General features: G+C 73.6%; 55 protein-coding genes and 1 tRNA gene (1 of these 56 only partly in view). 23 read left to right on the forward strand and 33 right to left on the reverse strand.

Translation table 11 applies throughout. The annotated features are described in order from the left end of the window. Positions 1–406: hypothetical protein (locus BN344_RS20200; RefSeq protein WP_231486582.1), on the reverse strand; the 406-nt coding region annotated here is incomplete at its 3' end. Between the two features lie 79 nt (positions 407–485). Next, the gene (locus tag BN344_RS07860; RefSeq protein WP_040338140.1) at positions 486–980 is read right to left on the reverse strand and encodes an NUDIX domain-containing protein; all 495 of its coding nucleotides are present in this window, start codon (positions 978–980) and stop codon (positions 486–488) included. Positions 981–1,112: 132 nt separating this feature from the next. On the opposite strand from BN344_RS07860, the gene BN344_RS07865 reads away from it, so the two are divergent. The 4 genes from BN344_RS07865 (at position 1,113) to BN344_RS20205 (ending at position 4,844) form a co-directional block, all read left to right on the forward strand. Next, positions 1,113–1,571, forward strand: coding sequence for a MaoC family dehydratase (locus tag BN344_RS07865; protein ID WP_040337606.1), 459 nt, complete (start codon positions 1,113–1,115; stop codon positions 1,569–1,571). Between the two features lie 126 nt (positions 1,572–1,697). Beyond that, positions 1,698–2,636: an alpha/beta fold hydrolase gene (locus tag BN344_RS07870; RefSeq protein ID WP_051515634.1), complete on the forward strand. Its 939-nt coding sequence runs from the start codon at positions 1,698–1,700 to the stop codon at positions 2,634–2,636. 38 nt (positions 2,637–2,674) lie between these two features. Then, entirely contained in the window at positions 2,675–3,790 is a 1,116-nt protein-coding gene (locus BN344_RS07875; RefSeq protein WP_040337607.1) for an NAD(P)/FAD-dependent oxidoreductase, read from the forward strand. A gap of 154 nt (positions 3,791–3,944) precedes the next feature. Further along, positions 3,945–4,844, forward strand: a complete 900-nt coding sequence (locus tag BN344_RS20205; RefSeq protein WP_051515635.1) for a DUF2510 domain-containing protein — start codon at positions 3,945–3,947, stop codon at positions 4,842–4,844. A gap of 14 nt (positions 4,845–4,858) precedes the next feature. Here the strand turns inward: BN344_RS20205 and BN344_RS07885 are convergent, their stop codons facing one another. The 3 genes from BN344_RS07885 to BN344_RS07895 all read right to left on the reverse strand — a co-directional run bounded on the left by BN344_RS07885 (position 4,859) and on the right by BN344_RS07895 (position 7,690). Then, positions 4,859–5,530: a GerMN domain-containing protein gene (locus BN344_RS07885; protein ID WP_040337608.1), complete on the reverse strand. Its 672-nt coding sequence runs from the start codon at positions 5,528–5,530 to the stop codon at positions 4,859–4,861. Next, the gene (locus BN344_RS07890; protein ID WP_040337609.1) at positions 5,527–6,900 is read right to left on the reverse strand and encodes a HAMP domain-containing sensor histidine kinase; all 1,374 of its coding nucleotides are present in this window, start codon (positions 6,898–6,900) and stop codon (positions 5,527–5,529) included. The genes BN344_RS07885 and BN344_RS07890 overlap by 4 nt, the downstream gene beginning before the upstream one ends. Positions 6,901–6,976: 76 nt before the next feature. Then, on the reverse strand, positions 6,977–7,690 hold the full coding sequence (locus BN344_RS07895; RefSeq protein ID WP_040337610.1) for a response regulator transcription factor: 714 nt from the start codon (positions 7,688–7,690) through the stop codon (positions 6,977–6,979). A gap of 133 nt (positions 7,691–7,823) precedes the next feature. Here BN344_RS07895 and BN344_RS07900 point away from each other — a divergent pair, with 133 nt between their 5' ends. Both BN344_RS07900 and BN344_RS07905 read left to right on the forward strand, forming a co-directional pair. Beyond that, positions 7,824–8,177: an STAS domain-containing protein gene (locus tag BN344_RS07900; RefSeq protein ID WP_040337611.1), complete on the forward strand. Its 354-nt coding sequence runs from the start codon at positions 7,824–7,826 to the stop codon at positions 8,175–8,177. Next, entirely contained in the window at positions 8,177–8,437 is a 261-nt protein-coding gene (locus BN344_RS07905) for an STAS domain-containing protein (RefSeq protein WP_231486635.1), read from the forward strand. Before BN344_RS07900 ends, BN344_RS07905 begins: the two co-directional genes overlap by 1 nt. Before the next feature lie 25 nt (positions 8,438–8,462). On the opposite strand, the gene BN344_RS07910 is transcribed toward BN344_RS07905, so the two are convergent. From BN344_RS07910 to BN344_RS20210, 3 genes are all read right to left on the reverse strand, one after another. Next, a complete protein-coding gene (locus BN344_RS07910; protein WP_040338143.1) occupies positions 8,463–9,290 on the reverse strand; it encodes a hypothetical protein in 828 nt (275 codons plus the stop codon). Positions 9,291–9,558: 268 nt separating this feature from the next. Next, positions 9,559–9,816 (reverse strand): hypothetical protein, encoded by a 258-nt coding sequence (locus tag BN344_RS07915; protein WP_040337613.1) that lies wholly within the window; start codon positions 9,814–9,816, stop codon positions 9,559–9,561. Positions 9,817–9,863: 47 nt separating this feature from the next. Continuing rightward, positions 9,864–10,031, reverse strand: a complete 168-nt coding sequence (locus tag BN344_RS20210) for a hypothetical protein (RefSeq protein ID WP_166518203.1) — start codon at positions 10,029–10,031, stop codon at positions 9,864–9,866. Positions 10,032–10,157: 126 nt separating this feature from the next. Between BN344_RS20210 and BN344_RS07920 the strand changes: the two genes are divergently transcribed. Together BN344_RS07920 and BN344_RS07925 are read left to right on the forward strand one after the other, a co-directional pair. After that, on the forward strand, positions 10,158–10,637 hold the full coding sequence (locus BN344_RS07920) for a DUF2975 domain-containing protein (RefSeq protein ID WP_040337614.1): 480 nt from the start codon (positions 10,158–10,160) through the stop codon (positions 10,635–10,637). Next, the gene (locus BN344_RS07925; RefSeq protein WP_040337615.1) at positions 10,637–10,897 is read left to right on the forward strand and encodes a helix-turn-helix domain-containing protein; all 261 of its coding nucleotides are present in this window, start codon (positions 10,637–10,639) and stop codon (positions 10,895–10,897) included. Before BN344_RS07920 ends, BN344_RS07925 begins: the two co-directional genes overlap by 1 nt. 1 nt (position 10,898) lies before the next feature. Here BN344_RS07925 and BN344_RS07930 read toward each other — a convergent pair. Next, a tRNA-Ser gene (locus BN344_RS07930) sits at positions 10,899–10,985 on the reverse strand. Between the two features lie 59 nt (positions 10,986–11,044). Then, positions 11,045–13,648, reverse strand: coding sequence for a putative bifunctional diguanylate cyclase/phosphodiesterase (locus tag BN344_RS18985; RefSeq protein ID WP_051515636.1), 2,604 nt, complete (start codon positions 13,646–13,648; stop codon positions 11,045–11,047). Between the two features lie 244 nt (positions 13,649–13,892). Here BN344_RS18985 and BN344_RS07940 point away from each other — a divergent pair, with 244 nt between their 5' ends. Continuing rightward, positions 13,893–15,119, forward strand: a complete 1,227-nt coding sequence (locus BN344_RS07940) for an MFS transporter (RefSeq protein ID WP_051515732.1) — start codon at positions 13,893–13,895, stop codon at positions 15,117–15,119. Between the two features lie 15 nt (positions 15,120–15,134). Here BN344_RS07940 and BN344_RS07945 read toward each other — a convergent pair whose 3' ends face one another. The 12 genes from BN344_RS07945 to BN344_RS07995 all read right to left on the reverse strand — a co-directional run bounded on the left by BN344_RS07945 (position 15,135) and on the right by BN344_RS07995 (position 28,212). Then, complete coding sequence (locus BN344_RS07945) at positions 15,135–16,166, reverse strand: ABC transporter ATP-binding protein (RefSeq protein ID WP_040337616.1); 1,032 nt, start codon at positions 16,164–16,166, stop codon at positions 15,135–15,137. Beyond that, on the reverse strand, positions 16,163–17,227 hold the full coding sequence (locus BN344_RS07950; protein WP_040337617.1) for an ABC transporter ATP-binding protein: 1,065 nt from the start codon (positions 17,225–17,227) through the stop codon (positions 16,163–16,165). The genes BN344_RS07945 and BN344_RS07950 overlap by 4 nt, the downstream gene beginning before the upstream one ends. Continuing rightward, complete coding sequence (locus BN344_RS07955) at positions 17,224–18,180, reverse strand: ABC transporter permease (protein ID WP_040337618.1); 957 nt, start codon at positions 18,178–18,180, stop codon at positions 17,224–17,226. Before BN344_RS07955 ends, BN344_RS07950 begins: the two co-directional genes overlap by 4 nt. A 19-nt stretch (positions 18,181–18,199) precedes the next feature. Next, positions 18,200–19,141: an ABC transporter permease gene (locus BN344_RS07960; RefSeq protein ID WP_040337619.1), complete on the reverse strand. Its 942-nt coding sequence runs from the start codon at positions 19,139–19,141 to the stop codon at positions 18,200–18,202. After that, a complete protein-coding gene (locus BN344_RS07965) occupies positions 19,138–20,658 on the reverse strand; it encodes an ABC transporter substrate-binding protein (RefSeq protein WP_040337620.1) in 1,521 nt (506 codons plus the stop codon). The genes BN344_RS07960 and BN344_RS07965 overlap by 4 nt, the downstream gene beginning before the upstream one ends. A 130-nt stretch (positions 20,659–20,788) precedes the next feature. Continuing rightward, positions 20,789–20,944, reverse strand: a complete 156-nt coding sequence (locus BN344_RS20215; protein WP_166518204.1) for a hypothetical protein — start codon at positions 20,942–20,944, stop codon at positions 20,789–20,791. A gap of 12 nt (positions 20,945–20,956) precedes the next feature. Next, complete coding sequence (locus tag BN344_RS07970; RefSeq protein ID WP_081788432.1) at positions 20,957–21,748, reverse strand: class E sortase; 792 nt, start codon at positions 21,746–21,748, stop codon at positions 20,957–20,959. 94 nt (positions 21,749–21,842) lie between these two features. Further along, the gene (locus tag BN344_RS07975) at positions 21,843–22,991 is read right to left on the reverse strand and encodes a hypothetical protein (protein WP_040337621.1); all 1,149 of its coding nucleotides are present in this window, start codon (positions 22,989–22,991) and stop codon (positions 21,843–21,845) included. A gap of 299 nt (positions 22,992–23,290) precedes the next feature. Further along, positions 23,291–24,505: an acyl-CoA dehydrogenase family protein gene (locus BN344_RS07980; protein ID WP_040337622.1), complete on the reverse strand. Its 1,215-nt coding sequence runs from the start codon at positions 24,503–24,505 to the stop codon at positions 23,291–23,293. A 94-nt stretch (positions 24,506–24,599) separates the two neighbouring features. Then, entirely contained in the window at positions 24,600–25,469 is an 870-nt protein-coding gene (locus tag BN344_RS07985) for a MaoC family dehydratase (RefSeq protein WP_040337623.1), read from the reverse strand. After that, a complete protein-coding gene (locus tag BN344_RS07990) occupies positions 25,469–26,821 on the reverse strand; it encodes a 3-oxoacyl-ACP reductase (RefSeq protein ID WP_040337624.1) in 1,353 nt (450 codons plus the stop codon). The genes BN344_RS07985 and BN344_RS07990 overlap by 1 nt, the downstream gene beginning before the upstream one ends. Positions 26,822–26,913: 92 nt before the next feature. Beyond that, positions 26,914–28,212, reverse strand: a complete 1,299-nt coding sequence (locus tag BN344_RS07995) for an acetyl-CoA C-acetyltransferase (RefSeq protein ID WP_040337625.1) — start codon at positions 28,210–28,212, stop codon at positions 26,914–26,916. A 61-nt stretch (positions 28,213–28,273) separates the two neighbouring features. Here BN344_RS07995 and BN344_RS08000 point away from each other — a divergent pair, with 61 nt between their 5' ends. Both BN344_RS08000 and BN344_RS08005 read left to right on the forward strand, forming a co-directional pair. Beyond that, the gene (locus tag BN344_RS08000; protein ID WP_081788433.1) at positions 28,274–29,101 is read left to right on the forward strand and encodes a TetR family transcriptional regulator; all 828 of its coding nucleotides are present in this window, start codon (positions 28,274–28,276) and stop codon (positions 29,099–29,101) included. Beyond that, the gene (locus BN344_RS08005) at positions 29,098–31,161 is read left to right on the forward strand and encodes an acyl-CoA dehydrogenase family protein (protein WP_051515637.1); all 2,064 of its coding nucleotides are present in this window, start codon (positions 29,098–29,100) and stop codon (positions 31,159–31,161) included. Before BN344_RS08000 ends, BN344_RS08005 begins: the two co-directional genes overlap by 4 nt. Positions 31,162–31,227: 66 nt before the next feature. Here BN344_RS08005 and BN344_RS08010 read toward each other — a convergent pair whose 3' ends face one another. After that, positions 31,228–33,960 (reverse strand): SpoIIE family protein phosphatase, encoded by a 2,733-nt coding sequence (locus BN344_RS08010; RefSeq protein ID WP_040338149.1) that lies wholly within the window; start codon positions 33,958–33,960, stop codon positions 31,228–31,230. Between the two features lie 180 nt (positions 33,961–34,140). Here BN344_RS08010 and BN344_RS08015 point away from each other — a divergent pair, with 180 nt between their 5' ends. Continuing rightward, positions 34,141–35,238 carry an EAL domain-containing protein gene (locus tag BN344_RS08015; RefSeq protein WP_040337626.1) on the forward strand — a complete coding sequence of 366 codons (1,098 nt, stop codon included), beginning with the start codon at positions 34,141–34,143 and terminating at the stop codon, positions 35,236–35,238. 61 nt (positions 35,239–35,299) lie between these two features. After that, positions 35,300–35,473: a DUF1059 domain-containing protein gene (locus BN344_RS19510; protein ID WP_081788434.1), complete on the forward strand. Its 174-nt coding sequence runs from the start codon at positions 35,300–35,302 to the stop codon at positions 35,471–35,473. A gap of 66 nt (positions 35,474–35,539) precedes the next feature. Here BN344_RS19510 and BN344_RS08020 read toward each other — a convergent pair whose 3' ends face one another. Then, a complete protein-coding gene (locus tag BN344_RS08020) occupies positions 35,540–36,463 on the reverse strand; it encodes an aldo/keto reductase (protein WP_040337627.1) in 924 nt (307 codons plus the stop codon). 221 nt (positions 36,464–36,684) lie between these two features. Here BN344_RS08020 and BN344_RS08025 point away from each other — a divergent pair, with 221 nt between their 5' ends. Both BN344_RS08025 and BN344_RS08030 read left to right on the forward strand, forming a co-directional pair. Continuing rightward, the gene (locus BN344_RS08025; RefSeq protein WP_040337628.1) at positions 36,685–36,972 is read left to right on the forward strand and encodes an HU family DNA-binding protein; all 288 of its coding nucleotides are present in this window, start codon (positions 36,685–36,687) and stop codon (positions 36,970–36,972) included. 131 nt (positions 36,973–37,103) lie between these two features. After that, positions 37,104–38,360 carry a serine hydrolase domain-containing protein gene (locus BN344_RS08030; RefSeq protein ID WP_040337629.1) on the forward strand — a complete coding sequence of 419 codons (1,257 nt, stop codon included), beginning with the start codon at positions 37,104–37,106 and terminating at the stop codon, positions 38,358–38,360. 46 nt (positions 38,361–38,406) lie between these two features. Here BN344_RS08030 and BN344_RS08035 read toward each other — a convergent pair whose 3' ends face one another. Continuing rightward, positions 38,407–38,868, reverse strand: coding sequence for a MaoC family dehydratase (locus tag BN344_RS08035; RefSeq protein WP_040337630.1), 462 nt, complete (start codon positions 38,866–38,868; stop codon positions 38,407–38,409). A 191-nt stretch (positions 38,869–39,059) separates the two neighbouring features. On the opposite strand from BN344_RS08035, the gene folP reads away from it, so the two are divergent. Continuing rightward, positions 39,060–39,872: a dihydropteroate synthase gene (gene folP, locus BN344_RS08040; protein ID WP_051515734.1), complete on the forward strand. Its 813-nt coding sequence runs from the start codon at positions 39,060–39,062 to the stop codon at positions 39,870–39,872. Between the two features lie 93 nt (positions 39,873–39,965). Here the strand turns inward: folP and BN344_RS08045 are convergent, their stop codons facing one another. Both BN344_RS08045 and BN344_RS08050 read right to left on the reverse strand, forming a co-directional pair. Continuing rightward, complete coding sequence (locus tag BN344_RS08045; RefSeq protein WP_040337632.1) at positions 39,966–41,063, reverse strand: DUF1648 domain-containing protein; 1,098 nt, start codon at positions 41,061–41,063, stop codon at positions 39,966–39,968. Continuing rightward, positions 41,060–41,494, reverse strand: coding sequence for a GntR family transcriptional regulator (locus tag BN344_RS08050; protein WP_197022254.1), 435 nt, complete (start codon positions 41,492–41,494; stop codon positions 41,060–41,062). The genes BN344_RS08045 and BN344_RS08050 overlap by 4 nt, the downstream gene beginning before the upstream one ends. A 179-nt stretch (positions 41,495–41,673) precedes the next feature. On the opposite strand from BN344_RS08050, the gene BN344_RS08055 reads away from it, so the two are divergent. After that, complete coding sequence (locus BN344_RS08055) at positions 41,674–42,099, forward strand: PaaI family thioesterase (RefSeq protein ID WP_040337633.1); 426 nt, start codon at positions 41,674–41,676, stop codon at positions 42,097–42,099. Between the two features lie 169 nt (positions 42,100–42,268). After that, on the forward strand, positions 42,269–43,864 hold the full coding sequence (locus tag BN344_RS08060; RefSeq protein ID WP_040337634.1) for a 4-coumarate--CoA ligase family protein: 1,596 nt from the start codon (positions 42,269–42,271) through the stop codon (positions 43,862–43,864). Between the two features lie 52 nt (positions 43,865–43,916). Here the strand turns inward: BN344_RS08060 and BN344_RS08065 are convergent, their stop codons facing one another. After that, the gene (locus BN344_RS08065) at positions 43,917–44,924 is read right to left on the reverse strand and encodes an AraC family transcriptional regulator (RefSeq protein WP_081788437.1); all 1,008 of its coding nucleotides are present in this window, start codon (positions 44,922–44,924) and stop codon (positions 43,917–43,919) included. A gap of 95 nt (positions 44,925–45,019) precedes the next feature. Here BN344_RS08065 and BN344_RS08070 point away from each other — a divergent pair, with 95 nt between their 5' ends. Together BN344_RS08070 and BN344_RS08075 are read left to right on the forward strand one after the other, a co-directional pair. Next, the gene (locus BN344_RS08070) at positions 45,020–45,691 is read left to right on the forward strand and encodes an NAD(P)-dependent oxidoreductase (RefSeq protein ID WP_040337635.1); all 672 of its coding nucleotides are present in this window, start codon (positions 45,020–45,022) and stop codon (positions 45,689–45,691) included. Positions 45,692–45,719: 28 nt separating this feature from the next. Then, positions 45,720–46,712 (forward strand): NAD(P)H-quinone oxidoreductase, encoded by a 993-nt coding sequence (locus BN344_RS08075; RefSeq protein ID WP_040337636.1) that lies wholly within the window; start codon positions 45,720–45,722, stop codon positions 46,710–46,712. On the opposite strand, the gene BN344_RS08080 is transcribed toward BN344_RS08075, so the two are convergent. Then, complete coding sequence (locus tag BN344_RS08080) at positions 46,709–47,941, reverse strand: cysteine desulfurase-like protein (RefSeq protein WP_040337637.1); 1,233 nt, start codon at positions 47,939–47,941, stop codon at positions 46,709–46,711. The two genes, BN344_RS08075 and BN344_RS08080, sit on opposite strands and share 4 nt — an antisense overlap. A 99-nt stretch (positions 47,942–48,040) precedes the next feature. Here BN344_RS08080 and BN344_RS08085 point away from each other — a divergent pair, with 99 nt between their 5' ends. After that, complete coding sequence (locus tag BN344_RS08085; protein ID WP_040337638.1) at positions 48,041–48,595, forward strand: bacterial proteasome activator family protein; 555 nt, start codon at positions 48,041–48,043, stop codon at positions 48,593–48,595. Positions 48,596–48,769: 174 nt separating this feature from the next. Further along, on the forward strand, positions 48,770–49,774 hold the full coding sequence (locus BN344_RS08090) for a type IV toxin-antitoxin system AbiEi family antitoxin domain-containing protein (protein ID WP_081788438.1): 1,005 nt from the start codon (positions 48,770–48,772) through the stop codon (positions 49,772–49,774). 333 nt (positions 49,775–50,107) lie between these two features. Here BN344_RS08090 and BN344_RS08095 read toward each other — a convergent pair whose 3' ends face one another. The 4 genes from BN344_RS08095 to serS form a co-directional block, all read right to left on the reverse strand. Next, complete coding sequence (locus BN344_RS08095; protein ID WP_051515639.1) at positions 50,108–51,769, reverse strand: methyl-accepting chemotaxis protein; 1,662 nt, start codon at positions 51,767–51,769, stop codon at positions 50,108–50,110. Between the two features lie 103 nt (positions 51,770–51,872). After that, entirely contained in the window at positions 51,873–52,676 is an 804-nt protein-coding gene (locus BN344_RS08100; protein ID WP_040337639.1) for a Cof-type HAD-IIB family hydrolase, read from the reverse strand. Between the two features lie 11 nt (positions 52,677–52,687). Further along, complete coding sequence (locus tag BN344_RS08105) at positions 52,688–53,593, reverse strand: HAD family hydrolase (protein ID WP_051515640.1); 906 nt, start codon at positions 53,591–53,593, stop codon at positions 52,688–52,690. Next, entirely contained in the window at positions 53,590–54,888 is a 1,299-nt protein-coding gene (serS, locus tag BN344_RS08110; protein ID WP_040337640.1) for a serine--tRNA ligase, read from the reverse strand. Before serS ends, BN344_RS08105 begins: the two co-directional genes overlap by 4 nt. A 150-nt stretch (positions 54,889–55,038) precedes the next feature. On the opposite strand from serS, the gene BN344_RS08115 reads away from it, so the two are divergent. Next, a protein-coding gene (locus tag BN344_RS08115; protein ID WP_040338155.1) for a GuaB1 family IMP dehydrogenase-related protein crosses the window boundary here: on the forward strand, positions 55,039–55,842 show its 5' portion. It continues 624 nt past the right edge of the window; the window shows 804 of its 1,428 coding nt (coding positions 1–804); it begins with the start codon at positions 55,039–55,041; its stop codon lies off the right edge, out of view.

The raw sequence follows: 55,842 nt of genomic DNA on the forward strand, positions 1-55,842 counted from the left end.
CAGCGCCGGAACCGGCCGATCCACCGGCCCCGCCTGAGCCGCCGGGCGCCACCGACCCCACCTCGACCGGACCGGGGGCACCGGGGTCCGGCGCGGGCGGGGGCGGAGCGGGTGAGCGCGAGGCCTCGCTGCTCACTCCCGCCTCGCCACCCTCGGCGCCGCCCGTGCCGTCGTCCCCCTCCCTGTCCGGAGTGGGGGTGAAGACGTCGTCGGCCTCCCGGCTGGTCTCCTCGGACCCCCCGGAGAAGAAGACCGCCGCGGGCGCTGCGACGAGCAGCGCCGCGCAGAGGAGGGCGATCGGCAGCAGCAGCCGCCGGCCCAGGTCCGAGTCGCGCAGCTTCAGACGCGCGAGAACCGCCCGTTGCGGGGACGGCTCGGATGCGCGATGGCGCGGAGAGCGGGACAACACTGCTCCTCGGGAGAACGGGGCGGGAGTCGTTCCGCGCCCAGTGCCCACCCCGGAAAGGGATTACGCGTGCCGGCACTCACTCCCGCGTGTCGGCCGCCTCCTTCGGCGCGGCGATCAGCGGGCGCAGCCGGTCCAGCGAAGCGGCCAGCCCCGGGTGCAGCGGAACCGCGTGCAGCTCGGCCAGGGGCAGCCACGCCGCGCCGTCGCTCTCGCCGTCCAGCCGCAGGTCCCGGACCTCGATCGGGCGGGCCGGGCGCGCCAGCACCGTGGTGTAGGCCCAGCCGCCGTGGTCGTCGACCGACCGCGGCCCCAGGACGACGTCGTCCGCGGTGAGCCCCAGCTCCTCCCGCACCTCGCGCAGCGCGCCGACGTGCGGCAGCTCCCGCGCGTGCAGCGCACCGCCCGGCGTGCCCCAGGTGCCGCCGTGGTGCGACCACAGGGCGCGGTGCTGCAGCAGCACCTCGGGACCGCCGGCGCCGTCGCGGTGCAGGAACAGGCCCGCCGCCCCCGCCCGGCCCCAGTGCTTGTGCCCCAGGGCGCACGTGGCCCAGCCGTCGGTCGAGAACACCACCCGCCCAGTGAACCGGGAAACGCCGCAGCGCGCCCGGATCGCGGCGCTGCGACCCACCTGGGCGAACCGCGCCGGGACGAGGACGTAGGTTCCAGGGAACGCACCCACCGCTGTTCCTGACGGAGGACCTCGATGAGCACCACCACGACCATGGCCGAGCTGAACGGGCTCGTCGGCAGCGAGCTGGGCACCAGCGAGTGGTACGAGGTGACCCAGGAGCACGTGAACCTCTTCGCCGACGCGACCGGCGACCACCAGTGGATCCACGTCGACCCGGAGCGCGCGACCAAGGAGAGCCCCTTCGGCGGCCCGATCGCCCACGGCTACCTGACGCTCTCGCTGCTGGTGCCGCTCTTCGGCGGCGTCCTCCGGGTCACCGACACCGCGATGGGCGTGAACTACGGCCTGAACAAGGTCCGCTTCCCCTCCCCGGTGCCGGTGGGCTCGAAGGTGCGCCTCACCGCCACGCTCACGAACGTCGAGGAGATCGCCGGCGGCAAGCAGCTGACCTTCTCCTGCGTCATCGAGCGCGAGGGCGGCGACAAGCCGGTCTGCATCGCCGAGCCGGTCTACCGCTACTACGGCGGCTGACCGACCGGACTTTCGGCCCCGGAAGTCCGGGACTTCCGGCGCCGAAAGTCCCAGTGCGACCCGGGGGTCCGACAGGTCCCCGGCGGAGGTAACCGCGCGGCAACACGAGGGTGGTGCACTGGTCCGATGCCCCTGACGCCACTGCCGCGCGAGACCCGGGTCGTGCACGGCCACCGGCGGGCGTTCGTCCGCGCCGGCGAGGGTCCGCCGCTGCTGCTCCTGCACGGCATCGGCAACAGCGCCCAGACCTGGGCCGCCGTCGTCGACCGGCTGGCCGCCACGCACACGGTGATCGCCCCCGACCTGCTCGGCCACGGCTCCTCGGACAAGCCCCGCGGCGACTACTCGATCGCGGGCTACGCGAACGGGATGCGGGACCTGCTCTCGGTGCTCGACATCGAGCAGGCCACCGTGGTCGGCCACTCCCTCGGTGGCGGGATCGCCCTGCAGTTCGCCTACCAGTTCCCGGAGCGCTGCGAGCGACTGGTGCTCGTGAGCAGCGGTGGCCTGGGCCCCGAGCTCTCCCTCGGCCTCCGGGCGGCGACCGTCCCCGGCAGCGAGGCGGTGCTCACCGCGCTCACCCACCTGCCCCTACCGCTGCGCTCCGGGCTGCGGGCACTGGACGCGCTGGGCAAGGCCGTGGGCTGGCACCGCGCCCAGGACCTCGCCGAGGCGGGCGAGGCGATGCTCGCGCTGTCCGACATCGAGGCCCGCCGGGCGTTCCTGCGGACGCTGCGCAGCGTCGTCGACGCCAGCGGGCAGTGCGTCACCGCCGTCGACCGGCTGTACCTGGCCGAGGCGGTGCCGATGCTGGTCATCTGGGGCAAGCGCGACCCGATCGTGCCCGTCGCCCATGCCGAGACGGTGCGCCGGCTGGTGCCGTCGGCGCGGGTCGAGGTGTTCCCCGACGCCGGGCACTGGCCGCACCTGGCTCAGCCCGACCGCTTCGCCGAGGTGCTGCTCGACTTCATCGCCGCGACCCAGCCGGTCGAGCACGACCGCGACGGCTGGCGGGCCCTGCTGGCCGAGCAGCGGGCCGAGCGGCAGGCCATGGCCAGGCGCTAGCAGGACCCCGGCCGGGAACAGCCCGTAGCGTCGGTGCCGTGGAGCACTGGGACGTCGTCGTCGTGGGTGCCGGCCCGGCCGGGTCCGCCGCCGCGCTGGCCGCCCGGCGGGCCGCCCCGGGCACGCGGGTCCTCCTGCTCGACCGCGCCGACTTCCCCCGCGACAAGGTCTGCGGCGACGGCATCGCCCCCGAGGCGCTCGACGTCCTGGGCCGACTGGGGCTCGACCAGGCCACGCTCACCGAAGGCTTCGCGCCCGCGCCGCGGCTGCGGCTGCGCTCGCCCGGCGGCGCGGCGGTGGAACGGGCGATGCGCCGTCCCGCGCACGTCGTGCCGCGGCAGGTGCTCGACGCCCGCATCCTCGCCGCGGCGCTGGCCGCAGGCGCCCAGCTGCGGCGGCACCAGGTCCGCACGCTGACCGTCCACCCCGAGCTGGTCGAGATCGACGGGACGCTCACCGCAGGCGTCGTCGTCGGCGCCGACGGGGCGGAGTCCGTCGTCCGCCGGAGGCTCGGCGTGGCGCCCAACCGGCCCGACCGGATGGCGGTGGCGCTGCGCGGCTACGCCCCCGAGCTGCCCGGCCAGGAGGGCGTGCAGGTCATCGCCACGACCGAGCAGCGCTGGCCGGCCTACGCCTGGTCGTTCCCGCTGGGCGACGGCCGGGCGAACGTCGGTTACGGCGAGCTCGTCTCCGGCGGCGCCAGCCGGGCCGCGCTGACCGAGGGCCTGCACCGGCTGCTGCCGGGGGCCGCCCCCGAGGGGCTGCGCGCGCACCGCCTCCCGCTGTCCACCCAGCGGCCGCGGCAGCCCGACGGCCGGGTGCTCCTGGCCGGCGACGCCGCCTCGCTCATCAACCCGCTCACCGGGGAGGGCATCTTCTACGCGGTGCTCTCCGGGGCGCTCGCCGGCGCGGCGGGGGTGCACGGCGCGGCAGCCGGCCGGGCCTACCGGACCGCGCTGCGCCGACGGCTCGGCCGGCACCTGCGGCACTCGTCGGCGGCCTCGGCGCTGAGCCGGTGGCCACGGGTCATGGACGCCGCCTTCCGCGCCGCCGCGGCCGAGCAGCAGGTGTTCGACGACGTCGTCGACCTGGGGCTGGCCGACGGGAAGCTCACCCTGCCGACCCTCGCCGCGGCCGCCCGCCGGCTCCGCTGACCCGGCGAGAGCTGACCCGGCGAGATCTGCACACTCGCCCCCATCAGGACGCCGAACCGGGCGAGTGTGCAGATCTCGCGCCGGGAAGTGGTCCGCAGACGCCGCCGCGCTGCCATCCTGTCGCCGCGACCGAGGCGACGAACAGGAGACGACCATGTCCGAGGCTTCCTGGCTGCCCGACCCTGCCGGGACCCACGAGCTGCGCTACTGGAACGGCTCGAGCTGGACCGAGCACGTGTCGGACCAGGGCACGCCCGGTCAGGACCCAGTGACGTCCGAGCTGCCGCCCCCGGCCGCCGCCGTCCCCCCGCCGCCGATGCCCGGCGCGTCGGCCGCGGCACCCGGCGGGAAGCTGGGGTGGAAGGACCGCCTGAAGCAGGTCGCCGACCAGGGCAAGGCCATGGCCGAGCAGGGCAAGCAGAAGCTCGCCGAGCAGAACGCCAAGCGCACCGAGCAGTGGGCCAACGACCCGAGCACGCTGTGGTTCGGGGAGAGCAAGAACGCCGCGACCAGCGCCGCCGGCGTCTCCAAGGCGCGCTACCGGATCACCAAGGACCGGGTGTGGATCGAGAGCGGGCTGCTCGGCACCCGCACGGAGAGCGTCCCGCTGTGGTCGATCAAGGACATGGACGTGCGGATCGCGGTCTGGCAGCAGGGCAAGGACGTCGGCGACGTCGTCCTCAACCTCGAGGACCCGACGCTCGGCGCCGGCCAGGACATGTTCAGCATGAGCGGGAACATCGAGGGGACGACGTCGGGCCAGGTCGTGCTCGACAACATCGAGGGCCCCTACGCCGTGCTCGACCTCCTGTCGCCGCTGATCAGCGAGGCCCGGCAGAAGAAGACCATGGAGCGGCAGTCGACCTACGTGCACAACATGACGCCGGGGATGCCGTACGGGGCGCCGCCCCCGCAGGCGGCGCCGGCGCCCGCGCCGGCCGCGCCGCAGAACGACATGGTCGAGCAGTTGAAGAAGCTGGGCGAGCTGCGCGACGCCGGGATCCTCACCGAGGAGGAGTTCGCCGCGCAGAAGGCGAAGATCCTCGGCGGCTGACCGGGGCCCGGGGGTCAGGACGGCGGGGCGGCCGGTTCCCCGGCCGTCTCCCCGGCGGTGTCCTCGGCGGGCGCCGGGGCGGCCGGCGTCGGCGAGGGCGTGCGGAATCCGGCGTAGTCCTCGGCGGCGAGCGGATCGTCGGTCAGCTCGCCGCCGGGCAGCGGGGCCTCGATCGGCTCGCCGGCCAGCTCCAGCAGCACCGCGCTGACGCCGGGGACGCTGGTCGCGGTGAGGACGATCTGCGCCACCGCCCGGCGGCCGGCGAGCGCCGAGGCCGCGAAGGCGCTCACGTCGATGGTGGCCGTCCCGTTCTGCAGCGAGGTCACCGTCAGCTCCACCTCCGGCGGCAGGGCCGTCGAGAGCTGCTCGTCGCGTTCCGCGGCGGTCGGTGCCTCCGCCAGCGCCTCCAGGAGCTCGGCGAGCCGCTCCCGCCGGGTGCTGCCGTTGAGCTCGCGCCCGCGCGGGACGAGCGCGTCACCGGGCCCGATCAGGTAGACGCGCGAGGTGTCCGGGAGCACCTCCGGAGGGGCGCTCGTGGCGGACGGCGCGCTGGGCTCGGTGAGTCCGTACGGCACGTCGGACTCCGGGATCGCGGCCGGCTGCCCGCCCGTCGGCACCCCGCACCCGGCGAGCACCAGCAGGAGCGCGAGCGCGGCGGCCAGTGCGGCGGCGGCCGGGCGGTTCACGCGTCCACCACCGGGAGTGACAAGGAGAAGCGGGCGCCCCCGCCGGGAGCGTCGGCGACCCATGCCGCTCCGCCGTGGCGCGCAGCGGTCTCGGCGACGATCGCCAGGCCCAGCCCGGCACCGGGGAGCGACCCACGGGCGGCCCGGGCGCCGCGGGCGAAGCGCTCGAAGATCCGTTCCCGGTCCTCGAGGGCGACCCCGGGACCGGCGTCGTCCACGGTGACGACGACGGCGCCGTCGCGCCGGTGCACCCCCACGCCGACCGTTCCGCCGCCGTGCCGGTCGGCGTTGTCGAGCAGGTTGCGCACGGCCCGTTCCATGCTGGTCTTCTCCACGCGCACCGTCGTCCGCTCGTCGGGGTCGGCAGCCAGCAGCTCCGGGTCGCGGCCGGTGACGGACAGCAGCTCGCGGACCAGCGCCGTCATGGGCAGCGGGGCGGCCGCCGCGAGGGCCTGGGCGTCGTCCAGGCGGGCCAGCTGCAGCAGGTCGTCGAGCGTGCGGCGGAAGCGGCCCAGCTCGCCCTCCACCAGGCTCAGCGCCTGCTGCGCCCGCGGGCTGAGCTCCTCGCGTCGGGCACCGAGCACCTCGACGCTGGTCACCAGGGTGGTCAGGGGGCTGCGCAGCTCGTGGCTCACGTCCCCCACGAAGCGGGCGTCCCGATCGATGCGCGCGGCCAGGGCGTCGACCATGCTGTTGAAGCCGCCGACGATGGCGACCAGGTCGGGGTCGTCGGTCGGGGGCAGACGGGTGGTGAGCTCGCCCCCGGCGATGCGGGTCGCCGCCCCCGCCACCTGCTCCAGCGGCTGCACTGCCCGCCGCCCGGCCCAGACGCCGAACCCGGCGCCGGCGGCTGTCGCGGCGATCGCGGCCGCGCCCAGCACCACCGACAACGTGGTGAGCACCTGCCGCAGCTCGAGCAGCGGGGCGACCTCGTAGTACTCGACGCCGGCCGCGCGCAACGGCACGCCGACGACGAGGGCGGGGCCGTCGGCGGTGTCGATCCACGCCCGGCCCGCCGATCCGTCGGTGACGATCCCGCGCAGCTCGTCGGGCACGTCCCGCGCCCCGAGGTCCAGGCTGGAGGAGTACCAGTTCTCGCCGCTGCGGAGCACCACGTCCGCGCCGCCGGAGGGCACCAGTTCGGTCACCAGCTCGCCGACGTCGGCCCCCGCGGTGGCCAGCCGGCTGTTGAACACGTTGGCGTCGGCGAAGGCCTGCCGGGTGAGCGAGGACTCGCGCTGGTCGAGCAGGTAGCTGCGGGCGGCGAAGAACGTCGTCCCGACCAGCACGACCGACACCAGCAGGGTCACCGCGGCGAACCCGAGGACGATCCGCGCCCGGAGCCCCCGCGGCCCGAGCGCGAGCCTCACTGTGTCGTCTCGTTCGCTCCGGCGGGCCGCTCGGCTCCTCGCTCGTTCCTCGCCGCGATGCTCACGCCCCTGTCGCTCACTGGGGGTCCAGCCGGTAGCCCAGACCCCGCACGGTGACGACGAGCCGCGGGGCGCTCGGATCGTTCTCCACCTTGGTGCGCAGCCGCCGCACGTGGACGTCGACGATCCGCTCGTCCCCGAAGAAGCCGTGCTCCCACACGCGCTCGAGCAGCGCCTGCCGGCTGAACACCCGCCCCGGCGAGGCGGCGAGCTCGCACAGCAGCCGGAACTCGGTGAGGGTCAGCGGCAGCTGCTCGTCGCCGCGGTGCACCGTGCCGCGGCCCTCGTTGAGCACCAGCGGACCGGCCGGGTCGGAGTCCAGCACGACCTCGCCCGGGGACCGGTCGGGGGTGCCTCCACCGGCACGCCGGCGCAGGGCGCGCAGCCGGGCGGTGATCTCCTTGACCTCGAACGGTTTCGTCACGTAGTCATCGGCGCCGGCCTCCAGCGCCGCGACGATGTCATGGGTGTCGGCCCGGGCGCTCACGACGATGATCGGCAGGTCGTGGTCGCGCCGGACCTCGCGGATGACGGCGTAGCCGTCCATCGAGCCGAGCATCAGGTCCACGACCATGAGGTCGGGTGCGGCCATCGCGACCGCCCGCACCGCGTCCTCGCCCGACGCCGCCTCGGCGACGTCGTACCCCTCGTCCTCGAGCGCCCAGCGCAGGGCGGTGCGGATCGAGTCGTCGTCCTCGACGACCAGCAGACGCAGCGCCACGGCCGACATGCTGCCACCGCGCCCCGACCGGCCGCCGACCGCGTCGGGCCCGTCATGCAATCGCAAAGCGCTGCCCCAGGGGATTGCAACGTGCCGGAGGGAGGCTGGGCGCCAGTTCCCGCAGTCGTCGAAGGAGTTCGCCATGACCGCCGCAGCCGTCCGCGCCGCCGCCCACAGCCGGCTCGACAGCTCCGGCGACGAGGTCACCGTCGAACTCAGCGACGACCTCCTCGCCGACGGGCTCGCCGATGTCCGGTGGCTGCTGCACGACGCGCTGCTGGCCGGCGCCCGGCGGCTCGTGGTGGATCTGACCCGCGTGCAACTGCTGTCGAGCACGGCCGTGGCGAGCTTCCTGTGGGCGCACCGCATCTGCCGGGCCCGGGGCGGCACCGTCGTCCTGCGCGGAGCGAACCGACGCACGCTCGACCTGCTCCATCGCACCGGCCTGTGGCTGGTGCTGGAACTGGAGACCCCCCGCGGAAGGAACGTCGCGTGATGCTGTCGGAGACGATCGACCTCCGGATCGGGCTCATCCGCGCCAGCGGTCACCTCACCGCACAGGGCGCCGACCTCCTGCGCGGCACCGCCGACTCGTTGCGCGAGGGCGGCCACCGCCGCGTCGTCCTGGATCTCGCGGGCGTCCAGGCGGCCGACGACGACGGCCTGGCCGTGCTGCGCAACCTGCGCACCTCCTTCGCCGAGGACGGCGGCGAGCTCGTCCTGCGGCACGCCTCCCAGCTGGCCCTCTCGGCCTGACCGGCCGGGACCGTTCCCCCTCGGTTCACCGCAGGGCCGTCACCAGGGCGCACCGCGTGTCGCCCACCGGCTGGACGACGAACCCGAGCTGCTCCAGGACGTCGGTGATGGCGGCGTTCATGAGCTGCTGCACGGCGTCGTCGGCGGTCGCTCCGCGCACCTGCTGCAGGCTCATCCGGTCGTGCGGGCGCCAGCTGACCAGCAGCCCGGTCGCGTCCTGGTCGGGCACCAGGCAGACGCCGCCCCCGGACTGCGCCGCACCGGCGTCGTGCAGCGGCAGGCCGGCCTCCACGAGCGCCGCCGCGACCTCCACGACCAGCGTGGTGAGCGGGTCGGTGTCGGTCAGCAGCACGTCCCACTCGGCGGGGAGCCGGTCGAGGTGCCGGCCCAGCTCGCCCAGCCACGCGCGCTCCTCCGGCGAGGGCTTGGGGCGCACCCGGCCGTCGGTGCGGCGGGTGCCGTAGACCGCGACGGCGGACAGGTCGTCGGCGAGGGCAGCCCAGTCGGCGTCGACCCGGTCGGCGTACGGACCGGCCAGCACCTGCGCGGACTCGCCGACCAGCCACCAGGCCGGGCCCTCGTCGGTCACCGGGGCGGGGCCGGGTCGCTCAGCCAGCCCGACCGCCTGGCCGGTGCGGGCGGGAGCCGTGGCCGTCTCGGCCGAACGCTCGGTCGTGCGCCGTCCGGCAGGGTGGTTGCCGGAGCGCTGGGCGGCCGCCCGCTCGGGCTGGCGCGCCCCGTTGCGCTCGAACTCGTAGCGGGCGGTCGAACTGGCTCCCAGCGCCACCACCAGTCCGGTGAAGAGCAGGAAACCGAGAACTACCACTGCCGGCCACACCAGCGTCGCGCCCATGGTCACGCGGGAACTCCTCAGCGCCTCTGCCGCGGAGGGAAGTACCGCGGACCAGGCAGACGCTAGGGGGCTCCGGGGTCGTCATCGGCAGTCTGCGACCGGCCCGGAACCGCCCCGTCACCGGATCGTTGTGGTGACCCCACCGAGGGCCGGGTGACCCGCCTCCCGGTGCACCCACATGTCGACAAGCGGCGCTCCCACCAGCGCGGATGCGGTCACCGAGCGCTCGGTCACCCCGTCGGCGGACGGCGGGATGGCGTGTCGGGCCTCAGATGAGGTCGAGGCGGGCCATGTGCCGCCACAGCTCCCGGTCGTCGCCGGACAGGCCGTCCCAGTCGTCGAAGCTGCTGGCCGCCTGGAGCTCGCGCGCCCGGCGCTCGACCCGGGAGTCGTCGATCATCCGGGCTCGTGTCTTGTACACCGCGAGGTGGTGGACGACCGGGTTGCCACCCACCTGCTCCTCCTCGGAGATGTGGGCGAAGCCGCCCGGAACATGTTGCACGTCGTCTCGCTCTGGCTGGGTCACGTCGCCTCCTCTCGATACGGAATCGGCAGAAATGCCCGCGCACTTGACTACGGCGCGCCGATCCGGCGCCGCCGGGCGGTGCGGACGACCAGGACGACGGCGCCGATGACGAGCAGGACACCGATGCCCTGCAGGCCCGGCGAGTCGTCGTAGCCGCCGGCGACGACGGCCGCGGCACCGAGCGCCACGAGCAGGACGGCAGCGAGGTAGGTCATGGGTGCTCCTCAGGACATCGGACGGCCGACAGGTTGCGGACGTCGGGCGGCCGGCGGGTCCGGCCGTCGAGCGACACACTGACACACTCTATTGACTTTCGATAGGCAGTTGCTGATAGTCGATGCATGCTCGAAGTCCGACGGGCCGTGGCCCCACTCCGCGTCTTCCTGGTCCTGCTGTTCGCCCTCCTCGTGATGCTGCAGGCCTTCTCGCTGCCGGGACAGTTCGCGCACATGGCCGAGGAATCCCCCGACCAGGCCCACCTCCGCTGGCCGCTCACCGCCGTCGCGGTGTTCTGGGTGCTGTGCGTGCAGGTCGTCGTCGTCTGCACCTGGCGGCTGCTCGCGCTGGTCCAGCGCGACGAGATCTTCAGCGCCGGGGCCCTGCGCTGGGTGGACGGGATCGTGGGTGCCATCGGTGCCGCCTGGGTCGTGCTGCTCGGCGTCTTCCTGCTCGTGGGCTTCACCGCCGACGACCCCGGGCTGCCGCTGCTGCTCTTCGTCGTGCTGCTGGCCGGCGCCGCCCTCGGCCTGCTCATGGTGGTGATGCGGGCGCTGCTGCGCCAGGCCACGACGCTGCGCACCGACATGGAAGCGGTCATCTGATGCCGATCGTCGTGCGCATCGACGTCGAGCTCGCGCGGCGCAAGATGAGCGTCGGCGAGTTCGCCGAGCGGATCGGCCTGACGCCCGCGAACGTCGCCGTCCTCAAGAACGGCCGCGCCAAGGCGGTGCGGTTCAGCACCCTGGAGGCCATGTGCCGGGTGCTCGACTGCCAGCCCGGGGACCTGCTCGAGTGGGTCGACGACGAGGAGGCCGGCGCCGGCGCGGTCCGGCCGGCTGCCGTGGGGCACCCCGACGGCTGAGCGGAGGGCGTGGGATTCGAACCCACGATGGGTGTTACCCCATAGCGGTTTTCAAGACCGCCGCCATCGGCCACTAGGCGAGCCCTCCTGGCGGGACCGAGGCTAGTGCCTCCCGTCGGGGTCCCTCAGGACGGCGGGTACCGGGCCTCAGGACGGCGGTGCGGGAGTCCCGCGCCGCGCGGCCAGCGCGGCCTCGGCGGACAGCGGCCGGGAGAGCAGGTAGCCCTGGGCGGAGTCGCACTGCTGGTTCCGCAGCCACTCCAGCTGCGCGGACTCCTCCACGCCCTCGGCGACCACGGTCAGGCCGAAGGTGTGCGCGGCGCGGATCATCAGCGCGACGAGCTCGGCGTGACCGGAGTCGGCCGAGGAGATAAAGCTGCGATCGATCTTCAGCGTGTCCACCGGCATGCTCGCCAGCTGCCCGATCGAGGTGTAGCCGGTGCCGAAGTCGTCGATGGCGACCGTGACGCCCAGCTCCCGCAGCGCCGCGAGGTGACCGAACGCGGCCGGCTCGTTGACCAGCACCGTCTCGGTGACCTCGAGCACGAGCAGCCGGGCGGGCAGCCGGGAGGCCGCCAGCGCGTCGGTGACGTCCTGCACGACCCGCGGATCGGCCAGGTGCCGCCCGGAGACGTTGACGGCGACGGTGAGGTCGGCCTCGTCCGGCGCGGCGGAGCGCCACTCGGCGACCTGGCGGGTCGCCTCGTGCAGCACCCAGCGGTCCAGGTCGCAGATCAGCCGGCTGCTCTCGGCCACCGGGATGAAGTCGTTGGGCGGCACCATCCCGACACCGGGCCGCTCCCAGCGCACCAGCGCCTCGTAGCCCTCGAGCCGGCCGGACGCCAGGTGGACGACCGGCTGGTAGTGGACCTGCAACTCCCCGGCGGCCAGGCCGGCGGAGAGCGCGGTCTCGATCTCCGAGTGGGCGCACTGCTGGGCCCGCAGCGTCTCGTCGAAGAGCTCTGCCCGGCCACGCCCGCCGGCCTTCGCCCGGTAGGCGGCGGTGTCGGCCTCGGCGAACAGGGCGTCGGCATCCACGGCGCCGTCCTGGCTGACCGCGATGCCCACGCTGGCGCCCACGCGCAGCTCGAGCCCGGCCACCGCGATCGGTTCGCTGACGACGTCGATGAGGCGCCGGGCCAGGTCGACCAGTTCGCGCTCGTCCGACACCCGCTCGACGAGGACGACGAACTCGTCCCCGCCCAGCCGGCACACGACGTCCCCGGGGCGCAGCGCGGCGCGCAGGCGGTCCGCCACCTCGCGCAGCACCGTGTCGCCGGTGGCGTGACCGTGCCGGTCGTTGACCGCCTTGAAGCCGTCGAGGTCGACGAACAGCAGGCCGGTCATCTCGCCGGAGCGCCGGCCGCGGTGCAGGGCGGCGGTGACGAGGGTGCGCGCCTGGGTCCGGTTGGGCAGGTCGGTCAGCGGGTCGTGCGCCGCCTGGTGCGCGAGGGCGGTCTGCAGCTCCTCGCGCTCGCGGACGGAGTCGACGAGCTGCTCCACCGAGGCGTGCAGCAGCTGCCCCAGCGGGCCGGGCAGCGGCTCCGCGAGAACGGGGGCGGACAGGTCACCGCGGGTCACGGCGCCGGCCTGGTCCTGGATGCGGCGCAGTCCGGCCACCGTCGTGGCCAGCGCCGCGGACACCGTCCGCGCCTCGCGGGGGCCGGCTCCGGTGATGTCGACCAGCTGGCCGTGGCTGATCCGCTCGGCCTGGTCGGCCAGCAGTCCCAGGGCGCGCGAGACGCTGCGCCCGACGAGAACGGCACCGGCCAGCGAGGCGAGCACCAGCCCGATCGCGAGAGCCAGGAGGCGGTCCCGCCGGCTGTTCGCGGCCTCGCGGTCGGCGGCGGAGAGCTGCTGCGCCTCGGCGACGGCCTCGTCGAGGAACTCGGTGAAGGCGGCGTCCCGCGTCATCGCCTGCCCCACGAGCGTGATCAGCTCCTGGACGGACAGCCGTCCGGTGGCGGTGCCGTCGGCGTGCGCCCCGAGGACCTTGTCGATCCCCCTCATCTCCGGCGTCGCCCTGAGCTGCCACCACCGTGCGCGCAGTGCCGGCTGGGACAGCTCGCCGACGTCCCGCCGGGCGTGCTCGTAGTCCTCCCAGCGGATGCGCCATGCCTGCTCGTCGACCCTCTCCGCACCCATCAGCTGCGTGCCGATGAACTCCGGCATCAGGCGGCCGGCCACCGTGGCGGCGTCGGCGATGAGCCGCACGTCCTCGGTGGCGGCGCTGGTCGCGACCGGCGCCTCCTCGGCCGCGGCTGCCTGGGCGACGCGGCGCTGCGCGGCCGCCAGGTCGTCGGCCAGGGCGAGGAAGCCGCGGTAGAGCTGGTCGATGTCCGTGTTCCCGCCGTCGACGGCGGCACGCAGCGCGGTCGCCCGTCGCACGGCGGAGTTCGCCGTCGCGTCACTGCTCGAGCCCGCGGCCAGCCGCTCGAGCGCCTCGTCGGTCGCGGCGCGGCTGTCCTGCATGGCGCCCTCGGCGAGGTCCCGCTGGTCGAGCAGCGCGGCCGTGTCCGGTGAGACCGCGGTCGCGGCGGCCGAGTCGTCGATGATGGCGAGGGAGAGGCTGGGCACGATCTCGCGCACGACGGCGCTGCGGGCGGAGTGCAGCCGGGCCAGGTCGCCGACGGCGGCTTCCGACCGCGCGGCACCGGCGGCCTCCGCCACGGCCATGCGGACGATCGTGGTGGTCAGCGCGACCACGCCGACCAGCGGCACGAGCACCAGGGCCGTGAGGTACAGCCACAACGGGGTGCCGCGCCGGGGTCGTGCCGTGTGTGCACGGCTGCTCCGCATACCGCCCCGTCGGCGCACGTACCACCGGACTTGAGGGAGACCTCCCTCGGAGGAGGGAACCCCGCCCGGAACCCGGGCCCGGTGCCCCGGCTGGGATCAGGGAACCTGATCCCAGCGCTTCCTACCTGGCGGTGGGCGGTGAGGGAGGACGCTTCGCGGTGGGGGAGGACGCTTCGCGGTGAGGGAGGACGTGCACGTGCCGCACGCAGCGCGACCGGCGGCGGGGCCCGCCTCGACCGCCTCCCGCCGGTGGTGGCGGGTCGTCGCACCCGCCGCGGTGCTCGTGCTCGTCGCCCTGTGCCTGCGCGCGCCGTTCGCCGCCGTCGGTCCGGTGCTCGGCGAGCTGCGCGACGAGCTCGGGCTGTCCACCGGCGCGCTCGCCGTCGTCACCGCGCTGCCGCTGGTGTGCTTCGGCCTGGTCTCCCCGTTCGCACCGGCCCTCGCCGCCCGCTTCGGCATCCACCGCGCCGTCCTGCTGGGAGTGCTGCTGATCGCGGTGGGTGTGCTGCTGCGACTGGGCGGGGCGCCGGGCCTGTTCGCGGGCACGGTGCTGCTCAGCGGCGGGATCGCGGTCGGCAACGTGCTGCTGCCCGCGCTGGCGCGGGCGGAGTACGGCGTCCGGGCGGCCGCCGTACTCGGCGTGATCACCGCGGCGATGTCGGGCTCGGCCAGCATCGGCGCGGGCCTGGCCCAGCCGCTGTCCACCGCCGCGGGCAGCGCGGTCGCCGGGCTGGCGCTGTGGGGCGTGCTCGTGCTGGCCGCGCTGGTGCCCATGGTGGCGCTGGCCCGCGCCCGGCGGGGGGTCGCGCGCCCCGCCGCGGCGCCGTCCGGTGCCCGGTCGGCCATCCTGCGCGACCGGGTGGCCCTGGCGGTGACGCTGTTCTTCGGGTTCCAGTCGCTGTCGTTCTACGCGATGCTCACCTGGCTGGCCGACATCCTGGAGGCGGAGGCCGGGGTCTCCCCCGTGGCCGCCGGCGGGCTGCTGGCCGTCGCGACGGCGCTGGCGGTGCCGCTCGCGCTCGTCGTCCCCCCGCTGGCCGCGCGCCGACCCGGGCAGCACGGCTGGGTGCTCCTCGGCACCGTGCCGGTGGTCGTCGCGATCGGCGGGCTGCTGCTGGCGCCGGGCTCGGCTCCGCTGCTGTGGGCGTTCCTCTACGGGCTGGGGAGCGGCGTCGCGTTCCCGCTGTCGATGATGCTGATCGTCGCGCGCAGCCGGGACGTCGCCCAGACCGGCCGGCTGTCGGCGAGCGCGCAGAGCATCGGCTACCTGCTCGCGGCGACCGGCCCGCTGGGCGTGGGGCTGCTGCGCGACGCGACCGGCGGGTGGGAGGCAGGACTGGCGCTCATGCTCGGCGCCGTCGTCCTGCAACTGGTCGTGGGCCTGGCCGCCGCCCGCCCCCGCCTGCTGGCCCCCACCGTCTGACGCCGCGCCCCCGGGTCAGGGCGTGGCGGTGATGCCCTCCGGTGCGGTCGCCGGCGTGCCGACGACGCCGTGCAGGTGGCACGCGGCCTGCTGGCCGGGCGCCCCCACCGGCTGCAACGCGGGGTCGACGTCGTCGCACGGCTCGAACACGTACGGGCAGCGGGTGCGGAACCGGCAGCCGCTGGGGACGGCGGCCGGCGAGGGGACGTCGCCGGTGAGGACGATCCGCTTCCGCTCGCGCTCGAGCGCCGGGTGCGGCACGGGCACCGCCGACAGCAGCGCCTGCGTGTACGGCATCTGCGGATCGCTGCCCACCGCCGCGGCCGGCCCGATCTCCACGATGCGGCCCAAGTACATGACGGCGATCCGGTCGGCGATGTAGCGCACCGCCGACAGGTCGTGCGAGACGAACAGCAGGGTGAGCCCGAGCTGCCGCTGGAGTCGGCGCAGCAGGTTGAGGACCTGCGCCTGCACGCTGATGTCGAGGGAGGCGATCGCCTCGTCGCAGACCAGGAAGTCCGGCTCGCCGGCCAGCGCGCGGGCGATGCCGACGCGCTGCCGCTGACCGCCGGAGAACTCGTGCGGATAGCGGCCGGCGACCGCCGGGTCCAGGCCCACCAGCTCCAGCAGCTCGCCGACGCGCGCGGCCTTGTCGCGGCCCTTGCGCAGCCCGTGCACCTCCAGCGGCTCGCTGACCGTCTGGGCGACCGTGCGGCGGGGGTCCAGCGACGCGAACGGGTCCTGGAACACCATCCCGGCGCGGCGGCGCAGCTCCTTGAGCTTCCGGCCGTCCAGCCCCGTGATGTCGGTGCCCCCGAAGGTGATCGAGCCGCCGGTCGAGGGCACCAGCCGCAGCAGCGCATTGCCCAGCGTCGACTTCCCGCAGCCCGACTCCCCCACCAGGCCCAGCGTCTCGCCTCGGTAGATGTCCAGATCGACGCCGTCGACGGCACGCAGCACGCCGGCCGGCTGCTTCCGGAATCCCCGGCCGCCGACGGGGAAGTGCACCTCCAGCCCGCGGGCGGAGACGAGGACGTCGTCGCTCACCGGCCCCCCTCCCCGGGACTTCCGGCGCCGGAAGTCCCCTCCGTGCACCAGGTCGCCGCCCGGTGCGGCAGCCCCGGGGGGCCAGAACGGCCATGTCGGCCCTGGGAGATCTGGACCAGGGGCGGTTGCTCGGTCTCGCACCGGGCGTCGCCGCGCACCGGGCAGCGCGGCCAGAACACGCAGCCCCGCGGCAGGTCGGTGGGCGAGGGCGGCACGCCGGGCACCGTGGCCAGCTCGGGGAGAGCGCCGTCCGGCCCGGGACGGGCCAGGTCGGGCAGGGCGCCCAGCAGCCCTCGCGTGTACGGGTGCACCGGGTGGTCGAGGACGTCGTCGACCGTGCCGTCCTCCACGCACCGGCCGCCGTACATGACCAGCACGCGGTCGGCGATGCCGGCGACCACCCCGAGGTCGTGGGTGATCCAGATGACCCCGGTGCCGTGCTCGGCCTGGAGCTTCTCGACCAGATCGATGATCTGCGCCTGCACGGTGACGTCGAGCGCCGTCGTCGCCTCGTCGGCGATGAGCAGCGCGGGGGAGTTCGACAGCGCTATCGCGATGATCACCCGCTGCCGCATCCCACCGGAGAGCTCGTGCGGATACCGGTCCAGCGCCCCGGTCGGATCGGGCAGGCCCACCTCGGCGAGCAGGTCGGCGGCCCGGCGGCGGGCGGCCGCCTTGTCCATGTCGCTGTGCGCGCGGATGCCCTCCACGAGCTGCCGGCCGACGGTGAGCACCGGGTTGAGCGACGTCATCGGGTCCTGGAACACCATGCCCGCCCCCGGCCCGCGCACCTGGCGGAGCCGCTCGGGCTTCATGGTGAGCAGGTCCTCCCCCTGCAGCAGCGCCTTCCCGGTCACCGTCGCCACCCGAGCGGGCAGCAGGCCCAGCAGTGCCAGCACCGAGACGCTCTTCCCGCTGCCCGACTCCCCGACGACGGCGACGGTCTCTCCCGGCCCGACGGTGTAGGAGAGCCCGTTGACGACGTCGGCCGGACCGCGCGGCGTGCGCAGCCGGACCCGCAGGTCCTCGACCTCCAGCACCGGCTGCGCCCCCGCGGTCACCTGCCGCCTCCCGCCATGAGCGTCCGCTGGCGGGGATCGAGGACGTCGCGCAGCCCGTCACCGAGCAGGTTGAAGCAGAGCACGGTCAGGAAGATCGCCATCCCGGGGAAGAAGGCCAGCCACCAGGCGTCCTGGATGAAGCCACGGCCCTCCGCGAGCATCCGCCCCCACGAGGGGTTCGGCGGCTGGGTGCCCAGCCCGAGGAAGGACAGCGCGGCCTCGGCCAGCACCGCGAAGGCCAGGCTGATCGAGGTCTGCACGATGATCGGCGGCGCGGCGTTGGGCAGGACGTGCCGGCTGAGGATCCGGAGGTCCGACGCCCCCACCGAGCGCGAGGCCCGCACGTAGACCTCCTCCCGGACGCCGAGCACGCTGGCCCGGGTCACCCGGGCGAAGATCGGGATGTAGACGATGCCGATCGCCAGGGCGGTGTTCCCCGACCCGGGCCCGCGGACGGCGAGGATGGCGATGGCCAGCAGCACCGCCGGGAAGGCGAAGAACATGTCCATGATCCGCATGAGGACGTCATCGACCCACCGGCCGTAGTAGCCGGCGAGCAGGCCGATGAGCGTGCCGATCAGCAGCGCGATCCCGACGGCCAGGAAACCGACCCGCAGCGAGACGCCGGCGCCGAGGATCACCCGGCTGAGGACGTCCCGGCCCAGGTCGTCGGTACCGAACGGATGCGACCAGCTCGGCGGCTGCAGCCGGTCCTCGACCGAGGTCTCGTTCGGCCCCTGCGCGGCGAGCGTCTCGTCCACCAGCGACATCAGGATGATCGCCAGCAGGACCAGGCCGGCGAATGCGGCCGTCGGGTTCCGGGCCAGCAGGCCGAGGGTCTCCCGCCACCGCGGCCGGGCCGGGCGCAGCGTCGCCGGACCCGCCGACGTGTCCTTCGCGTCCCCCTGACCCGCCACCGGCGCGTCCGGCGGGGGCAGCGGCTGGCCGGTCACCGCAGGCCTCGGCGGAGGTTCATCGCCGGATCCGTGGGTCGATGGCCGTGTAGAGCAGGTCGACGATCAGGTTGATGACCAGGAAGACGACGGCGAACAGCAGGATCGCCCCCTGCAGCACCGGGTAGTCGCGGGCCTGGACCGACTGCAGCGCCAGCTGGCCCAGCCCCGGCCAGGCGAAGACGATCTCCACGACGACGACGCCGGACAGCAGGTAGGCCAGCTGCACGCCGGTGACCGTGACCAGCGGGAGCAGCGCGTTGCGCAGCACGTGCCAGGTGAACACCTGCCGCTGCGGCAGCCCCTTGGCCTGCGCCGTCCGCACGTGGTCCGCCCCGATCGCCTCCAGGACGCTGGACCGCACGAACCGGGTGATGACCGCACCGGACACCGTGCCGGTGACCACCGCCGGCATGATCAGCCGCTCCAGCCAGCCGACCGGGTCCTCGCTCAACGGCACGTAGCCGCCCGTCGGTAGCCAGCCCAGCGTCCCGGCGAAGACGAGGATGAGCACGATCGCCATCCAGAAGTCCGGCACCGAGATGCCGAACTGGCTGATCACCGTGGCGAACCGGTCGACGATCGACCGCGGCCGCAGCGCCGAGATCGTGCCCAGCGGGATCGCGATCACCAGCGCCACGAGGATCGAGGCGAAGGCCAGCGTGAGGGTGGCGGGCAGCCGCTCGGCGATCAGCGCCGTCACCGTCTCACCGCTGCGGAAGCTGACCCCCAGGTCGCCGGTGACCGCCCCGCCCAGCCAGGTGACGAACTGCTGCGCCAGCGGCAGGTCCAGGCCGGACCGCTCCCGCAGCGTGTCGTAGGTCTCCTGCGAGAACCGGGTGCCGAGCGCCAGCCGCACCGGATCACCCGGTACGAGATGCACCAGGGCGAAGACGATGACGCTGACCCCCGCCAGCACCACCACCGACTGACCGGTGCGGCGGAGGACGTACCCGGTCAGGGCAGCTCCACGTTCTCGAAGTTGATCGCCTTGTCCGCGCGGATCTGGTAGCCGGACAGGTCCGGCGCCCAGGCCTGCACGACGTCCGGGTTGTACAGGTACAGGTAGGAGACGTCGTCGACGATGATCGTCGCGGCCTCGTCGTAGAGCTCCTTGCGGGCGTCGTCATCGGTCTCGCTCGCCGCTTCCTGCAGCAGCGCGTCGACCTCCGGGTTGCTGTAGCCCTGGTAGTTGTTCGGGCCGTCGGTCTGGTGCTGCTCCTCGTAGTAGGCGGCCGGATCCAGGTTGCCGAGCCAGCCCAGGTAGAACGCGTCGTAGTCGCCCTCGCCCTGGCGGTCGAGCCACGTGGCGAAGTCCAGCGTCTCGATCTGCACGTCGATGCCGATCTCGTCGAGCTGGCTGGCGATGACCTGCGCGGCGGTGACCGTCTCGGGGTACTCGTCGGTGACCATCAGCCCCATCGTCAGCGGCGTCGACACGCCCGCCTGCTCGAGCAGCTGCCGGGCCTGCTCGACGTCGCGCTCGAACGGGGCGTAGTCGAGGTAGAAGAAGCTGTCCTCGGGGATCGCCGTCTGGTTGGGCTCGGCCGCGCCGAACCAGGCCGCCTCGGCCACCGCCTCGCGGTCGATCGCGAAGGAGATCGCGCGCCGCACGTCGCGGTTGTCGAACGGCGGGCGCTCGTAGTTCATCGACATGTACCAGTAGTCGACGCTGGGAGTGGTCTGCAGCTCCACCGAGTCGTCGTCGCCGAGCGACTCGATCTGCTGGGGCGGCACGTTGTCGGTCCAGTGCACCTCACCGCTCTGCAGCGCGGTCAGCGCCGCCGCCGGCTCGGTGATGTAGCGGAACTCGACCCCGCTGACGCTCGGTTCCCCGCCCCAGTAGTCCTCGTACGCGGTGAGCACGGTGCTGCTGGCGTCGGAGCTGTCCAGCATGAAGGGGCCGGTGCCGTTGGCCTCGGTCTCCAGGTTCAGGTCCTCGGCGGCGTTCTCCGGGAGGATCGCCATCCCCTTGAACGAGCCGATCCGCTCCAGCAGGTTCGGCGTCGGCTGCGAGAGCGTGATGACGACGGTCTCCGCGCCGTCGGCCTCCACCGACTCGACGTTCTGGAACCGGAAGGAGTTGCTCAGCTCCTCGTCGATGATCCGGTTGTAGGAGTAGACGACGTCGGCGGAGTCGAACTCGCTGCCGTCGTGGAAGGTGACGTCGTCGCGCAGCGTGAACCGCCACTCCAGCCCGTCGTCGCTGGTCTCCCACTCCGTCGCCAGGCTCGGCCCCATCGTCAGGTCCTCGGGATCCGGGACGACGAGGGTGTCGTAGACGTTCTCCAGCACCTGGAAGCTCGCGTACGCGGTGGTCACGTGCGGGTCGAGCTGGTCGGGCTGGGCGCTGACCGCGGCGACGAGCGGATCGTCACCCCCTCCTCCCCCGCCGGTGTCGACCGAGTCACCGCCGCCGCAGGCGGTGAGAACGAGGGCGCCGCTGGCGGCGAGAGCGAGAAGTCGAGTGGCGCGCACGGAGTCCTCCGGAGCATCGAGGTTCGTCGTCCACCCCCGACCTTTCACCCGTACGCGCAGGTCGGCCACCCGAGCCGGGCGTTCAGCGGCATCGTTGCCGCATCGCAACCTGGCTCCGGGGCGGACCGCCTCAGTCGACCGTCACCTCGTTGAACGGCAGCCGCGGCTCGACCCACGGGAAGACGACGAACAGCAGCAGCGCCACGACGACGGCGACGAGCACCAGCGCCTGCGCCGTCTTCAGCGCCGTTCCACCGGGCAGGTGCCGCCAGATCCAGCCGTACATCTCGTCTCCCGTTCAGCGCTCGTAGAGGGCGGCCGGCCCGTCGGGCCACTGCGCCTTGCTCAGCGGCGGCCCGTCGAGCTGGGCGTGGACGACCAGCCGCTGCCGCGCGGAGTACTCCGGATGGCAGGTGGTCAGCGTCAGGTAGGCGCCGGTCGCGGGGGCGGTCTCCGGCGCGTCCGGGGTGGGCGAGATGACCTCGACGTCGGTCGGCCGGACGATCCGCCGCCCGGGGATGCCGCTGGGGTCGGCCTCCAGGTCGCCGGTCGCGACGTCGCCGAGCACCCGGTAGACGAACCAGCTGTCCACGGTCTCGACCACGATCGGGTCGCCCGCCTCCATGAGGTCGAGCTCCAGGAAGGGCGATCCCTTGCCCACCCGGTGGCCGGCGAGCGAGACGTTGCCCTGCTCGCCGGGCATCGCCGTTCCGGCGTAGTGGCCGGGGCCCTGCGCGAGCACCCTCTCGCTCGTGCCCTCCAGGATCACCCGGGCGTAGTCCTCACCCAGCCGCGGGATGCGGAGCACCCCGAAGGCGTCGCCGATCTCGACCCGGGTGAGCTCCGCCGGCTCGACGCCCGCGCGGTCCCACTGCTCGTACAGCTCCTGGCTGAGCCGGTCCTGCTGGCGGTCGGCGATCACGTCGGTCACGAGCAGTTCGTAGACCACGAACAGCAGGACGACCAGCCCTGCCGTCACGAGGAGCTCGCCGGCGGCCCGGGCGATCCCCGGCCAGCGCGGTCGCCGCTCCCGGGCGACGACCCGGGGGTACGGGGCATCCACCCGCTCGATGGGCTCGGTGTGCGTCATCTGCCGGTCCGTTCCGGTGCTGGAGGTCCTGGTGGACCGCAGACCCGGGACCCGAGCCGGAGGGCTCGGGTCCCGGGTCCGGGAGGGGGATCGGTCAGGCTGCGGCGCGGCGGCGGGCCACCACGATCAGACCGGCGCCCAGGCCGAGGGCGGCGATGCCACCGATGACCGGGACGGCGACGTCGGCACCCGTGGCCGCGAGCGTTGCCCCGGCCGTGACCGTCGCGACGCCCGCATCGGACACCGTGATCGGCAGCGTCACGTAGCGGAGCACGCCGTTGGCGTCGACGCCGGAGGCGACCAGCGTGTGGGTGCCCTTGGCCAGCCCGGCGGGAATCGTCACCTCGACGGAGAACTTCCCGTCGACGTCCGCGACGGCCGTCGTCAGCACCTGGGGCGTGGAGTAGACGATGACGCTGACGGTCGAGCCGGGCGCGTAGCCGTCACCGGTGACGGTGATCTTCGCGCCGGGGGCGACGGCGCCGGCAGCCGCACCGGTCATCGCCAGGTCGCCGTTCTTGGCCGGGACCTCCGCGGGGGTGGTGACAGCCGGGATCACGCCGGTCCGCGCCGTGGCGACGGCCTCCGGGCCGATGTTGCCCTTGGTGTCGACGGCCGAGACGAGGAACAGGTAGTCGTAGCCCGGGATCGCCGGGACCGTGCAGGTGAGGGCAGTCGTGGTGCGGCACTGCTGCGCCATCCCGCCCAGCTCGCCGACGTTGATGCCCGCGTTCACGACGTAGCCCGCCACGCCGTGGGTGCCGGGCACCGTGGCCGCGGTCCACGTGATGGTCGCGGTCCCGTTCCCGAGCTGCACCGTCGGGACGCCGGGCGTGCCGGGGCGCACGAAGGGGGTGCCCGTCTTCGCCGCCGACCAGTCGCCGGCCGTCTGCTCCGAGTCCAGCCCGCGGACGGTGACCGGGTACTCCACGCCGTTCTGGAGCCCGTCGATCTCGAAGACGCCGTCGAAACCGCTCTGGTCGTCCACGTCGAGCAGGGCCGGGGAGGTGTGGTCCCCTCCGTCGAGCGAGTACTCCCAGCTCGCCGGGTCGGCACCGGTGTAGTCGGCGTCGAAGAAGACCCGGAGGCCGCCGTCGGTGCCCTCGACGGCGACGATCGTGGGCGCGGCCACGCCGGGGGCGGCCTGGGCCACTCCGGTGACGCCCAGCAGGGCGGTGGACAGTCCGATCGTGCCGGCGGCGAGGACGCCGAGCGCACGACGGGGTGATGACGTGAGCTGCACGTCGACTCCTCCATGGATCCCGGAACGCCGGGACGGTCGCCCGGGAATCCGGACGCGACACCGGACCACGACCGAGGCGCCGATCCGCGCCGCGCCATGCCGTCGGTCACTTGTGTTGCACAGCGCAACCAGATCGTCACCAACGCGCGAACGCCCAGGTCACGGCGGTGCGGGCCTGAAGCCGAAAGAGCGACGAACCAGCGCCCCTCCCCTTGTCGGATGCTGTTCCCACGCGCCCAGGACGACGACGGCCGCCGTCCCGGGGCGGGGACGACGGCCGTCGTGGGGGGTGCGAGGCGTCAGCGGATGTGGACGCCGGAGATGGTCCGCGCGATGACCAGCCGCTGGATCTCCGAGGTGCCCTCGAAGATGGTGTAGATCTTGGCGTCGCGGGCCATCCGCTCGACCGGGTAGTCGCGCGTGTAGCCGTTGCCGCCGAGGATCTGCATGGCCTGCTCGGTGACGCGGACCGCCGTCTCACCCGCGACGAGCTTGGACATCGAGCCCTCGGCCGCGGTGAACTGCTGGCCGTTCTGCGCCATCCACGCGGCCCGCCAGACCAGCAGCCGCGCTGCGTCGATGGAGGTCTTCATGTCGGCGAGCATGAAGGCGATCGACTGGTTCTCGATGATCGCCCGGCCGAACTGCTCGCGCTGCTTGGCGTACTCCAGCGCGTACTCGTAGGCCGCGCGCGCGACACCGACGGCCTGGGCGCCCACGGCGGGCCGGGTGCGCTCGAAGGTCGCCATCGACGGCTGGGTGCGGCCGGTCTTCACCCCTTCACGGGCGCGGGCGAGCCGCTCCTCGAGCTTCTCCCGTCCCCCGAGCAGGCAGTCGCCGGGGATGCGGCAGTCCTCGAGGACGACCTCGGCGGTGTGGGAGGCCCGGATGCCGTGCTTGAGGAACTTCTGCCCCTGCGAGAGGCCCTTCGTCTGAGGCGGGACGATGAAACTGGCGTGCCCGCGGGCCTTCAGCTCCGGGTCGACGACGGCGGTGACGACGTGGATGTCGGCGATGCCGCCGTTGGTCGCCCAGGTCTTGGTGCCGTTGAGCACCCACTCGTCGGTCTTCTCGTCGTAGACCGCCCGGGTGCGCATGGCGCCGACGTCGGAGCCGGCGTCGGGTTCCGAGGAGCAGAACGCGGCGACCTTGGGCTCGGCCTCGGTGCCGAACATCTGCGGCACCCACTGGCCGACCTGCTCGGGTGTGCCGTTCGAGCTCACTCCCGCCGCGGCGAGGGCGGTGCCGACGATCGCCAGGCCGATGCCGGCGTCACCCCAGAAGAGCTCCTCCAGGGCGATCGGCAGCCCGAGTCCGGACTCCTCGAAGGACTGCGTGGCGAAGAAGTCGATCGAGTAGAGACCGACCTTCGCGGCCTCCTGGAGGATCTCCCAGGGGGTCTCCTCCCGCTCGTCCCACTCGTGGGCCGCGGGACGGATGACGTCCTCGGCGAACTGGTGCACCCACTTCTGCAGCTCGATCTGGTCCTCGGTGAGCCCGAACGACACGGCCATCAGTTGACGCCTCTCTTCAGTCCTGCATGTCTGTCGGCCCCGTCCGGGGGCCCGCCCCGAGCCAGCGGGGTGGGGCGGACGGGGTCCTTCTTCCTCACACCGTGCGGATCGTCCCGACCAGGTGATCGCTGCCGCTCTTCGCGTTCCGGACCGCGACGTCCCAGCCTTCCGCCACCTCCGCGGTGGAGAGGGTGACCGTCGAGGGCAGGAACAACGGCTTCTTGAAGGCCACGTCGACGTCGACCGCCTCGGGCAGCCGGCCGGCCAGCGCGCCCAGCACCCGGGCCTTCACCCACATGCCGTGCGCGATCGCCCGCTTGAAGCCGAGGGCCTTCGCCGTCAGCCCGGACAGGTGGATCGGGTTGACGTCACCGGAGACCTTGGCATAGCGACGTCCGGCGTCGTCGGGCACCCGCCAGGTTGCGGCAGTGCGCTCCAGCGGGCCCACCTCGACGGCGACGTCGGCCTCGGGTGCCCCGGCGGGCGCCTTCGCCCCGCGCGACAGGTACGTCGACCGGGAGCGCCAGACCTCCTCGCCTCCTGCCGTGGCGGTCGCGCACAGGTCGACCGTCGCGCCGCTGCGGTGGGTGGCGAACCGCTCGGCCCACACCTCGAGGTCGAGCGCCTCGTCGGCCCGGATCGCCCGGAGCACCTCGATGCGGTTGCGCACGTGCACCAGCCCGACCATCGCCAGCGGGAAGGCACGGTCGGTCATGAGCGCCATCTGCAGCGGGAACGCGAGCATGTGCGGGTACGTGGCCGGCAGGACGTCGCCCAGCGGCATCCCGCACACCCGCGCGTAGGCGGCGAGGTGGTCGAGATCCACGCCGACACCGTTGCGGGCGAGGCGCGTGTCGGGCAGGTCGCCGCCCCGCCCGCGCCCGGTGAGCGCGGCCTTGGCGTAGAGCGCGCCCAGGTTCGGCGCGGCGTCGAGGACTCTGACCTCCGCCCGTGGGACCCCCATCAGGCCCCCAGCAGCGACTGGCCGCACACCCGCACGGTCTGGCCGTTGACGCCGGCGCTGGTCGGCTGCGCGAGCCAGGCGATCGTCTCGGCGACGTCGACGGGCAGGCCGCCCTGCTGCAGCGAGTTCAGCCGCGAGCCGACCTCCCGGGTGCCGAAGGGCATCTTCGCCGTCATCTCGGTGACGATGAAGCCCGGCGCGACGGCGTTGATCGTCGCGCCACGCTCGGCGAAGGTGGGCGCCCACGCGCGCACCATGCCGATGACACCGGCCTTGGACGCCGCGTAGTTGGTCTGGCCGCGGTTGCCGGCGATGCCCGACTGCGAGGAGACGCAGACGACGCGGGCGCCGGGGTTCAGCACGTCGCCGTCCAGCAGCGCCTGGGTGATCTCCAGCTGCGCCTGCAGGTTCACCGCCATGACGGAGTTCCAGCGGGCGGCGTCCATGTTGACCAGCAGCTTGTCGCGGGTGATCCCGGCGTTGTGGACGATGACGTCCACGCCGCCGTGCCGCTCCTTCAGGTGCTCGACCAGCCGCTGCGGGGCGTCGTCGGCGGTGATGTCGAGCTGCAGCGCCGTCCCGCCGATCTCGTTGGCGACCTTGGCGAGGCTGTCTCCGGCCGCGGGGATGTCGACCGCCACCACGTGGGCGCCGTCCCGGGCGATGACCTGCGCGATCGAGGCGCCGATGCCGCGGGCCGCGCCGGTGACGACGACGACCTTGCCGGCCAGCGGCTTCTCGTCGTCCTGGGTGGCGGGCACGTCGGCGGCCGACAGGGTCACGCCCTGCCCGTCGACGTAGGCCGAGCGACCGGAGAGGAAGAAGATCAGCGGCGAGGCGACGCCCGCCTCGGCGCCCTCGGGCACGTAGATGGCGTTCGCCGTCGACCCGTCGCGCAGCTCCTTGCCGATCGAGCGGGTGAGCCCGTCGACGGCCTGCCGGGCGGCGGCCTGCGCCGGGGAGTCGGCGTCGGCCGGCGGGTCGGCCAGGATGACCACGCGGCCGTTGGCGCGCAGCCGCTTGATCGCCGGTGCGAGGAAGTCGTGCGCCGCGGCGAGGTCGCCCGGGCCGGTCACGCCGGTGGCGTCCAGGATCACCGCGCCGAGCTTCTCGCCGTCGGTCGAGCCGTCGGCGGCGACCGGGGAGAGGACGGGGACGCCGGCGTCCTTCAGGACGGCGGTGAGGGTGTCGCGCAGCCGGCCCTGGCCGGCCGAGCCGACGACCGCCGGGCCCTCGAGCACCGGGCCGCCGGGCTCGTAGCGGCGCAGCATGCCGGGCCGGGGCAGCCCGAGCTGCTTGGTGACGGTGGTGCCGAAGCCGGAGTTGGCGAAGTTGCTGTACCAGTCAGCCACGAAGGGTCCTTCCGAGAGGAACTTTCGGTACCGAAAGTCCGGGGAGCGGCCTGCGGCCGGGGGACTTTCGGTACCGAAAGTCCCCCGGGGCGTCAGGACTCGAGGATGGCGACGACGCCCTGGCCGCCGGCGGCGCAGATGGAGATCAGGCCGCGCTTGCCCGGGCCCGCCTCGTGCAGCGTCTTCGCGAGCTGGGCGACGATCCGGCCGCCGGTCGCGGCGAACGGGTGCCCCGCGGCGAGCGACGAGCCGTTGACGTTCAGCTTCGACCGGTCGATCGAGCCCAGCGGGGCGTCCAGGCCGAGCTTGCCCTTGCAGAACTCCGGGTCCTCCCAGGCCTTCATGGTGGAGAGCACCGTCGACGCGAACGCCTCGTGGATCTCGTAGAAGTCGAAGTCCTGCAGGGTCAGGCCGTTGCGGGCGAGCATCACCGGCATCGCGTAGACCGGCGCCATGAGCAGGCCCTCGCCACCGTGCACGTAGTCGACGGCAGCGGTCTGCGCGTCCACCAGGTGCGCGAGCACCGGCAGGCCCTTGGCCGCCGCCCACTCGTCCGACGCCAGCAGCACCGCGGAGGCGCCGTCGGTGAGAGGGGTCGAGTTGGCCGCGGTCATCGTGGCCTCGGGGTCACCCTTGCCGAAGACCGGCTTGAGCTTGGCCAGCTTCTCGACGCTGGAGTCGGGCCGCAGGTTGTTGTCGCGGGCCAGGCCGAGGTACGGCGTCACCAGGTCGTCGAAGAAGCCCCGCTCGTAGGCGGCGGCCATGTTCTGGTGCGAGCGGACGGTGAGCTCGTCCTGCTCCTCGCGCCCGATCTGCCACTCCTTGGCGGTGATCGCGGCGTGATCGCCCATCGCCAGGCCGGTGCGCGGCTCGGCGTTGCGGGGCATGTCCGGCACGAGCTGACCGGGGCGGATCTTCGAGAGCGCCTTGAGCCGGTCCTGCAGCGTGCGGGCGTTGTTGAGCTGGATGAGCACCCGGCGCAGGTCGTCGCCGACCGCGAGCGGTGCATCCGACGTGGTGTCGACGCCGCCGGCGATGCCGGACTCGATCTGACCCAGCGCGATCTTGTTGGCGACGAGGACCGCCGCCTCGAGGCCCGTGCCGCAGGCCTGCTGGACGTCGTAGGCCGGGGTGGTGGCCGACAGCGTCGAGCCCAGCACCGACTCCCGGGTCAGGTTGAAGTCGCGCGCGTGCTTGAGGACGGCGCCGGCGACGACCTCACCCACCTGCTCGCCCTGCAGCCCGAAGCGGGCGACGAGCCCGTCGAGGGTCGCGGTGAGCATGTCCTGGTTGGACGCCTGGGAGTAGGCGGAGTTCGAGCGCGCGAACGGGATCCGGTTCCCGCCGACGATCGCCGCCTTGCGCGTCGCAGGCTTCGAGGTGTCAGCCATGGGGTCCTCCGGGGTCGGTTTGACGTGGCCGGTACTCAGAGTACGCGGTACCGTTGTTCACATGAAAGCCGAGGTGGTGAGACGCTCCTCGCAGCTGCGGGTGCCGCACGACGGGGCTGCCGGCGACCGCCGCGCCCCAGGAAATGTGGCGCAGGACGGCCTCCACCGCGAGTCGGAGCCACGAAAGGCGGACACGCGGCCGCACGCCACCGCGACGCAGAAGGCACGCGACCGGCGCGACTCGCGCTGGGACGAGCACCGTCGCGCCCGCCGCGAGCAACTGGTCGACGCCGCCGTCACCGCCATCGGCAGGCGTGGCGCCGGCGTCGGCATGGAGGAGATCGCCGCCGAGGCGGGCACCAGCAAGACCGTCGTCTACCGGCACTTCACCGACCGCACCGACCTCTACGTCGCCGTCTGCAGCCGGGTCGCGGGCTCCCTGCTGGCCGAGCTGCGGGCGGCCATGGACCGCGGCGACACCCCGCGGGCGACCCTGGCCGCGGCGATCGAGACCTACCTCGCCTTCATCGAGGCCGACCCCGAGCTCTACCGGTTCGTCGTCCACCCCCAGGGCCACCATGGCCATTTCGGCCCTGATGGGGACGCCGACCCGATCAGCACGCTGTCCGACCTCGTCGGCGACCAGGCGGCCGCGATCCTGACCGACGCGCTGGAGCAGGCGGGGCGCTCCCCCGACGCCGCGCTGCCCTGGGGCCACGGGGTGGTCGGCACGGTCCGCGCGGCCGCCGACTGGTGGCTGCGCGCCGGGCGACCCATGCTCCGGAGCGAGCTCGCCGCACACCTGACCGACCTGGCCTGGGCCGGACTCTCCGGCGTCGTGACCACCGAAGCAGGGTCTCCCCGGGCCCGCACAGAGGAGGAACTGTGACCAGCACGCAGCCAGCCACGGCCGATACCGCCACCGTCGACCCGGCGCGCATCACCGAGGTCCTCGACGGCCGGTGGGCGCACATCCGGCGCGACGCCCGCGAGAACCTGGACGACGCCGACTTCCTCCCGGTGTACGGCGAGTCCATGCAGGAGGCCCGCGAGCGGGTCACCCGCGCCGCGAAGAAGCTGGCCGACTCCGGCCGGGTCGGTTACGGCTTCCCGAAGCAGTACGGCGGCGAGGACGACATGGGCGGCTCGGTCACCTCGATCGAGATGCTGGCCTTCGGCGACCTCTCGCTCATGGTCAAGGCCGGCGTCCAGTGGGGCCTGTTCGGCGGGGCGATGCAGCTGCTCGGGACCAAGCGGCAGCACGACGAGTACCTGGCCGACGCGATGAGCTTCGACCTGCCGGGCTGCTTCGCGATGACCGAGACCGGCCACGGCTCCGACGTCCAGCAGCTGCGCACCACCTGCACCTACGACCCCGAGACGCAGTGCTTCGACCTGCACACGCCCCACGAGGCCGCGCGCAAGGACTACATCGGCAACGCGGCCGAGGACGGCCGGATGGCCGTCGTCTTCGCCCAGCTGATCACGCAGGGGAAGAACCACGGCGTGCACGCCTGGCTGGTGCCGATCCGCGACGCCGAGGGCAACCCGATGCCCGGCGTCACCATCGGCGACGACGGCCCCAAGGCCGGTCTGCCCGGCGTCGACAACGGCCGGCTGACCTTCGACCACGTGCAGGTCCCCCGCGACATGCTGCTGGACCGCTACGGCCAGGTCGCCGAGGACGGCACCTACACGTCGAGCATCGAGAACGAGACCCGCCGCTTCTTCACCACCCTCGGCACCCTGGTGCGCGGCCGGGTCAGCGTCGGCGGGTCCGCGGCCTCGGCCACCAAGCTCGCCCTCGACATCGCCGTCCGCTACGGCGACGTGCGCCGCCAGTTCACCGCCCCCGGCGACGAGCGCGAGATCAGGATCAACGACTACCTGGTCCACCAGCGCAAGCTGCTGCCGGCGCTGGCGACCACCTACGCGCTGCACTTCGCGCAGGGCGAGCTCGTCGAGACGATGCACGACGTCCAGACCGCCGTGCACGTGCACGGCCAGGAGATCGACGAGCAGGCCCAGCGCGAGCTGGAGTCCCGCGCCGCCGGGCTCAAGGTCGCCCAGACCGCGCACGCCACGAAGACCATCCAGATGTGCCGCGAGGCCTGCGGAGGTGCCGGCTACCTGCAGGAGAACCGGCTGCCGCACCTCAAGGCCGACACCGACGTCTTCACCACGTTCGAGGGCGACAACACCGTCCTGCTGCAGCTGGTCGCCAAGGGCCTGCTCACCGGCTACCGCGACACCTTCGGCTCGCTGGAGGGCTGGGGCAAGGTCAGCTTCGTCGCCGACCTGGTGCGCGAGACGGTGCTGGAGCGGACGGCGGCCCGTGGGCTGATCGCCCGCCTCGTCGACGCCGTCCCCGGTGTGGACGACGTCCCGATGCTCGAGCGCGGCTGGCAGCTGAAGATGCTCGAGTTCCGCGAGAAGCACACCCTCGAGGGCGCCATCCGCCGGCTGCAGAACAACTCGACCACCGAGGGCATGGACCCGTTCGACATGTTCAACGACGTCCAGGACCACGTGCTCAAGACGGCGCAGACGCACATCGACCGCATCGTGCTCGAGGCGTTCGTGGCCGGCGTCGACCGCACCACCGATCCCGCCGCCCGCACGCTGCTGGACACGGTCTGCGACCTCTACGCGCTGTCGACCATCGAGGCGGACAAGGCCTGGTTCCTGGAGCACGGCCAGCTCACCCCGGCCCGCGCCAAGACGCTGACCGCGACGGTGAACGAGCTGCTCAAGGAGCTGCGGCCGCACATCATCACGCTGGTGGACGCCTTCGCCATCCCGGACCGCTGGAAGGCCGCGCGGATCCTCGACGAGGAGGCCGACCGCCAGGAGGCGATGGCCGCCCGCGACGCCGAGCTGCGGGTGATCAACGGCGAGGACACCCCGGAGGGCACCGCCACCGATCTGGACGTCCCGCCCGGCCAGTAAGAGGACCGCGCTGCCCCCCACCGGGCCCCTGCAGCAGGGCCGTGCCAGCCCTCCGTCAGGAGCTCGTCAGCCGGTGGGGTGCAGCCGGACCGCGAGGACGGCGACGTCGTCCTCGGCGTCCGGCAGGATCATCCGCCCCAGCACGCGATCGCAGAGCTGCTCGAGCGGCAGGCCGGCGCTCTCGCGCAGCACCGCGAGCAGCGCCTCGGTGCCGGCGTCGATGTCGCGGTCCCGCCGCTCCACCAGACCGTCGGTGTAGAGCAGCAGGGTCGCCCCCCGCCGGAGCGCGGCGCTGCGGTCCCCGCGGGGGCTGCCGGGGTGGACGCCCAGCAGCAGATCGGGTGACTCGTCGTCGAGGAGGGTGACCGCGCCGCCGGCATCGACCAGGACCGGCGGCGGGTGGCCCGCGTTGGCCCAGCGCAGCAGCGCGTCGCCGTCGGCCCCAGGCTCCAGGTGCGCGACCAGCGCCGTCGCCATCGTGTCCAGCGCCAGCCCCGCCATCGCACGGTCGAGCTCGGTGAGCACCTCCGCCGGGGTCCCGCCGCTGGAGAAGCTGATGCCCCGGAGCAGCCCGCGCACCTGCCCCATCGCGGCCGCGGCGCGGGTGTCGTGCCCGACGACGTCGCCGATGGCCAGGACGGTGGTCCCGGTGGACTGCTGGAACGCGTCGTACCAGTCGCCGCCGACCTCGGCGCCCTCGGCGGCCGGCACGTACCGGACGACGATCTCGCAGTCGGGGAGGTGCGGCGGCTCGGTGAGCATGCTGCGCTGCAGCGCATCCGCGAGGTCGCGCTGCTGGCTGTACAGGCGGGCGTGGTGCAGTGCCATCCCCGCGCGGCGACCGATCTCGACGGCGGTCTCCACGTCGGCCGGCGGATGCGCCCCCCGCGCCGCGCCGTTGAGCAGGCACAGCACGCCGACGGTCTGCCCGCGGATGCTCAACGGCACCGCCGCCACGGACGACGGCCCCAGGGCCAGCAGCGCGGCACGCGCGTCGGGGTCGGGAAGCGACTGGGCGATGCGCTCGGGCGACAGGTCAGGGATGACCAGGGGCTGCCCGGTGCGGAAGACCACGCGTGGGGCGCCCTCGCTGCTGACCGTCTGCACCATGTGCTGGACGTACTCGGCCACCATGCCCCTGCGCGCGGGGTCGCGATGGGCGCTGGCCGACTCCTGCAGGCGGCCGTGGTCGTCGGTGGTGACGATCCAGCACCAGTCACCCAGCCGCGGGACGACGAGGGAGGCGAGCCGCTGGAGCTGCTCGTCGATGTCCAGGGTGCTCGACAGCACCCTGCCCGCCTCGGCCAGGAGCTCCAGTCGCTGGTTGGCGGCGGTCGTGGCGGCGACGGCTGCCGTCCGCTCCGCGTCGGCCTGCAGCCGCGAGATGCTCAGCGCGATCTGCGCGGCGAGCCCCTCGAGCAGGCGGAGCTCCTCGTCGTCGAACTCGTGGTCGGTGGTCCAGTAGACGACGAAGCTGCCCAGCAGCCGGCCCTCCACCAGCAGCGGCAGGGACGCCATCGCGCGGGAGCCGAGGACCTCGGTGATCCTCGCCATCGCCGGGAAGCGGGCGGCGCCCTCCTCCGCGTCGGCGAACAGCACGCGCTCGCCCGTACGGGCCGTGTACTGGGTGGGCAGGGCGTCGTCGAGCTCGACCACCACCCCCTCGTCGGACACGTCGGCCGCAGTCTGCTCGCGCACCATGTCGCGCACCTGGCGGCCCACGTACACCCGCACCGCCCGCTCACCGGGCTCGACGACGCCGATGCCACCGGACACCGCGCCCACCACCTCGGCGCCGCGCAGGGTGATGTCGGCCAGCTGCCCGATGCCGGTGGCGTTGGCGACCTCCGCGGCGACGGCGGTGATCGCCGCCGTCCGCTGCATCGCGGCCAGCCGGGCGTCGGCCTGCGCGCGGGCCTCGGTGACGTCCAGGACCGTGCCGAGGATGCGGTCGGGCTCCCCGTCGGCGCCGGTGAGCACCCGCCCGCGGCACACGATCCAGCGGACCCCGCCCTCCCGGCGCAGCACGCGCAGTTCCACCGTGTACTGGGCGTGCGCCTCGACGGCCTCCGCCATGATGCGCTGGGCGGGGGCGTGGTCGTCGGGATGCACGTGCTCGGCGAACAGCCGGTCCATCGGCATCCGGGTGGCCTCGTCGTACCCGAAGATGGCGGCGCTGCGCACGTCCCAGTCGATGAACCCGGCGCGGAGGTCCACCTCCCACATCCCGACCGCGCTGGCCTCCAGCGCCACGCCCAGCCGCCGCGACGACCAGGTGACGTCGGCCCGGGCCGCCGCCAGCTCCAGCTCGGCGACGACCGAGCTGGCCAGCTGCCGCAGCAGGCCTGCCTCGTCGTCGGTCCAGCCGCGCGGTCCGGCGTCGTAGAGCGCCAGCACCCCGACCACGTCGCCGGAGCTGGCCACCAGCGGGGAGCCGAGGTAGGCGCCCACCTGGCCCGACGTCACGGCCGGCAGTTCCGCGGTCCGCGGGTCCCGCCGCGCGTCGGGGACGGCGAGGAGCGCGCCGCCGCGCACGACGATCGCCGACAGGGCGCCGGTGAGCAGCGCCGGCCCGCCCACCACGCCCGGCGGGAGCCCGTGACCCCCCACGACCGTGTCCTGGTCGGTGAACAGGGTGACCTTGGCGTGGCCGGCCCCCACCAGCCGCGCGGCCAGGCCGGAGAGCCGGTCGTACGCGGCCGGACCGGACACCTCGGAGAGCAGGCGGCGGGCCGAGGCGATGCGCAGCGGGTCGATCAGGGCGTCGTCGACCGCCGGGGCCGGACGCGAGCCGGACACGCGCGCCACCCCCCACCGTTCCGCGGCCCCGGACGGGCCGCGGCGACCATGTTTGCACGGTTCCCCCCGGAATCCGCCGACGCTCCACCGGACGGGCGGGCGGGCGCGCGGGCCCCCCGCGGGGGGTGAGCCACCCTCCCCACGGTCAAGAGATGCCCCGGACGGGCCGATGCCCCACGCATGCTCGGCACTCGCACGGCCGGCCTGCCGGACTGCCGTCCGTTGCTCGCCGACCCCGACGACCTGACGCTGGTGTTCCAGCCGATCGTCGACGTCGCCACCGGAACGGTCGCTGGGTACGAGGCGCTGGCCCGCTTCCCCGGTGCGGCCGGGCCCGACGTCTGGTTCGCCGCCGCCGCCGAGGCCGGCGTCGCCGCCGAGCTGGAGGCCCTGGCCATCCACAAGGCGCTGGCCATGGTCGACGCGCTGCCCCCGGACACCTTCCTCACCATCAACGTCAGCCCGCACATCCTTGGCGCAGCGCCGGTGCGGGACGCCCTCGCCATCCGGCCCGACCTGCGCCGCGTCGTCGTCGAGCTGACCGAGCACACCCCGGTGGACGACCTCACCGCGCTGCGCGGTCAGTGCGACGAGCTCCGCGCCCGCGGCGCCCTCATCGCCCTCGACGACGCGGGCAGCGGGTACTCCGGCCTCCAGCAGCTGGCCGCGCTGCGCCCGCAGATCGTCAAGCTGGACCGCGCCCTGGTCAGCGACGCCGACACCGATCCGGTCCGGGTGGCCCTGGCCGAGATGCTCGGCGAGTTCGCGGGCCGCATCGATGCGTGGCTGCTCGCCGAGGGCATCGAGACGCAGGCCGAGCTGGCCGCCTTCGCGCGGCTCGGCGTCCCCCTGGCCCAAGGCTGGCTGCTCGGCCGCCCGTCCCCGGGCTTCGCACCGCTGTCCGCCGAGGCCACCGAGCTGGTCCGCGCGCAGGTCGCCCGCGCGCGGCTCACCGACAGCGTGGCCGGTCTCGTCCGGCCCGTCCGCCAGCACAGCGCCGACGACGAGCTGCCCGCCGTCCCCCCGGTCGTCCTGGTCGGGCCGCACGGCGAGCCCACCGGGCTGCTGCTGCACGACCCGCGCACCGGGGAGTGCTACCCGGCGCCGGTGTCCCTGCGGGTCCACCCGACGACCGACATCACCGAGGCGCTCGAGCGGGCGCTCACCCGCCCGCCCGCCGTCCGGTTCGACCCCGTCCTGTGCACCGACCCGACCGGTCACGTCCTCGGTCTGCTGCGGATCGAGGACCTCGCCGCCGCTGCGCGGGCGAGCCGCTGACCCACCCTGCCCCGGCCGGTCCGCGGTCGGTCACGCCATGAACCCACGACAAGGAGTCCCCATGAAGACCTTCGCCTGCGGCGACGTCGTCCCCGGCTGCGGTGCCCGCTTCACCTCCGCCGACGAGGACGGCATCCTCAGCCAGGTCGCCGGCCACGCGGCCGCCGACCACGGCGTCACCGACATCACCCCGGAGCTGGTCCAGTCCGTCCGGAGCCACATCCACGGCGCCTGAAAGAGGACCCCCTGCCCCCCACGACTCGCCGGCTCGCCGCGGGGCCCTGCAGGGGGCCGGGGGTGCTCACCTCGTGCTGGCCTCGTCCAGTCGCCGTCGTTGGTCGTCGGTGAGGACGAGGTCGCGCATCGGCAGCAGCTCGGCGAGCTGCTCCACCGACCGACCCGACGCGATCGGGGCGACGACGGTCGGCTGGTCGGCCAGCCAGCGCAGCGCCACGGCAGGCACGGGGACACCGTGCTCCCTCGCCACCTCGCCGAGCGCGCCGAGGACCCGGTCCCCGCGCTCGCCCACGTAGGCCGCCGCGCCCTTCGCGCGCGGTGAGTCGATCTGCTCCCCCGCCCGGTACTTGCCGGTGAGGAAGCCCTTGGCCAGGCCGAAGTACGGCAGGGTGCCGATCCCCTGCGCCCGGACGACGTCGCGCAGCTCGCCCTCGAAGGCGGCCCGCTCCATCAGGTTGTAGTGCATCTGCAGCGCCGTGTACCCGCGCACGCCCAGCCGGTCCGCCGTCTCCCGCGCCTCGGTCAGGCGCCCCGGCGAGTAGTTCGACGCCGCGACGTACCGGACCTTGCCGGCCTGCACCAGCTCGTCGAACGCCGTCAGGGTCTCCTCCAGCGGCGTCGTCTCGTCGCCGTAGTGCGCGTAGTAGAGGTCGATCCGGTCGGTCTGCAGGTTCCGCAGCGAGCGCTCGGCGGCCGTCCGGATCTCGGCCGCCGCCAGCGGGTGCTCCTTCTGCCCGCGGGAGGCCTTGGTGGCCACCACCACCCGGTCGCGCGCGCCCCGCGCCGCCATCCAGTCGCCCAGGATCCGCTCGGAGGTGCCGTCGCCGTACGACTCGGCGGTGTCGACGAACGCCGGCTGCGGCTGCGCGGCGTCGAGGAAGCGGTCGAGGATCGCGAAGGACGTCGGGGCGTCCGCCGTCCACCCGAACACGTTGCCGCCCAGGCAGAGGTCGCTCACGGTGAGATCGGTCCCGGGAAGCTGCGGCATGGCCCCACGCTAGAGGACGGACCCCTCCGTCCCCCGGCGTCCGGCATGTGGCTGGTGTGACCGGCGAGCCGCCGGAGAGGCCGGAAAACCCACCCCCCTGGCGGATCCCGGGGCCGACATGGCAGCGTGCCCGGGGTCCGGCTCGCGACTGGCCGGCCGAGGAAGATCCGGCCAGGCGCCGAAAGCCAGGCGCCGGCCACCCCCTACGGAAAGGTTGCTCCATGAACAAGGCCGAACTGGTCTCCGCCATCGCCAAGCGCGCCGACGTGCCCGCCTCCACCGTGGACGCGGTCATCGCCGGCCTGCAGGACGAACTGGTCGACGCCATCACCCGCGGCGACAAGGTCGCCGTCTCCGGCCTGCTGACCGTCGAGCGCACCCAGCGCTCCGCTCGCACGGGCCGCAACCCGCAGACCGGTGAGTCGATCGAGATCGCCGCCGCGAACACCGTCAAGGTGACCGCCGGGTCGAACCTCAAGAAGGCTGCGGCCGCCGTTCCGGTCTCCTGACCCGACGGTCTCGCTGACCGCCGTCGGGCGTCGCGCCGCACCCGTGTGGCCCGGGCCACAGTGCCATGGGCCAGGATGCGGGGGCAGGCGCCGCCCGACGGCGGACGGCGCAGAGGGCAGCGGAGGTCCCCGTGGGCAGTGATCTGACCGTCAGCACCGACCCGGCCGAGGTGGGCTTCGACGCCGGCCGCCTCGAACGGCTCGACCGGCGGCTGGCCCGCTGGGTCGACGACGGACAGCTGCCGGGGTTCCTGGTCACCGTCGCCCGCCACGGGAAGCTGGTGCACGTCGGTCGCGGCGGCCTCCGCGACATGGAGGCCGGCCTCCCGGTCGAGGACGACACCCGCTGGCGCATCTTCTCGATGACCAAGCCGATCACCTCGGTCGCCGCGATGATGCTGTACGAGGAGGGCGCCTTCGAGCTCTCCGACCCGATCACGAAGTGGCTGCCCGAGTTCGCCGAGACCCGCGTCTACACCGGGGGCTCCGCGCAGAAGCCGGTCACCGTGCCGCAGATCGAGCCGATCCGCGTGTGGCACCTGCTCACCCACACCTCGGGGCTCACCTACGGCTTCCACCACGCCCACCCGGTCGACGCGATCTACCGCGCGATGGGCCACGAGTGGGGCAGCCCGCGCGGCGCCGACTCCGCCGCGGTCTGCCGGCAGTGGGCCTCGGCCCCGCTGGTCTTCCAGCCCGGCAGCGAGTGGAACTACGGCGTCAGCACCGACGTCCTCGGCCGGCTCGTCGAGGTCATCTCCGGCCAGACGCTGGACGAGTTCTTCGAGTCGCGCATCTTCGCGCCGCTGGGCATGCGCGACACCTCGTTCGGCCTGCGCCCCGAGGACGACCCCGAGTCGCTGGCCCGCCTCTACCTGGCCACCCCGGGCAGGCCGGGCGGCCCGTCGTCCGGCATGACGTTCAGCGAGGCGATGGACCGCGGGGCCCACCGCAAGCCCGAGTTCCTCTCCGGTGGCGGCGGCCTGGTCTCCACCGCCGGTGACTACCTGCGGTTCGTCGAGATGCTGCGCCGCGGCGGGTCCTACGACGGCGGCCGGATCCTCAGCCCGCGCACGATCCGCCACATGACCAGCAACCACCTGCCCGGCAACGTCGACCTCGTGACCTACGGTCGGCCGCTGTTCGCCGAGACGCCCATGCGCGGCGTCGGGTTCGGGCTGGGCTTCTCGATGGTCCTGGACCCGGCGTCCTACGGCGTGCTCTCCAGCCCCGGCGACTACAGCTGGGGCGGGGCGGCGTCGACGGCGTTCTACGTGGACCCGGTCGAGGACGTGACCGTCGCCTTCTACACGCAGCTGCTGCCCTCGAGCACGCTGCCGATCCGCAACTACCTGCGCCAGCTCGTCAACCAGGCCCTCGTCGACTGACAGAGGACGCAGGGGGACTTTCGGTACCGAAAGTCCCCCTGGGGTCCTACACGTAGCGGCGGGACACCGTGGTGGCGACGCAGGCCGGCTTGCTGCCGCCCTCGATCTCGATGGTCGCCGTCACGACCACGTGCAGGCCGCCGTCGATCGGCGCCGCCGAGTCGAGCGTCGCCCCGGCCCGGATCCGGCTGCCCACGGGCACCGGGGAGGGGAAGCGCACCTTCTCGGTGCCGTAGTTGACACCCATCCGGAAACCGGTCGTCTCCAGGATCTGCGGCATCAGCATGGGCAGCAGCGACAGGGTCAGGTAGCCGTGGGCGATCGGCCCGCCGAAGGGGCTCTCCTTCTTCGCGCGCTCCGGGTCGACGTGGATCCACTGGTGGTCACCGGTCGCGTCGGCGAACTGGTTCACGCGTTCCTGGGTGATCTCCACCCAGTCGCTGTAGCCGAGGTGCTGTCCGACCAGTGCCTGCATGCCCTCGATGCCGTCTGCGGTGGTCTGCGCCATTCGCTCGTCCCTCTCCTCGGTCCCGACGAGATCTGCACACTCGCCGCCATCCGCGCTCTGAAGGGGGCGAGTGTGCAGATCTCGCCCGGGGGCGGTCTGGTTGGCTGACTCCACCACATCGGCGTCGGCGAGGGAGGAACGGGTTGCTCCGTATCGGTGCGCTGGATGTGCGAGACGGTGACTTCGTCCTGATGGCGATCGTGAACCGGACACCCGACTCGTTCTACGACCGCGGCGCCACTTTCGGAATGGCCGCGGCCCTGGAGCGCGTGGACCGGGTCGTGGCCGAGGGCGCCGACATGGTCGATGTCGGCGGGGTGAAGGCCGCCCCGGGCGATGAGGTCGACGCCGCCGAGGAGATCCGGCGCACCGTCGACCTGGTCACCGCCATCCGCGCCGCCCACCCGACGCTGCCGATCTCGATCGACACCTGGCGGGCGTCCGTCGCGAAGGAAGCCCTGGCCGCGGGCGCGGACGTCGTCAACGACGCCTGGGGCGGGGTCGACCCGGAGCTGGCGGCGGTGGCGGCGGAGGCGGGCGCGGGCATCGTGTGCACGCACGCCGGCGGGCTGCAGCCGCGCACCCGCCCGCACCGCGTGCAGTACGACGACGTCGTCGCCGACATCGTGCACCGGACGACGGCGCTCGCGGAGGCCGCGGTGGCCGCCGGGGTCGACCGCGAGCGGGTGCTCATCGACCCGGGGCACGACTTCGGCAAGAACACCCGGCACTCGCTGGAGGCCACCCGGCGGCTGGACGAGCTCGTGGCGACCGGGTGGCCGGTGCTCGTGGCGCTGTCGAACAAGGACTTCGTCGGGGAGACCCTCGGCGTCCCGCTGGAGGAGCGGCTCACCGGGACGCTGGCGGCGACCGCGGTGAGCGCCTGGCTGGGGGCGCGGGTGTTCCGCGTCCACGACGTCGCCCCGACCCGTCAGACCTTGGACATGGTGGCCTCGATCCAGGGCACCCGGCCCCCGGCCCGCACCGTCCGCGGCCTGGCCTAGGAGTCGCGCGAGAACCATCGTGCAGCGATGCAGCCGCGGCGCGCGGCGGCTCTCGCGACCACAGCGCGGCTCCGGTGCACGGCCTGACGGCGGTCAGCTCAGCGCGACGGCGAGGACGACGGCCAGCACCGGCACGAGCAGCAGCCCGGCGGTGAGCGCCATGCCTCCGGTCGAGCCCAGGTTCACCGTCCAGCCGATGCCCACCCGCTTGGGCACCCAGACCGAGGGGTCGTCGCGGTTGACGTATGCCAGCCCGCCGGGCCAGAAGCGGTCGTCGTCCGGGGCCTCCGCCCGGGCGGGAGCAGGGGATCGGTCCGCATCGCCCAGCGCCCGGCGGTAGCGCCGCACCGACTCGACGGTCGCGGCGACGACCGCGACGACGAACAGCGGGAGGACGACGGCGCTCCAGCGCAGCTCCTCGGGGTGCAACCAGGCGTCCAGACCGAGCGCGCAGACCAGCGCCGTCGTCGCGAGCGTGATCGAGGCCAGCACCCACTGCGCCGCCCCCCGCTGGGCGTGCGCGCGCCGCAGGGCGTGCTCCGCCGGGTCGCCGGGGTGCACGCGGAGCGGCATGCGAGCGGCGACGAACGCGAGCACGACCATGAGCGCGAGGGTCGCCCAGCCGATCCACACCGGGCCCAGCGCCGTCCAGGGGGAGGTGTCGGCGAAGCCGTCGGGGGTCCCCGACAGGTCCCAGTGGACGGGTACGCGCCCGGGCAGGTCGTCGTAGCGGAGGGCGCCCACGACCGTCGTCGTCGCGAGCAGGGCGGCGGAGGCGACGTACCAGCGCACCGGCACCTCGGCCGCGCGCTCGGTGGTCACCGCAGCCGACATCCGGACGGGTTTGCCGGCGTACCAGTCCTCCGCCGCCTTGGCGGCCATGACCGGCCGGCGAGCGCGCACGAACGCGACCATCCCGCCCACGGTCACGAGGAGCACCGGGACCGCCACAGCGGCCGTGGGCGCCGCGAACGCCAGCGCGCCGGTCAGCGCCAGCGCGACCGCGGTGACCGCCAGGACGGCGAGCCGGTAGCCGCGCAGGGCGAGACGGACGGCGGGGTCCTCGATCCGGTCGGCCGGGACGCTGACGCCGAGCGGGAGCGTGGGTCTGGCCAGCGCCGGGGTGACGAGGAACGTCCCGCCCACGAGAGCGGTCATCCCCCAGCCGAGTGCGAGTGCTGACCAGGTCATCGTGCCTCCTCCGGGCTCGGTCCGGACGCGGCCGGACCGGTGAACGACGCGGCCTGCCGGCCGCAGATCTCGACCGTCTCGGCCGGCGGCACCCCGCGGGCGACGGCCTCGGCGAGCAGCGTGCGGACCCGCGCGGTCCAGTCGGCGACGAAGGCGGCGTCGGGTGGACCGCTGCTGGGGTCGCGGACCACGACGGAGCCCGACTTGCTGGTGGTGGCGATGAGGCCGTCCTGGCGCAGGCCGTCGTAGGCCTTCGCGACGGTGGCGACGTTGATGCCGAAGGCGCGGGCGACGGTCCGGACCGACGACAACGACTGCCCGCGCACGAGCCGGCCGTCCGCGATCGCCTCGATCAGCCGGTCGCGGAGCTGCTGGTAGATCGGCACGGGGGAGAGCGGGTCGACGTCGACCAGCACCGCCTCATCTGACATACCTATATTACTACCAGTAACACAGATGCCCGAGCAAGTGCCTCCCCCTCCCCTGGGAGCCGGGTGCTCGGCCTCGCGCTGCCGCAGCCGCCCGCGCGGTCGACCGCGCGGTTCGCCACCACACCGCGCGGGCGAGGTCGCACGGCGCGGACGGGCGCGGCGTCGATAGGTTGCCGGGCATGGCCGCCACGGGATTCCTGACCGCCGACGAGCTCAACGCCCTCCTCCCGGGCACGTTCCCGGGCCTGCTCGGCATCGTCGTCGACACGCACGAGCCCGGGCGGCTCACCAGCCACCTCGACATCCGCCCGGAGCTGCTGGCGCCGAACGGCTACCTGCACGCAGGCACCGTCGTGACGCTCGCCGACACCAGCTGCGGCCTGCCCACCCGCGCCCTGCTGCCCGAGGGGTCCAGCGGCTTCACCACCATCGAGCTCAAGAGCAACCACCTGGGGACGGCGCGCGAGGGGCGGATCGCCTGCACGGCGACGAACGTCCACGCCGGCCGGACCACCCAGGTCTGGGACGCCGTCGTCAGCAACGCGGAGACCGGGAAGACGATCGCGCTGTTCCGCTGCACCCAGTCGGTGCTCTGGCCCCGCTGAAGGCGCCGCACCGCGGAGATCACCAGCCACTCCACGGGGTGCTCGGCGGGAACGAGGCCCCGCTGGGGTGGCTGTCGATCTCCCGGAGGAGATCCGGTGAGGCATCCCCCTCGTGCCCTGGGACACGCCGGATGTGAGACTGGCGCCACACCAGTATCGAGGAGGCCCCGTGGCACTGACCAGCCCGTACCCCGACGTCGAGATCCCCAACGTCTCGGTTCCCGAGTCCGTCCTCGCGGCCGGCCGGGAGCGCCCCGACGCCCCCGCGCTGATCGACGGGATGAAGGGTGACGTGATCACCCACGGGCAGCTGGCCGCCTACGTCGACCGCGTCGCGGCCAACCTGCACGCGCGCGGCCTGCGCAAGGGCGACGTCGTCGCCGTGTTCTGCCCCAACACGCAGTGGTTCCCGGTGGTCTTCCACGGCATCGCCGCGGCCGGTTGCGTGATGAGCCCGATCAACTCGCTCTACACGCCCGACGAGATCGCCTTCCAGCTCAAGGACTCGGGCGCGAAGATCCTGATCACGATCTCGCTGTTCATGGACCGCGCGGCCGCGGCGGCGGAGAAGTCGCCGGTGGACGAGATCATCGTCCTCGACGGCGCCGAGGGGCACGCCAACCTCTTCGACCTGCTCGGCGAGGACGCACCGTCGGTGCAGGTCGACATCGACCCGGCCAACGACCTGGTCACGCTGCCCTACTCCAGCGGCACCACGGGCCTGCCCAAGGGCGTCATGCTCACCCACCGCAACCTGGTGGCGAACGTGACCCAGTGCCTGCCGCTGCTCAAGACCGGCGCCGACGAGCGGATCATCGCCGTCCTGCCGTTCTTCCACATCTACGGCCTGACCGTGCTGATGAACCAGGGCCTGGCCCTGGGCGGCACGGTGGTGACCCTCCCCCGGTTCGAGCTGGAGGACTTCCTCCGCACGATCCAGGACTACAAGATCACCCGCGCGTTCGTGGCGCCGCCCATCCTGCTGGCGCTGGCCAAGCACCCGCTGATCGACCAGTACGACCTGAGCTCGCTGGAGTCGATCCTCTCCGGCGCAGCTCCGCTGGACGAGCAGCTGGCGCTGGCCGTGCAGGACCGGCTGCAGGCGAAGGGCGGCAACGTCACGGTGGCGCAGGGCTACGGGATGACCGAGCTCTCCCCCGTCTCGCACACCACCCCGGACCCCGACGCCATGCCGTCGGGCTTCTCCGGCGAGGTCCCCAAGGGCTCCGTCGGCTTCGCCATCCCGAACACCGAGTGCCGCCTCATCGACCCGAGCACCGGCGAGGACGCCTCCCCGGGTGAGCGCGGCGAGCTGTGGGTCCGCGGCCCGCAGGTCATGAAGGGCTACCTCAACAACCCCGAGGCAACGGCGAGCACGGTCGACAGCGAGGGCTGGCTGCACACCGGTGACGTCGCCGTCGTCGACGAGAACGGCATCTACACCGTCGTCGACCGGGTCAAGGAGCTGATCAAGTACAAGGGCTACCAGGTGGCCCCCGCCGAGCTCGAGGCCGTGCTCATCGGGCACCCGGAGATCGCCGACGCCGCCGTCATCGGTGTGCCGGACAAGGAGAGCGGCGAGGAGCTGCCCAAGGCGTTCGTCGTCCGGGCCCCGGGCTCCGAGCTCACCGAGGAGGCCGTCATGGCGTACATGTCCGAGAAGGTCGCCCCGCACAAGAAGATCCGCTTCGTCGAGTTCATCGACGCGGTGCCCAAGTCCTCGGCCGGCAAGATCCTGCGCAAGGAGCTCAAGGCCCGGGTCTGAACGACGACGGCGCCGCGTCCCCGACGGGGCGCGGCGCCGTCGCGCTCCGGTCTCAGGTGGACCTCGAGCGCACCGTGACCGGGGGAACACCCACCACGCGCTTGTAGGCGCGCGAGAAGGCTGCCTCGGAGTCGTACCCCAGTCGCCGGGCCAGCTCGACGATCCGGACCCCGCGGGCGAGCTCGACGGTGGCCAGGTGCATCCGCCAGCGGGTGACGTAGCGCAGCGCGGGTTCGCCGGCCAGCTCGGTGAAGCGAGCGGCGAAGGCCGACCGGGACATGTGGGCCTCGTTCGCCAGCCGGTCCAGGGTCCATGCCGCGCCGGGCTCGCGGTGCACGCGCGCCACGGCGCGCCCGACCTGCGGGTCGCGCAGCGCGCGCAACCAACCAGGTCCGTGCACGCCGTTCTCCATCCAGCCGCGGATCGCCTGGACGACGATGACGTCGGCCAGCCGCGTGACCACTGCCTCCGCACCGGGGCGGTCCTGGCGCACCTCGTCGGCGATCATCCCCAGCAGGACGGTCAGCCAGCCGCCCCGCGCGGAATCCGCGGTGTCGACCAACAGCACCGGCGGCAGCAGCGCCAGCAGGTGCCCTGCCCCGGGGCGCTCGGGCTCGACGACGCCGCACACCTGACGGGCCGGCGCGCCGCCACCGTCCAGCCGCAGCACCGAGTAGTGCTCGCCGAGGTACTCCTGCGGCAGGAGGTCCGCCCGGCCGTCGATCGCTGCGCTCGCGTCGCTGCGCAGGACGTGCCCGCGGCCGTGCGGCACGAGCGCCAGCTCGCCGGACCTGAGCGGGTACGTCTCGCCGTCCACCTCGAGCAGGCAGCTGCCCTCGGTGACGAGGTGGAAGCTCAGGCAGCCGGGCAGCGCCGGCATCTCCACGCCCCACGGTGCGGTGCCCTCGGCCCGGCAGTAGAAGGTCCCGCGCATGCGCAGGTCCCCGAGGACGGGGCCGAGCGGGTCGACGGGCGTCCAGGGTGCTGCGGGGTCGGCGGCCACCTGCACAGCCTGGCTGCAGGTGAAGCCGCCGTCCAGGTGGGCTGGACGATCGGTCATGGAACCCGGATCTCCAGCCGTTCCGCCACGCCGTCCGTCCAGCAACGCTGGACGCGCCGGTCGACGGGGCCGGCTCACAGGACGAGGAGCGGGTCATGAAGGTGCTGGTCGTGGGAGCAACGGGTGGAACGGGCCGGGCGGCGGTGGAGCACCTGGTCGCGGACGGGCACGCGGTCACCGCGCTGGCCCGGCACGCGAGCACGGCGTTCGGTGGCACGCCGGGGGTGCGATCGGTCGACGGCGACGCCACGATCGCGGCGGACGTGGGCGAGGCCGTCCGCGGTCAGGACGCCGTCGTCGTGGCCCTCGGCATCGCGGAGAGCCCGGTGCGGGTGCGGTTGCGCGGCCCGGCCGGAACACCGCTGGACGTGCGCTCGCGGGGCACCGCCACCGTCGCGGCGGCGATGCGGGAGCACGGGGTGCGCCGCCTGGTCGTGCAGTCGTCGTACGGCGTCGGCGACACCCGCGACCTGCTGCCACTGTCGGCACGGCTGGTCTTCGCGCTCCTGCTGAAGCCGCAGATCGCCGACCACGAGGTGCAGGAGCGCGTCGTCCGCGGCAGCGGGCTGGACTGGACGCTGGTGCAACCGGTCTACCTGACCGACGGCGACGAGCCGGCTGCCCGCTCGACCGACGGGACCGTCGAGCGGATGCGGGTCTCCCGGCGGGCGGTCGGCGGAGTCCTCGCCCGGCTGGCCACGGGCGCCGACGACGTGGGCGCCAACGTCTCGCTCTCCGGCGCCGAGTCGGTTCCCGCCCCTCTCTGACCGGGGGCGCCACCCCTACAGTCGAGCCATGCGCGCGGTGACGATCAGCGAACCCGGTGGCCCCGAGGTGCTCGGCTGGTCGGAGGTCCCCGATCCGGTCTGCGGCCCCGGTGAGGTGATCGTCGACGTCGCCGCCGCAGCGGTGAACCGGGCCGACCTGCTGCAGCGGCAGGGCTTCTACCCGCCGCCGAAGGGCGCCAGCGAGATCCTCGGGCTGGAGTGCAGCGGCGTCGTCAGCGAGGTGGGGGAGGGCGTTCCCGGCTGGTCGGTGGGCGACGAGGTCTGCGCGCTGCTGTCCGGCGGGGGCTACGCCGAGCGCGTCGCCGTTCCGGCCGGGCAGCTGCTGCCCAAGCCGGCGGGCGTGGAGCTGGCGACCGCCGCCGCGCTGCCCGAGGTCGTCTGCACCGTCTGGTCCAACGTCTTCATGCTCGCCGGCCTGCGCCGCGACGAGAGCTTCCTCGTGCACGGCGGCTCCAGCGGTATCGGCACCATGGCCATCCAGCTGGCCGCCCGGGCCGGGGCGCGGGTGTTCACCACGGCCGGTTCGCAGGCCAAGCTCGACGTCTGCCGCGAGCTCGGCGCCGAGGTGACGGTCAACTACCGCGACGAGGACTTCGTCGAGCGGGTGCGCGAGGCCACCGACGGCCGCGGGGTCGACGTCGTCCTGGACATCATGGGCGCCAAGTACCTGAGCAGGAACGTCGACGCCCTGGCCGTGGGCGGCCGCCTGGTCGTCATCGGGATGCAGGGCGGGTCGAAGGCGGAGCTGAACCTCGGTGCGCTGCTGACCAAGCGGGCCGCGGTGCACGCCACGGCCCTGCGCAGCCGGCCGGCCACCGGTCGCGGGGGCAAGGCCGAGATCGTCGCGGCGGTCCGCCACGACGTGTGGCCCGACGTCGAGCGGGGCACCGTGCGCCCGATCGTCGACCGGCGGCTGCCGATGTCCCGGGCCGCCGAGGCGCACCGGGTCGTGGAGGCCAGCGAGCACGTCGGCAAGGTGCTCCTGCTGCCCGCCGACTAACGGGGGCCGGGGACCGGGCGCGGGCGCAGGGCGGCGACGGCGTCGATGACCAGCCCGACCTCCTCGGGCGAGTTGTAGTGCAGCAGCCCCACGCGGACCGCCCCGCCGCTCTCGGTCACGCCCAGGGCGTCGAACAGCTCGCGGGCGTACGCGTCGCCGTCCCAGACGCAGATGCCCTGCCGGTTGAGCTCGGCGGCCACCTGGCGTGGGCGCATGCCGTCGACCCGGAAGGCCAGCGTCGGCGTCGTCCGCTCCGGGCGGCCGATCACCTGGACGTGCCGCATGGCGCGCAGCGCCTGGTCCAGCCACCCGAACAGCTCGCCCTCGTAGTGGGCGACCGCCGCCATCGACGTCCGCAGCCGGTCGCGACGGGAGCCCGACACCTCGCCGCTCAGCCCGGCCAGGTGGTCGACGGCGGCCGAGACGCCGGCGTAGAGCTCGTAGGGCGCCCCACCCCCCTCGAAGCGCTCCGGGACCTTGTCGGAGGCGGGCAGGAGCTTGTCGGGGTGGAGGTGGGCCAGCAGCTGCGGGTCCGCAACGACGGCGCCCACGTGCGGGCCGCCCCACTTCGACGCCGAGAGCGCCAGGAAGTCCGCGCCGAGCGCCGTGCGGTCGAGGTACATGTGCGGGGCGGCGTGCGCGGCGTCGACGTACACCATCGCCCCCACCGCGTGCGCGCGGTTGGCGATCTCGGCGACCTCGGGGCAGGTGCCGATCGCACTGCTGGCCGCCGTCAGGGCGACCAGGCGGGTCCGCCGGGAGAGCAGGTCGTCGTACTGCCAGGCAGGCAGCTCGCCGGTCTCGATGTCCACCTCGGCCCAGCGCACCTCCACGCCCCGCTCCGCGGCCGCCTGCACCCAGGGCCGGATGTTGGCGTCGTGGTCGAGCCGGCTCACCACGATCTCGTCGCCCGGCCGCCAGGACTTCGCGATGGCCCGGGCCATCGTGTACGTCAGCGCGGTCATGCTCGGCCCCAGCACGACGCCGCCGGCGACCCCGCCCACGAGGTCAGCCACGGCGGACCGGGCGCCGCTGACCAGCCCTTCGGCCCGGGCGGACGCCGCGAAGACCCCGCCCCGTTCGGCGACCGGCATCCGCAGCGCGTGCCCGACCGCGCGGGCGACGTCCTCGGGCAGCAGCGCGCCGGCCGGGCCGTCGACGTGGACGTAGCCGTCGGCCAGTGCGGGGAAGAGACCGCGGACCCGAGCGACGTCGAGCCGAACCCCCATGCTGCGCACCCTAGTTGCCCGGGCACCTCGCGCGGCGTGTGCTGGGGCGTGGCCGGACTCCGCGTTCGACGGTGACCGGCGAGGGGCAGGATGGGGCCCATGACTGCACCCGGGAACGGCAGCGAACGTCCGCAGCAGGTGCTCGTGGTGGGCCCCGACGGTCAGCCCGTGGGCGCCCTCCCGATGACGCCGGGCGTTGAGGGCGAGGACGGCGACGGCGGCGCCATGCAGGTCAGCGAGATGGTCGAGCAGCCGGCGAAGGTCATGCGCATCGGCACGATGATCAAGCAGCTGCTCGAGGAGGTCCGCGCGGCGCCGCTGGACGAGGCCAGCCGCAACCGGCTGCGCGACATCCACGCGTCGTCCATCCGCGAGCTCGAGCAGAGCCTGGCCCCGGAGCTGCGCGAGGAGCTGGAGCGGATCACGCTGCCGTTCAGCGAGGACCAGACGCCCACGGACGCCGAGCTGCGCATCGCCCAGGCCCAGCTGGTCGGCTGGCTCGAGGGCGTCTTCCACGGCATCCAGACGGCGCTGTTCGCCCAGCAGATGGCCGCCCGGGCCCAGCTGGAGGAGATGCGGCGGCGCGCCCTCCCCGGCGGTCAGCCCGGTGGCGCCCAGCCCGAGTTCCGCCCCGGCGGCGGCCAGTACCTCTAGTCACCCGCGGCTGGGATCAGCTCACCTGATCCCCGAGCGTCCTCCCCCGTGGTGTGCGCTGAGGGTGGACGCGCTACGACGAGGGAGGACGCCGCGGGCTGTGGGTGGACGGCGTTCATCCACAGATCGGTCCACGCCGTTCCGCCCCGTCCGTCGCCGCTCGATCGTGGCCGCGTGCACCCCGACCTCGCCTTCGCCATCCGTCGCCGCGGCGGGGTCTTCACCGTCGCCGACGCCCGCCGCGCCGGCTACCGCACCGACGAGGTCCGTGCCGCCGTCGGCAGTGGCGCCCGGTACCGGCTCCGTCGCGGGATCTACGTCACCGCGCAGACCTGGGCCGAGGCCACTGACGACCGCGCGCGCCACCTCTTGCACGCCCTCGCCACGCTCACCGCGCTCGGACCCGGACCCGTCCTGAGCCACGCCTCGGCCGCGCGGTTCCACGAGTTCCTCCTGCCCCGCGGGGTCGGCACCGACGTGCGCCTCACCCACCCCGACCAGTGGCGGACCGGCCCGGCCTACCGGATCACCGCGGCCACGCTGACGGCGGACGACGTCCTCCGCGCCGGCGCGCTGTCCGTCACCTCGGCCGCCCGCACCCTCGTGGACTGTGCCCGCGAGTGGGACCCGACCGACGCCGTCGTCGCGATGGACGCCGCGCTCCACGGAAATCGGGTCCAGCGCCGGGAGCTGGTTGCCACGGTGATGGCGCAGAGCCACTGGCTCGGTGTCGGCGCGGCGGCTCGGGCGGTCCACCTGGCCGACGGGCGGGCGGAATCACCGTTGGAGACCCGGGGCAGGCTCGGTCTGCTCGACGCCGGGTTCCGCACCTTCGAGTCGCAGGTGGAGCTGTACGGCCCTACGGGGTTCGTCGCCCGGCTCGATGGCTGGTTGGAGGACTTGGCGGTGGCCCTCGAGTTCGACGGCTTCGTGAAGTACGCCGATCCGCGGGACCAGCGCACACCGGCCGAGGTGGCGTGGGACGAGAAGCGGCGCGAGGATCTCATCCGCGATCTCGATGTCCCGGTCGTGCGCATCGTGCAGGCCGACCTGCCGCGACTGGCGCGGCCCATCCAGCGGCTGAACGAATTGCGGGCTCGGCCCCTGCCCGGTCCGCGCCGGTACCGCATCGTCCGCCGGCCCGAGCCCGGTTCCGACGACGGCGACGCGGCAGCCTGAGCCGCGATCCTCGCTTCACGAGTGGAGCGAGACGGCAGATGGCGTCACGACCGAAGGCGACTGACGATCTTCGGGGTCACGCCCTTCCTGGCCAGCAGGTCGAGCGCGGCCGTCTGGCAGCGCCGTTCTTCCTGGACGACGGGATCTGCCGCGTCGACCTCGAGTGAGCGAAACGCCCCGAACGCGGGCGCGGACCTTCTCCCATGGCGTGGGCACGTCGCTCACGCGCGGCAGCCTGCCAGGGCCCTCCTCCCCCAGCGTCGAGCGTCCTCCCTCGTGGTGCACGGCGAGGGAGGACGCTCGACGATCAGGTCACCTGATCCCAGCCGAGGCTCAGACCTTGAAGCGGGACACGGCCTCCTGCAGTTCGCCGCTCATCCGCGCCAGCTCGCCCGCGGCGCTCTGGGCGTCGGCGACCCGCTGGTTGGTCTCCTGCGTACCGGCAGCCAGCCCGGAGATCGCCGCGGCGATGCCCTGGGTGCCGCTGGCGGCCTCGGCCACGTTGCGGTTCATCTCGTTCGTGGTCGCGGTCTGCTCCTCGACCGCCGCGGCGATGGTCGCCTGGAAGTCGTTGATCTCGCCGATGACCGTGGAGATCTGGCTGATCGCGTCGACCGCGCCGGCGGTGTCGGCCTGGATGGCCTCCACCCGCTGGGAGATGTCCTCGGTCGCCCGGGCCGTCTCCTGCGCCAGCTCCTTGACCTCGCTGGCGACGACGGCGAAGCCCTTGCCGGCCTCCCCGGCCCGCGCCGCCTCGATGGTGGCGTTGAGGGCGAGCAGGTTGGTCTGCTCGGCGATGCCGTTGATCAGCTTGATGACCGTGGCGATCTCCTGCGAGGAGTCACCGAGCTTGCCGACCGTGCGCGTGGTGTTCTCCGCGACGGACACGGCCTGACCGGCGATGCGAGCGGCCTCGGTGGCGTTGTGCGCGATCTCGCGGATCGCGGACTCCATCTGCGAGGAGCCGGTGGCCACCGTGTCGACGCTGGAGGCGACGGCACCGGCGGAGGTGACGACGTCGTCGGCCTGGCCGGCGGCGGTCTCCGCGTTCGCCCGCATGCCCTCGGCGGCGGAGTTGAGCTGCTGGGACGCCGCGGCCAGCCGCGTGGAGGAGTCACTGACGAGCAGCAGGACGTGGCCGATCGCGTCGAGGGTCTCGTCCAGGGAGTTGGCCATGTCCTCGAGCTCGGCGCCGCCGGTCTTGCCGGCACGCACCGTCATGTCGCCGGCGGCGACCTGGCCCAGGACCTCGCGGATGCGCTGCACCGGCCGGGTGACGCCGCGCGAGACGAGCGTGGCCAGCACGACGCTGATCAGCAGGCCGGCGGCCATGATCGCGAGGGTCAGGTTGCGTGCCGTCGCGTAGGCGTCGGCAGCCTTGGCGGCGGTCGCCGAGGACTCCGCCGAAGCGGCCGCGGTGGCGGCGTCGATCGACTCCTTGATGATCACCTCGTTCTCGCCCATGATCCCGAGGAGCTCGACGGCGCGCGCCGGGTTGCTCGCGATGAAGCCGGGCGTCTGGAGCTCGGCCAGCGCGGGCAGGTAGGTGTCCACTGCCGTCGCGAACTCCCTGAACGCCACGCGCGCCTCCGGGGACAGCGGCATGGCGCCGACGGCGTCCGTCCGGTCCGCGAGGATCTGCATGTACTCGGCGGCCTTCTCCTTCGCCGTCGCGATGGTCGCCGGGGGCAGGAGCGTGACGTTCGACCGGGCGACGTTGGCGGACAGCTGCCACCAGTCGGCCTCGAGTCGGCGGAGACCGTCCAGCGGGACCGCGCCCTCGTTGTAGACCTGCTCGGCGTTCTCGCTGAGCGAGGACATCCGGTTGATGCCGAAGGCGCCCACGCCGACGGTGGTCAGGGCGACGACGAGGATGGCGCCCAGCATCCGGCTCCGGAGGCCGAAGCGGGACCGGGTGGGCTTCGCCTCGTCCTGCGCCGCGTCGTCACCGAGGACGTCGTCGACCGGTGCCGCGGGGTCGTGCACCTGCTCCATGCCTGCCTGCTCTCCTGTACCTACTGCACTGAGGGGACTCGCAGAGCTTTCGGCAGAGCGGAACCGATGTTGAGCCGATCCCCGGGAGGAGCGCCGACGGCGGCTAGAGGGTGTCGAGGAAGGCCGCGACGCCGTCCTCGTCGTTGCCGACGGTGACGTCCGTGGCGACGGCGAGGAGGCCGGGGTGGGCGTGCGCCATGGCGACCGCCCGGCCGCCGGCCGCGCGCACCCACTCGAAGGCGGCGATGTCGTTGGGCATGTCCCCGAACACGACGACGTCCTCCGGCCCGATGCCGTGGTCCGCGGCGACCCGCGCCAGCCCGGAGGCCTTCGTGACGCCGGCCGCCGAGATCTCCGCCAGCGCGTCGGGACCCGAGTGCGTGACCGTGGCGCGGTCCCCGACGATCTCCTCGACCAGGCGCACGAACTCGTCGCGCGGCAGGTGCTCGTGGCGGGCCAGCAGCTTCGCCACCGGGTTGGTGATCATCTCCTCGAGGGTCGCCACCTCCACCCCGGGCGCGTTCACGTCCCAGCGGGGCCGGTAGATCGGTTCGTGACGGAACTCCAGCCCGTACTCGACCGCGAACCACGTGTCCGGCTGGTGCCTGCGGAGCTCGTTCGTGACCGAACGGAGGACGTCGGGGTGCACCGGCTCCTCGTGCAGGATCTCGAACCGTTCGAGGTCCAGGAGGACGGCGCCGTTGCAGCAGACCGCGGTGCCGAAGCGCAGCACCTCGCGGACCCGGTGCATCCAGCGCGGGGGCCGGCCGGTGGCCAGGACCACCGGGACGCCGTCGGCGCGCCACCGCTCGAGCTCGGCGACGGTGGCCGCGCTGACAGTGTCGTCACTGCGCAGCAGGGTGCCGTCCATGTCGCTGGCGATCAGCCGCGGTCGCCAGTCAGACATCGCGCATCCGGTCAGCCATCGGCGAGGACCGCCTCCAGGTAGCGCGCGACGCCGTCGGCCCGGTGCCCGCTGGTGAGGTCGGAGGTGAGCGCGCGGACGTCGGGGTGCGCGTTGGCCACGGCCACGGCGCGGCCGCCGGCCTCCTGGACGGCGGCGAGCATCGGCAGGTCGTTGGGCATGTCGCCGAAGGCGAGGACGTCGCCGAACCCGACGCCGTACCGGTCGAGGGCCAGCTGCAGGCCGCTGGCCTTGGTGATGCCCGGCGGCAGCACCTCGATGAAGCCGAGGCCGGCGTGGGTGACCTCGGCGTCGGCCGGGTCGACGACCGCCCGGGCGTGCGCGAGGAGCTCGTCCTGGTCGAGGGTCGCCGAGCGCAGGAAGACCTTGAGGACGGCGCCGTCGGGCAGCACCTCGCCCCGCGCGAGGAGGTGGGAGAGCTCGGGGTAGGGCCAGTCGAAGCCGTGCTCGACGCGCAGGCGGGTGCGCACCTCGCCCTGCTCCGCCGCGTCCTCGACGGCGATGGTGACGTCGCCGGCCACCTGCTCGATCGCCTCGATCACCCGGACGGCCTGCTCCCGGGGCATCGCCACCGCGCGCAGCACCTCGTCGCGCTCGAGGTCGACGACGAAGCCGCCCTGGCTCAGCACGCCCAGCCCGCGCCCGTCGAGGGCGGCGCGCACGGTCTCCAGCAGCCGGGGACCGCGGCCGGTGACCCCGACGACCGGGATCCCCGCTGCCCAGCACGCATCCAGCGCCGCGCGCGTGCGGGGGCTGACCTCGCCCCGCTCGTCCAGGAGCGTGCCGTCGAGGTCGCTGGCCACGAGCTTGGGACGCCACGACCCGAGCGCACCGAGCTCCACGACCTGGTCCGCGCCCTCGAGGATCCCGTGGGGGCGGATCGCCCGCGGTGCGGTCATGCGGTCGGCGGGATCGGGGCGGCCAGCGTCATCCCCGGGGTGAGCGCCTCGACGCCGCCCAGCCACGGGCGCAGCGCGACCGGGACGTGCACCGAGCCGTCGGCGCGCTGGTGCACCTCGAGCAGGCAGGCGATGGTGCGCGCGATGGCGCAGAGCGTGCCGTTGAGCGTGGCGGCGGTCTGGTTCTTCCCGTCCGCGTCGCGGTAGCGGATGTTCAGCCTCCGGGCCTGGAAGGTGGTGCAGTCCGACGTGCTGGTCAGCTCGCGGTAGGTGCCCTGGGTGGGGAACCACGCCTCGATGTCGTACTTGCGGGCGGCGCTGGTGCCGAGGTCACCGGCGGCGATGTCGACCACGCGGTAGGGCAGCTCCAGCGCCTGGAGGAACTCCTCCTCCCACTGCAGCAGCCGCAGGTGCTCAGCGGCAGCCTCCTCGGGTGCACAGAAGCTGAACATCTCGACCTTGTCGAACCAGTGCACGCGGATGATGCCGCGGGTGTCCTTGCCGTAGGAGCCGGCCTCGCGGCGGAAGCAGGACGACCATCCGGCGTAGCGCTTCGGCCCGTTCGCGAGGTCGAGCACCTCGTTGCCGTGCATCCCGGCCAGCGCGACCTCGGAGGTGCCGACGAGGTACAGGTCGTCGCGCTCGATCCGGTACACCTCCTCGTCGTGCTCGCCGAGGAAGCCGGTGCCCTCCATGGCGCTGGGCTTGACCAGCGCGGGGGCGATGACCGGGGTGAACCCGGCGGCGACGGCGCGGCTGATGGCCAACTGGGCCAGCGCGAACTCCAGCAGCGCCCCGGGCCCGGTGAGGAAGTAGAACCGGCTGCCCGACACCTTGGCGCCGCGCTCCATGTCGATGGCGCCGAGGGCCTCGCCGATCTCGATGTGGTCGCGCACCGGGAAGTCGTAGGTGGGCACCTCGCCGACGGTGCGCAGCGGAACGGCGTCGTCCTCACCGCCGGGCGGGACGCCGTCGTGGACGACGTTGGCGAGCGCGAGGTGGGCCTCGCGCAGCGCGGCGTCGGCGGCCCGCTGGGCCTCCTCGGCCTGCTTGACCTCGGCGGCCAGGGCCTTGGCCTTCTCGAGGACGGCGGGGCGCTCCTCGGGAGTCGCCTTCTTCACCGACTGCGAGGCGGCCTTCTGCTCGCCGCGCAGGTCGTCGGCGCGCTTGACCACCTCGCGGCGGGTGGCATCGGCCTCCAGCAGCGCGTCCACCAGGGACTCGTCGGCGCCCCGGGCCCGCTGGCTGGCACGGACGGCGTCGGGGTTCTCGCGCACGAGTCGCAGGTCGATCACGGGGCAACTTTCTCATCCTCCGGATGAGACCGCGGCCAGGAGCCGTACCCCGACTGCGCCGAGCGCGTCCGGGCTCCGCGCCGGGGACCCTCCGGGCCCGCCGACGCGCAGCCCCTCGCTTGCGACCTCGCGTCAGGGACAATGGTGGTCATGCGCTTCCTGCAGCGGCCCGACCACGACCTCACCTACGCCGACGTCTTCATGGTGCCCAGCCACTCCACGGTGGGCTCCCGGCTCGAGGTCGACCTGACGACGCCGGACCGGGTCGGCACCACGATCCCGATCGTCGTCGCCAACATGACGGCGATCTCCGGCCGCCGCATGGCCGAGACCGCGGCCCGTCGCGGTGGGCTCGCCGTCATCCCGCAGGACATCCCGGTCGACGTCGTGTCCGAGGTCGTCTCCTGGGTCAAGCAGCGGCACCCGGTCTACGACACCCCGATCACGCTCTCCCCGACCTCGACCGTCGGCGAGGCGCTGTCGCTGCTGACCAAGCGGGCGCACGGGATCGTCGTCGTCGTCGAGGGCGCCTCGCCGGTCGGTGTCGTCACCGACGGCCAGTGCCAGGGCGTGGACCGGTTCACCCAGCTGTCCGAGGTCATGACCCGCGACCCGCTCACCGTCCCCGCCGGCACCGACCTGCCCAAGATCTTCGACGTCCTCTCCGAGGAGCGGGTCAGCGCCGCCCCGGTGGTGGACGGCGACCGCCTGGTCGGCGTCATCACGAAGAAGGGCGCGCTGCGGTCGGCCATCTACACCCCGGCCCTGAACGCGAAGGGCGAGCTGCTGACCTCGGCCGCCGTCGGCATCAACGGCGACGTCGCCGGCAAGGCGAGCGCCTTGCTGGCAGCGGGCGTGGACGTGCTGGTCGTGGACACCGCGCACGGGCACCAGGAGAAGGCGATCGAGGCGCTCCGCGCGGTCCGTTCGGTGGCCGGGTCGGTGCCGGTCGTC

The organism is Candidatus Blastococcus massiliensis AP3, from assembly GCF_000582785.1.
Classification (GTDB): domain Bacteria; phylum Actinomycetota; class Actinomycetes; order Mycobacteriales; family Geodermatophilaceae; genus Blastococcus; species Blastococcus massiliensis.

Excerpts from the sequence above, each read along its gene's own strand:
- BN344_RS07865 (WP_040337606.1), top strand. The coding sequence starts at position 1,113 with ATGAGCACCACCACGACCATGGCCGAGCTGAACGGGCTCGTCGGCAGC.
- BN344_RS07870 (WP_051515634.1), top strand. The coding sequence starts at position 1,698 with ATGCCCCTGACGCCACTGCCGCGCGAGACCCGGGTCGTGCACGGCCAC.
- BN344_RS20205 (WP_051515635.1), top strand. The coding sequence starts at position 3,945 with ATGTCCGAGGCTTCCTGGCTGCCCGACCCTGCCGGGACCCACGAGCTG.
- BN344_RS07895 (WP_040337610.1), bottom strand. The coding sequence starts at position 7,690 with ATGTCGGCCGTGGCGCTGCGTCTGCTGGTCGTCGAGGACGACGACTCG.
- BN344_RS07900 (WP_040337611.1), top strand. The coding sequence starts at position 7,824 with ATGACCGCCGCAGCCGTCCGCGCCGCCGCCCACAGCCGGCTCGACAGC.
- BN344_RS07905 (WP_231486635.1), top strand. The coding sequence starts at position 8,177 with ATGCTGTCGGAGACGATCGACCTCCGGATCGGGCTCATCCGCGCCAGC.
- BN344_RS07910 (WP_040338143.1), bottom strand. The coding sequence starts at position 9,290 with ATGGGCGCGACGCTGGTGTGGCCGGCAGTGGTAGTTCTCGGTTTCCTG.
- BN344_RS20210 (WP_166518203.1), bottom strand. The coding sequence starts at position 10,031 with ATGACCTACCTCGCTGCCGTCCTGCTCGTGGCGCTCGGTGCCGCGGCC.
- BN344_RS07920 (WP_040337614.1), top strand. The coding sequence starts at position 10,158 with ATGCTCGAAGTCCGACGGGCCGTGGCCCCACTCCGCGTCTTCCTGGTC.
- BN344_RS07925 (WP_040337615.1), top strand. The coding sequence starts at position 10,637 with ATGCCGATCGTCGTGCGCATCGACGTCGAGCTCGCGCGGCGCAAGATG.
- BN344_RS20215 (WP_166518204.1), bottom strand. The coding sequence starts at position 20,944 with ATGTACGGCTGGATCTGGCGGCACCTGCCCGGTGGAACGGCGCTGAAG.
- BN344_RS07970 (WP_081788432.1), bottom strand. The coding sequence starts at position 21,748 with ATGACGCACACCGAGCCCATCGAGCGGGTGGATGCCCCGTACCCCCGG.
- BN344_RS07980 (WP_040337622.1), bottom strand. The coding sequence starts at position 24,505 with ATGGCCGTGTCGTTCGGGCTCACCGAGGACCAGATCGAGCTGCAGAAG.
- BN344_RS07985 (WP_040337623.1), bottom strand. The coding sequence starts at position 25,469 with ATGGGGGTCCCACGGGCGGAGGTCAGAGTCCTCGACGCCGCGCCGAAC.
- BN344_RS07995 (WP_040337625.1), bottom strand. The coding sequence starts at position 28,212 with ATGGCTGACACCTCGAAGCCTGCGACGCGCAAGGCGGCGATCGTCGGC.
- BN344_RS08000 (WP_081788433.1), top strand. The coding sequence starts at position 28,274 with ATGAAAGCCGAGGTGGTGAGACGCTCCTCGCAGCTGCGGGTGCCGCAC.
- BN344_RS08015 (WP_040337626.1), top strand. The coding sequence starts at position 34,141 with ATGCTCGGCACTCGCACGGCCGGCCTGCCGGACTGCCGTCCGTTGCTC.
- BN344_RS19510 (WP_081788434.1), top strand. The coding sequence starts at position 35,300 with ATGAAGACCTTCGCCTGCGGCGACGTCGTCCCCGGCTGCGGTGCCCGC.
- BN344_RS08020 (WP_040337627.1), bottom strand. The coding sequence starts at position 36,463 with ATGCCGCAGCTTCCCGGGACCGATCTCACCGTGAGCGACCTCTGCCTG.
- BN344_RS08025 (WP_040337628.1), top strand. The coding sequence starts at position 36,685 with ATGAACAAGGCCGAACTGGTCTCCGCCATCGCCAAGCGCGCCGACGTG.
- BN344_RS08035 (WP_040337630.1), bottom strand. The coding sequence starts at position 38,868 with ATGGCGCAGACCACCGCAGACGGCATCGAGGGCATGCAGGCACTGGTC.
- folP (WP_051515734.1), top strand. The coding sequence starts at position 39,060 with ATGGCGATCGTGAACCGGACACCCGACTCGTTCTACGACCGCGGCGCC.
- BN344_RS08045 (WP_040337632.1), bottom strand. The coding sequence starts at position 41,063 with ATGACCTGGTCAGCACTCGCACTCGGCTGGGGGATGACCGCTCTCGTG.
- BN344_RS08050 (WP_197022254.1), bottom strand. The coding sequence starts at position 41,494 with ATGTCAGATGAGGCGGTGCTGGTCGACGTCGACCCGCTCTCCCCCGTG.
- BN344_RS08055 (WP_040337633.1), top strand. The coding sequence starts at position 41,674 with ATGGCCGCCACGGGATTCCTGACCGCCGACGAGCTCAACGCCCTCCTC.
- BN344_RS08065 (WP_081788437.1), bottom strand. The coding sequence starts at position 44,924 with ATGACCGATCGTCCAGCCCACCTGGACGGCGGCTTCACCTGCAGCCAG.
- BN344_RS08070 (WP_040337635.1), top strand. The coding sequence starts at position 45,020 with ATGAAGGTGCTGGTCGTGGGAGCAACGGGTGGAACGGGCCGGGCGGCG.
- BN344_RS08075 (WP_040337636.1), top strand. The coding sequence starts at position 45,720 with ATGCGCGCGGTGACGATCAGCGAACCCGGTGGCCCCGAGGTGCTCGGC.
- BN344_RS08080 (WP_040337637.1), bottom strand. The coding sequence starts at position 47,941 with ATGGGGGTTCGGCTCGACGTCGCTCGGGTCCGCGGTCTCTTCCCCGCA.
- BN344_RS08085 (WP_040337638.1), top strand. The coding sequence starts at position 48,041 with ATGACTGCACCCGGGAACGGCAGCGAACGTCCGCAGCAGGTGCTCGTG.
- BN344_RS08095 (WP_051515639.1), bottom strand. The coding sequence starts at position 51,769 with ATGGAGCAGGTGCACGACCCCGCGGCACCGGTCGACGACGTCCTCGGT.
- BN344_RS08100 (WP_040337639.1), bottom strand. The coding sequence starts at position 52,676 with ATGTCTGACTGGCGACCGCGGCTGATCGCCAGCGACATGGACGGCACC.
- BN344_RS08105 (WP_051515640.1), bottom strand. The coding sequence starts at position 53,593 with ATGACCGCACCGCGGGCGATCCGCCCCCACGGGATCCTCGAGGGCGCG.